Origin of the sequence: Pseudoalteromonas phenolica, assembly GCF_005886345.1 — a bacterium.
GTDB classification, from domain to species: domain Bacteria; phylum Pseudomonadota; class Gammaproteobacteria; order Enterobacterales; family Alteromonadaceae; genus Pseudoalteromonas; species Pseudoalteromonas phenolica_A.
Genome location: NZ_PNEC01000017.1, coordinates 1 through 57,671, shown reverse-complemented (window position 1 = coordinate 57,671; position 57,671 = coordinate 1). Strand labels below are relative to the sequence as shown.

General features: G+C 39.0%; 58 protein-coding genes and 2 pseudogenes (1 of these 60 running past the window's edge). 30 read left to right on the top strand and 30 right to left on the bottom strand.

What is annotated here, in order from left to right; translation table 11 throughout:
- Positions 1-784, bottom strand: partial view of a DASH family cryptochrome gene (locus CWB72_RS09225; protein WP_252371520.1) — the 5' portion only. 581 nt of this gene lie to the left of the window's left edge; only the first 784 of its 1,365 coding nucleotides appear in the window; its start codon is at positions 782-784; the stop codon falls past the left edge of the window.
- Positions 785-867: 83 nt separating this feature from the next.
- Between CWB72_RS09225 and CWB72_RS09220 the strand changes: the two genes are divergently transcribed.
- Together CWB72_RS09220 and CWB72_RS09215 are read left to right on the top strand one after the other, a co-directional pair.
- A complete protein-coding gene (locus CWB72_RS09220; protein ID WP_138630816.1) occupies positions 868-1,125 on the top strand; it encodes a Rho-binding antiterminator in 258 nt (85 codons plus the stop codon).
- A gap of 54 nt (positions 1,126-1,179) precedes the next feature.
- A complete protein-coding gene (locus CWB72_RS09215) occupies positions 1,180-2,481 on the top strand; it encodes a hypothetical protein (RefSeq protein ID WP_138630814.1) in 1,302 nt (433 codons plus the stop codon).
- A gap of 7 nt (positions 2,482-2,488) precedes the next feature.
- Here the strand turns inward: CWB72_RS09215 and CWB72_RS09210 are convergent, their stop codons facing one another.
- The 3 genes from CWB72_RS09210 to CWB72_RS09200 all read right to left on the bottom strand — a co-directional run bounded on the left by CWB72_RS09210 (position 2,489) and on the right by CWB72_RS09200 (position 6,645).
- Positions 2,489-4,135, bottom strand: coding sequence for a winged helix-turn-helix domain-containing protein (locus CWB72_RS09210; protein WP_138630812.1), 1,647 nt, complete (start codon positions 4,133-4,135; stop codon positions 2,489-2,491).
- Positions 4,136-4,265: 130 nt separating this feature from the next.
- On the bottom strand, positions 4,266-5,264 hold the full coding sequence (locus CWB72_RS09205) for a cytochrome d ubiquinol oxidase subunit II (RefSeq protein WP_138568958.1): 999 nt from the start codon (positions 5,262-5,264) through the stop codon (positions 4,266-4,268).
- The gene (locus tag CWB72_RS09200; RefSeq protein ID WP_138630810.1) at positions 5,257-6,645 is read right to left on the bottom strand and encodes a cytochrome ubiquinol oxidase subunit I; all 1,389 of its coding nucleotides are present in this window, start codon (positions 6,643-6,645) and stop codon (positions 5,257-5,259) included. The genes CWB72_RS09205 and CWB72_RS09200 overlap by 8 nt, the downstream gene beginning before the upstream one ends.
- A gap of 238 nt (positions 6,646-6,883) precedes the next feature.
- Between CWB72_RS09200 and CWB72_RS09195 the strand changes: the two genes are divergently transcribed.
- Positions 6,884-8,059 carry a beta-propeller fold lactonase family protein gene (locus CWB72_RS09195; protein ID WP_212747882.1) on the top strand — a complete coding sequence of 392 codons (1,176 nt, stop codon included), beginning with the start codon at positions 6,884-6,886 and terminating at the stop codon, positions 8,057-8,059.
- Between the two features lie 31 nt (positions 8,060-8,090).
- Here CWB72_RS09195 and CWB72_RS09190 read toward each other — a convergent pair whose 3' ends face one another.
- Positions 8,091-8,693, bottom strand: a complete 603-nt coding sequence (locus tag CWB72_RS09190) for an outer membrane beta-barrel protein (RefSeq protein ID WP_138630806.1) — start codon at positions 8,691-8,693, stop codon at positions 8,091-8,093.
- 94 nt (positions 8,694-8,787) lie between these two features.
- Complete coding sequence (locus CWB72_RS09185) at positions 8,788-9,204, bottom strand: hypothetical protein (RefSeq protein ID WP_138630804.1); 417 nt, start codon at positions 9,202-9,204, stop codon at positions 8,788-8,790.
- A 354-nt stretch (positions 9,205-9,558) separates the two neighbouring features.
- On the opposite strand from CWB72_RS09185, the gene brnQ reads away from it, so the two are divergent.
- The 4 genes from brnQ to CWB72_RS09165 all read left to right on the top strand — a co-directional run bounded on the left by brnQ (position 9,559) and on the right by CWB72_RS09165 (position 14,702).
- Positions 9,559-10,845 (top strand): branched-chain amino acid transport system II carrier protein, encoded by a 1,287-nt coding sequence (brnQ, locus tag CWB72_RS09180; RefSeq protein WP_138630802.1) that lies wholly within the window; start codon positions 9,559-9,561, stop codon positions 10,843-10,845.
- 133 nt (positions 10,846-10,978) lie between these two features.
- The gene (locus CWB72_RS09175) at positions 10,979-13,219 is read left to right on the top strand and encodes a DUF5916 domain-containing protein (protein WP_138630800.1); all 2,241 of its coding nucleotides are present in this window, start codon (positions 10,979-10,981) and stop codon (positions 13,217-13,219) included.
- 256 nt (positions 13,220-13,475) lie between these two features.
- Complete coding sequence (locus CWB72_RS20855) at positions 13,476-13,658, top strand: hypothetical protein (RefSeq protein WP_252371519.1); 183 nt, start codon at positions 13,476-13,478, stop codon at positions 13,656-13,658.
- A 249-nt stretch (positions 13,659-13,907) separates the two neighbouring features.
- Positions 13,908-14,702, top strand: coding sequence for a substrate-binding periplasmic protein (locus tag CWB72_RS09165; protein ID WP_138568951.1), 795 nt, complete (start codon positions 13,908-13,910; stop codon positions 14,700-14,702).
- A gap of 140 nt (positions 14,703-14,842) precedes the next feature.
- Here the strand turns inward: CWB72_RS09165 and CWB72_RS09160 are convergent, their stop codons facing one another.
- The 4 genes from CWB72_RS09160 to CWB72_RS09145 all read right to left on the bottom strand — a co-directional run bounded on the left by CWB72_RS09160 (position 14,843) and on the right by CWB72_RS09145 (position 21,446).
- Positions 14,843-15,526, bottom strand: coding sequence for a manganese efflux pump (locus CWB72_RS09160; protein WP_138630798.1), 684 nt, complete (start codon positions 15,524-15,526; stop codon positions 14,843-14,845).
- 4 nt (positions 15,527-15,530) lie between these two features.
- Positions 15,531-17,168 (bottom strand): hypothetical protein, encoded by a 1,638-nt coding sequence (locus CWB72_RS09155; RefSeq protein ID WP_138630796.1) that lies wholly within the window; start codon positions 17,166-17,168, stop codon positions 15,531-15,533.
- Between the two features lie 54 nt (positions 17,169-17,222).
- Positions 17,223-19,115 carry an alkaline phosphatase PhoX gene (locus tag CWB72_RS09150; protein WP_138630794.1) on the bottom strand — a complete coding sequence of 631 codons (1,893 nt, stop codon included), beginning with the start codon at positions 19,113-19,115 and terminating at the stop codon, positions 17,223-17,225.
- A gap of 261 nt (positions 19,116-19,376) precedes the next feature.
- Complete coding sequence (locus CWB72_RS09145; protein ID WP_138630792.1) at positions 19,377-21,446, bottom strand: TonB-dependent receptor plug domain-containing protein; 2,070 nt, start codon at positions 21,444-21,446, stop codon at positions 19,377-19,379.
- Positions 21,447-21,551: 105 nt separating this feature from the next.
- Between CWB72_RS09145 and CWB72_RS09140 the strand changes: the two genes are divergently transcribed.
- Complete coding sequence (locus CWB72_RS09140; RefSeq protein WP_171037257.1) at positions 21,552-22,442, top strand: LytTR family DNA-binding domain-containing protein; 891 nt, start codon at positions 21,552-21,554, stop codon at positions 22,440-22,442.
- Between the two features lie 216 nt (positions 22,443-22,658).
- Here the strand turns inward: CWB72_RS09140 and CWB72_RS20535 are convergent, their stop codons facing one another.
- The 4 genes from CWB72_RS20535 to CWB72_RS09125 form a co-directional block, all read right to left on the bottom strand.
- Positions 22,659-22,823 (bottom strand): hypothetical protein, encoded by a 165-nt coding sequence (locus CWB72_RS20535; RefSeq protein WP_171037256.1) that lies wholly within the window; start codon positions 22,821-22,823, stop codon positions 22,659-22,661.
- A 645-nt stretch (positions 22,824-23,468) separates the two neighbouring features.
- The gene (gene yjeH / locus CWB72_RS09135; RefSeq protein WP_138630788.1) at positions 23,469-24,722 is read right to left on the bottom strand and encodes an L-methionine/branched-chain amino acid transporter; all 1,254 of its coding nucleotides are present in this window, start codon (positions 24,720-24,722) and stop codon (positions 23,469-23,471) included.
- 393 nt (positions 24,723-25,115) lie between these two features.
- Entirely contained in the window at positions 25,116-26,321 is a 1,206-nt protein-coding gene (gene zigA / locus CWB72_RS09130) for a zinc metallochaperone GTPase ZigA (protein WP_138630786.1), read from the bottom strand.
- A 36-nt stretch (positions 26,322-26,357) separates the two neighbouring features.
- Complete coding sequence (locus CWB72_RS09125; protein ID WP_212747881.1) at positions 26,358-26,804, bottom strand: TraR/DksA C4-type zinc finger protein; 447 nt, start codon at positions 26,802-26,804, stop codon at positions 26,358-26,360.
- 197 nt (positions 26,805-27,001) lie between these two features.
- Here CWB72_RS09125 and CWB72_RS09120 point away from each other — a divergent pair, with 197 nt between their 5' ends.
- Entirely contained in the window at positions 27,002-28,324 is a 1,323-nt protein-coding gene (locus CWB72_RS09120) for a peptidoglycan DD-metalloendopeptidase family protein (protein ID WP_171037255.1), read from the top strand.
- Positions 28,325-28,380: 56 nt separating this feature from the next.
- Here CWB72_RS09120 and CWB72_RS20530 read toward each other — a convergent pair whose 3' ends face one another.
- A complete protein-coding gene (locus tag CWB72_RS20530; protein WP_165385624.1) occupies positions 28,381-28,527 on the bottom strand; it encodes a hypothetical protein in 147 nt (48 codons plus the stop codon).
- A 123-nt stretch (positions 28,528-28,650) separates the two neighbouring features.
- On the opposite strand from CWB72_RS20530, the gene CWB72_RS09115 reads away from it, so the two are divergent.
- The 7 genes from CWB72_RS09115 (at position 28,651) to CWB72_RS09085 (ending at position 33,116) form a co-directional block, all read left to right on the top strand.
- A complete protein-coding gene (locus CWB72_RS09115; RefSeq protein WP_130256805.1) occupies positions 28,651-29,082 on the top strand; it encodes an Lrp/AsnC family transcriptional regulator in 432 nt (143 codons plus the stop codon).
- Between the two features lie 308 nt (positions 29,083-29,390).
- A complete protein-coding gene (locus tag CWB72_RS09110) occupies positions 29,391-30,347 on the top strand; it encodes an endonuclease/exonuclease/phosphatase family protein (RefSeq protein ID WP_171037254.1) in 957 nt (318 codons plus the stop codon).
- Between the two features lie 66 nt (positions 30,348-30,413).
- Positions 30,414-30,884, top strand: coding sequence for a glutathione peroxidase (locus CWB72_RS09105; RefSeq protein ID WP_130256807.1), 471 nt, complete (start codon positions 30,414-30,416; stop codon positions 30,882-30,884).
- 11 nt (positions 30,885-30,895) lie between these two features.
- Positions 30,896-31,327, top strand: coding sequence for a MarR family winged helix-turn-helix transcriptional regulator (locus tag CWB72_RS09100; protein ID WP_138630780.1), 432 nt, complete (start codon positions 30,896-30,898; stop codon positions 31,325-31,327).
- A 24-nt stretch (positions 31,328-31,351) separates the two neighbouring features.
- Positions 31,352-31,822: a GNAT family N-acetyltransferase gene (locus tag CWB72_RS09095; RefSeq protein WP_138630778.1), complete on the top strand. Its 471-nt coding sequence runs from the start codon at positions 31,352-31,354 to the stop codon at positions 31,820-31,822.
- A 27-nt stretch (positions 31,823-31,849) separates the two neighbouring features.
- Positions 31,850-32,671, top strand: a complete 822-nt coding sequence (locus CWB72_RS09090) for a hypothetical protein (RefSeq protein ID WP_138630776.1) — start codon at positions 31,850-31,852, stop codon at positions 32,669-32,671.
- Positions 32,649-33,116 (top strand): HIT family protein, encoded by a 468-nt coding sequence (locus CWB72_RS09085; RefSeq protein WP_249349250.1) that lies wholly within the window; start codon positions 32,649-32,651, stop codon positions 33,114-33,116. The genes CWB72_RS09090 and CWB72_RS09085 overlap by 23 nt, the downstream gene beginning before the upstream one ends.
- A gap of 20 nt (positions 33,117-33,136) precedes the next feature.
- Here the strand turns inward: CWB72_RS09085 and CWB72_RS09080 are convergent, their stop codons facing one another.
- The gene (locus CWB72_RS09080; RefSeq protein WP_138568935.1) at positions 33,137-33,550 is read right to left on the bottom strand and encodes a VOC family protein; all 414 of its coding nucleotides are present in this window, start codon (positions 33,548-33,550) and stop codon (positions 33,137-33,139) included.
- Between the two features lie 342 nt (positions 33,551-33,892).
- Here CWB72_RS09080 and CWB72_RS09075 point away from each other — a divergent pair, with 342 nt between their 5' ends.
- The gene (locus CWB72_RS09075; RefSeq protein ID WP_138630774.1) at positions 33,893-34,654 is read left to right on the top strand and encodes an isocitrate lyase/PEP mutase family protein; all 762 of its coding nucleotides are present in this window, start codon (positions 33,893-33,895) and stop codon (positions 34,652-34,654) included.
- A gap of 182 nt (positions 34,655-34,836) precedes the next feature.
- Positions 34,837-35,469, top strand: a complete 633-nt coding sequence (locus tag CWB72_RS09070; RefSeq protein ID WP_138630772.1) for a LysE family translocator — start codon at positions 34,837-34,839, stop codon at positions 35,467-35,469.
- A 17-nt stretch (positions 35,470-35,486) separates the two neighbouring features.
- On the opposite strand, the gene CWB72_RS09065 is transcribed toward CWB72_RS09070, so the two are convergent.
- Positions 35,487-35,717, bottom strand: coding sequence for a hypothetical protein (locus CWB72_RS09065; protein WP_138630770.1), 231 nt, complete (start codon positions 35,715-35,717; stop codon positions 35,487-35,489).
- Positions 35,718-35,892: 175 nt separating this feature from the next.
- Between CWB72_RS09065 and CWB72_RS09060 the strand changes: the two genes are divergently transcribed.
- Together CWB72_RS09060 and CWB72_RS09055 are read left to right on the top strand one after the other, a co-directional pair.
- A complete protein-coding gene (locus tag CWB72_RS09060; RefSeq protein WP_138630768.1) occupies positions 35,893-36,387 on the top strand; it encodes a hypothetical protein in 495 nt (164 codons plus the stop codon).
- 31 nt (positions 36,388-36,418) lie between these two features.
- The gene (locus tag CWB72_RS09055; RefSeq protein WP_138630766.1) at positions 36,419-37,027 is read left to right on the top strand and encodes a superoxide dismutase; all 609 of its coding nucleotides are present in this window, start codon (positions 36,419-36,421) and stop codon (positions 37,025-37,027) included.
- 42 nt (positions 37,028-37,069) lie between these two features.
- Here the strand turns inward: CWB72_RS09055 and CWB72_RS09050 are convergent, their stop codons facing one another.
- The 3 genes from CWB72_RS09050 to CWB72_RS09040 form a co-directional block, all read right to left on the bottom strand.
- The gene (locus CWB72_RS09050; protein ID WP_138630764.1) at positions 37,070-37,558 is read right to left on the bottom strand and encodes a hypothetical protein; all 489 of its coding nucleotides are present in this window, start codon (positions 37,556-37,558) and stop codon (positions 37,070-37,072) included.
- A gap of 33 nt (positions 37,559-37,591) precedes the next feature.
- Positions 37,592-37,795, bottom strand: a complete 204-nt coding sequence (locus CWB72_RS09045; protein ID WP_138630762.1) for a hypothetical protein — start codon at positions 37,793-37,795, stop codon at positions 37,592-37,594.
- 128 nt (positions 37,796-37,923) lie between these two features.
- The gene (locus CWB72_RS09040) at positions 37,924-39,549 is read right to left on the bottom strand and encodes a methyl-accepting chemotaxis protein (protein ID WP_138630760.1); all 1,626 of its coding nucleotides are present in this window, start codon (positions 39,547-39,549) and stop codon (positions 37,924-37,926) included.
- Positions 39,550-39,693: 144 nt separating this feature from the next.
- Between CWB72_RS09040 and CWB72_RS09035 the strand changes: the two genes are divergently transcribed.
- A complete protein-coding gene (locus CWB72_RS09035; RefSeq protein ID WP_138630758.1) occupies positions 39,694-40,434 on the top strand; it encodes a substrate-binding periplasmic protein in 741 nt (246 codons plus the stop codon).
- 518 nt (positions 40,435-40,952) lie between these two features.
- On the opposite strand, the gene CWB72_RS21015 is transcribed toward CWB72_RS09035, so the two are convergent.
- The 6 genes and pseudogenes from CWB72_RS21015 to CWB72_RS09015 form a co-directional block, all read right to left on the bottom strand.
- The gene (locus CWB72_RS21015; protein ID WP_289508443.1) at positions 40,953-42,011 is read right to left on the bottom strand and encodes an AMP-binding protein; all 1,059 of its coding nucleotides are present in this window, start codon (positions 42,009-42,011) and stop codon (positions 40,953-40,955) included.
- Positions 41,990-42,851, bottom strand: a pseudogene (locus tag CWB72_RS21010) (AMP-binding protein). Before CWB72_RS21010 ends, CWB72_RS21015 begins: the two are co-directional and overlap by 22 nt.
- Positions 42,852-42,974: 123 nt before the next feature.
- A pseudogene (locus CWB72_RS21205) lies at positions 42,975-43,109 on the bottom strand (DUF7661 family protein); the annotation flags it as partial.
- A gap of 78 nt (positions 43,110-43,187) precedes the next feature.
- Complete coding sequence (locus tag CWB72_RS09025; protein ID WP_138630756.1) at positions 43,188-43,604, bottom strand: cupin domain-containing protein; 417 nt, start codon at positions 43,602-43,604, stop codon at positions 43,188-43,190.
- Positions 43,601-43,975: a DUF4440 domain-containing protein gene (locus CWB72_RS09020; RefSeq protein ID WP_138630754.1), complete on the bottom strand. Its 375-nt coding sequence runs from the start codon at positions 43,973-43,975 to the stop codon at positions 43,601-43,603. The genes CWB72_RS09025 and CWB72_RS09020 overlap by 4 nt, the downstream gene beginning before the upstream one ends.
- Before the next feature lie 40 nt (positions 43,976-44,015).
- Positions 44,016-44,837 (bottom strand): hypothetical protein, encoded by an 822-nt coding sequence (locus CWB72_RS09015; RefSeq protein WP_252371518.1) that lies wholly within the window; start codon positions 44,835-44,837, stop codon positions 44,016-44,018.
- Positions 44,838-45,026: 189 nt separating this feature from the next.
- Between CWB72_RS09015 and CWB72_RS09010 the strand changes: the two genes are divergently transcribed.
- The 8 genes from CWB72_RS09010 (at position 45,027) to CWB72_RS08975 (ending at position 54,308) form a co-directional block, all read left to right on the top strand.
- Positions 45,027-46,415 (top strand): DNA-3-methyladenine glycosylase 2 family protein, encoded by a 1,389-nt coding sequence (locus tag CWB72_RS09010; RefSeq protein WP_138630752.1) that lies wholly within the window; start codon positions 45,027-45,029, stop codon positions 46,413-46,415.
- Positions 46,415-46,936: a methylated-DNA--[protein]-cysteine S-methyltransferase gene (locus tag CWB72_RS09005; protein ID WP_130256832.1), complete on the top strand. Its 522-nt coding sequence runs from the start codon at positions 46,415-46,417 to the stop codon at positions 46,934-46,936. The genes CWB72_RS09010 and CWB72_RS09005 overlap by 1 nt, the downstream gene beginning before the upstream one ends.
- A gap of 82 nt (positions 46,937-47,018) precedes the next feature.
- A complete protein-coding gene (locus CWB72_RS09000) occupies positions 47,019-48,347 on the top strand; it encodes an ABC1 kinase family protein (RefSeq protein WP_138567871.1) in 1,329 nt (442 codons plus the stop codon).
- A gap of 198 nt (positions 48,348-48,545) precedes the next feature.
- On the top strand, positions 48,546-48,923 hold the full coding sequence (locus CWB72_RS08995; protein WP_138567872.1) for a VOC family protein: 378 nt from the start codon (positions 48,546-48,548) through the stop codon (positions 48,921-48,923).
- A 418-nt stretch (positions 48,924-49,341) separates the two neighbouring features.
- Positions 49,342-49,854, top strand: a complete 513-nt coding sequence (locus CWB72_RS08990; RefSeq protein ID WP_138630750.1) for a flavodoxin family protein — start codon at positions 49,342-49,344, stop codon at positions 49,852-49,854.
- A gap of 214 nt (positions 49,855-50,068) precedes the next feature.
- Positions 50,069-51,697 carry a methyl-accepting chemotaxis protein gene (locus tag CWB72_RS08985; protein WP_138630748.1) on the top strand — a complete coding sequence of 543 codons (1,629 nt, stop codon included), beginning with the start codon at positions 50,069-50,071 and terminating at the stop codon, positions 51,695-51,697.
- 186 nt (positions 51,698-51,883) lie between these two features.
- Positions 51,884-52,276, top strand: a complete 393-nt coding sequence (locus tag CWB72_RS08980; protein ID WP_138630746.1) for a hypothetical protein — start codon at positions 51,884-51,886, stop codon at positions 52,274-52,276.
- Positions 52,277-52,460: 184 nt separating this feature from the next.
- Positions 52,461-54,308, top strand: coding sequence for a S41 family peptidase (locus CWB72_RS08975; protein WP_138630744.1), 1,848 nt, complete (start codon positions 52,461-52,463; stop codon positions 54,306-54,308).
- Positions 54,309-54,577: 269 nt separating this feature from the next.
- Here CWB72_RS08975 and CWB72_RS08970 read toward each other — a convergent pair whose 3' ends face one another.
- From CWB72_RS08970 to CWB72_RS08960, 3 genes are all read right to left on the bottom strand, one after another.
- Positions 54,578-54,904: a hypothetical protein gene (locus CWB72_RS08970; protein ID WP_138630742.1), complete on the bottom strand. Its 327-nt coding sequence runs from the start codon at positions 54,902-54,904 to the stop codon at positions 54,578-54,580.
- Between the two features lie 335 nt (positions 54,905-55,239).
- Positions 55,240-55,608 (bottom strand): hypothetical protein, encoded by a 369-nt coding sequence (locus tag CWB72_RS08965; RefSeq protein WP_138630740.1) that lies wholly within the window; start codon positions 55,606-55,608, stop codon positions 55,240-55,242.
- 26 nt (positions 55,609-55,634) lie between these two features.
- On the bottom strand, positions 55,635-56,114 hold the full coding sequence (locus CWB72_RS08960; RefSeq protein WP_138630738.1) for a hypothetical protein: 480 nt from the start codon (positions 56,112-56,114) through the stop codon (positions 55,635-55,637).
- Positions 56,115-56,520: 406 nt separating this feature from the next.
- On the opposite strand from CWB72_RS08960, the gene CWB72_RS08955 reads away from it, so the two are divergent.
- Positions 56,521-57,273: an ETX/MTX2 family pore-forming toxin gene (locus CWB72_RS08955; protein ID WP_138630736.1), complete on the top strand. Its 753-nt coding sequence runs from the start codon at positions 56,521-56,523 to the stop codon at positions 57,271-57,273.
- A gap of 156 nt (positions 57,274-57,429) precedes the next feature.
- Here the strand turns inward: CWB72_RS08955 and CWB72_RS08950 are convergent.
- Positions 57,430-57,671: helix-turn-helix domain-containing protein (locus CWB72_RS08950; RefSeq protein ID WP_138630734.1), on the bottom strand; the 242-nt coding region annotated here is incomplete at its 5' end.

Genomic DNA, 57,671 nt, shown 5'->3' with positions numbered 1-57,671 from the left:
GTGACAAGCTGCCTTGCGCAAGATAAGGGCTAAATTTAGTAGACAGCTGCCAGCCATCAAGTTCGTTGCGAGTTTCTTTATAGATGCTTGGTGCAGTTGAATCGAAGTAACTTTTTAAGTGTGCTGATGCTGCATACTCGCCACCTTGAAATGGTGATTCGGTAAAGTATTCATCACTTAACCCTTCACTTTGTAAAATGTCACCAATCACCTGCTCTGTACTCATAAAATCCAATGCAGTTTTTGTCGCTGGTGGCAAGAGCTCATTTATTGTTAAAGGCTCGGCAATCTCAGCCGTTTTTTGCTTTTCTACAAAACGGCGGTATTTTGAAAAGCTTTGTAGGTAGGCTGGATGACTTAAAATTTCAGTGTCATGCCAAAGAGTATGTTGCCAAGCACTATGCAGCCTAACAAACGTGTTTTGCTCAATTTCTTTGAGCCACTGCCTTTCATACACACCAACCTGATGCGCTACAGCCAAAGTATTGACTCGAAGCTTCTCACATAAATTGCTGATAGCTTTAACCGGATTGCCTTTAAGAAGAATTAAGTTATGCCCTTTGGCAGCTAATTGAAGTGCCAAATTTGAGATTGCTTGCAAGGTAAAAACGAGACGTTGTTTACCCATTGCGCGTTGCTGAAAGTTGCTCGCTTTGAAGTCTGACTCATTTAATACATAAACAAACGACATTTCATCTGAAAAGTCACACACACTATTTAGTAATGCGTTATCTTCTAATCTAAGATCATGAGTGAGCCAGTATAGTGTTTTAATTTTTTGCAAAACCAATACCCAATAAGTTAATTATCTTAAATTACGATTAAATGAGCGATTGAGTTCACAAGAAAAGCTTAAAAGAGCCTGATATGAGCAAACAACTAGATTGCAATGTGCATGATTATTTTGAAATTATTTGTATGAGAAAAAGCTGGGTTACTGTCACGACTAAAGCTGGAGAAAACTTTATCGGTGAAGCTCATGACATCGCGTTAAACTCAGCAAAACAAGAACTATTAATGCTTAAAAATACTAGAGATATAGGCATACTTTTAACAGAAGTAGCAAGGCTACATGCCCATGACAACGCTATTGCTAAGCATAATTTCTTAATTAATATTACGTAAAGTATTAAGTTGATACACTCACGGAATTAAACCTTTGAGTCTTTAAGGATCATAATGATATCTAAGTCTGTTGCCATTTCTATACTCGCTTGTGGCCTTTCTTTTTGCGCTGGCTACCTCACCAAAAATGCACAAATAGACACTGATATAATGCATGTTGAACAAGCTGTAGAGTTTGTATTGCATCACCCAAAATCTGACACAAACAGTGCTTTATCATCTAGTGCTTCAAACAACTTCTCTAAACCCACACCAGAAGTATTACATAAGCAATTTATAACCTCAGACTTGGATGACTTTTTATCGCTTTACCAAAATGCTAATTACCTCACAATACCAAATCGCGCGCTCTTACCCTTATATGCAAAATTGGCACAGCTAGACGAATATCAATTACAGCAAACCGCTGCAGAACTTATAGAGCAGCTTCCTGGTGCTGCCGTTGCCAAATTACTTGGCGTAACACTCGAGGTTTTGGCTGAACAACAGCCTCTGCAAGCCCTAGAAATGGCATTAAATATTTCTAATAAAGAGCAGTTTAAGTGGTCTTATGCTTGGTCTGTTTTGTCGGTATGGAGTACAGACGCGCCATTAGACGCCTATCAGTGGTATGCGGAACAGGATTTCAGCCAAGCTCATTTCAAAGAATTTGGTACTCAGCATATGGTTGCGACCGCAGTACTCAGCGGGCTTTACAGCTATGATAAATCTTTAGGTGTTGCAAAAATTGCAGAACTAGCACAACAAGGCAAACTCAACCCGAGTAGCCTTTCATTGATATCAAATAGCATCAATCATTCCGAAGAGTTTGCTACCTTGCTTAATACTTTGAGTAACTCTGAACATAATGTTGGGGTTGTAGAAGTCACTGGTGAATGGTTTAGCAAACAACCGAATGATGCCGCAGCTTGGCTGAATATGCTGAGTGAAGAGCAAAAGTCTCCACGTATGCTTAGGCAAGCTTTAAATCGCTGGTCAGAATCAGAGCCTAGCCAAGCGGCATCTTGGTATATTGAGCAGTTCTCTGGAGAAAAGCAATTGGTTGCAATTTCAGAAGCTGCATCACGTTTTGCCAGTGAAGATCCGAAACAAGCTATCGAATGGGTAGACAGTTTAGGGAGAAATGATACTGACAATGCCATTGAAGACTTATTGCAAAGAGCAAGTTACGATAACCCTGATTTTGTTATGTCTAATTTAGATCGAGTGTCAGACGAAAAAAGGAAACTGTCTTTATTACAGTCATCTATCTACACTATTCATCAGCAAGATGTCGCCAGAGCAACCAAGTTAATCGACGCTTCACCATACAAAGCAGAGCTAGAGGCGTATATTAAGAAAGTTAATAGCTATTAATCTTTAACTAATTCACGGTATACACTGGGGAATCGTTAAACCATGCAGCTACACGAGCAATCAACATTGGGTCGTCACTTTGTTGTGCAATTTCTTTGGCTTGATTTGCAAAAGCATTGGCATCTTGGTGCTGAAGGCGGCTCCTCGCAATATCGGCTTTTGCAAGTAATACCCATATTAAATTCGCGGTGGCTTTTGAGCGACTGGCAATAGCATAAGCTTGTGCAAGGTAATCTTGGGTTAATGATTCACTTTGCTGTGCATTTGAAACTTTAGCCAACTCGATTAACGCTGCAGTTTGACCATAATCACCTTGAAATCTCTGATGATATTGCAGTGCATTATTCAGATGAGCCGCAGAAGCAGCATAATCCCCTTGTAAGCGTTTGACCTTACCTAGCTCTTCGTATGAATAAGCAATAAATAACTCATCTTGTAATTGCTCGGCAAGTTGCTTGGCTTGTTCAATATATTGTTCAGCACTAAGCAGCTCATGTTCTCTGTTGAGTAATTGCGGCCAATTAATTTGTAAATAGCCAATCATTAAATAGGCGCGTAACAATTCTCGCCCTTGTTGATTAGAGGCTTTTGCGCGTTCAATATTTTCATTGAGTAGCTTAATGGCTGTGCTTATTTGATTAGTATTGGCATAACTTGCAGCTAAATAACGTCTGGCAGCAAATAAGTCAGCCTCGGCATTCAATGCCGTTTCTAACATAGGTTTAGCAGCTTGGTACTCTTGCTCAAGATACAAAGCAACGCCTCTGGCAAAAGCTTCATTACTAAACTGGCTGGCATAACTTGTTTCATTGCTAGGTTGATAAGTATCAAATCGTGCAGCAATCTTTTCAATTAACTGCTCAAATGCACCATTTACTGAAGACGAAAATTCAATGCCTTGCTCAAGGCCAAAAGGCGTTTGTAATCGATAATGCAGTTGAAAATCTTCAGGAAAACCCGTAAGCCGTGTATGGACGATTAAATCCGCATCGAGCTTTTCTCTAAATGGATATAAAGCGCCTGACCGATAAGCTAAGTGTTGCTCTGGTGTTAGACGCTCAATTGCATACAGAACATGATCGGTGTCAATCACAGCCAGTTCACTGGCATGGCTTAACCCCTGTGACAATTGCTCTTGCCCTCTTAACGGCACCCAGTTGTGTACACTATCTTGCACATCGTTTTGCACCGGCAAAAATGCCACCTTCATAACCGACTCAGAACGATTAAATAACAAAACAAACACTAATACCAGCAATAACAACACAACTAAAGAAGCACCAAGCCAAATTTGCTGCTTGTTTATCACAGGCCGCTTAGAGGTTAACTTTCTTTGTTGTGTAGAGTATGTTTCTGAGTGTTCTGCTTTTAATGGCGCCACCCATTGATAACCCTTTCTTGAATAGGTTTTGATAACCTGTGGGCCGAGTAAATCTCGGATCTCTTTGATTGATTGAGTCAGTATTTGTTCTTGTACAACCACATCATCCCAAACATGTTTAATTACATCTTGTTTGGCGACAATGTCAGATTTGTGTTCGATAAGGTAATTTAAAACTTGAAGAGTTTTAGCTCGAATTGAGGTTTCACTATCAGCGCTTTTTACAATTCCAGTAACGGTATCGACTACTTTATCATCTATCTGAAAGCGCATAACTATTAAAACTTTAAAAACCTTAGTATCAGTCTGCTACATACAATAAAAAGGTGCAAGTTAATCAGCGCAGTGACTGGTTGGGGAACTGCCACTACGCTGATTTTGTCGACTAAGATAGCATTTACTATCAGTAGTATCTCAACTCATCTACCTTGCCCCAAAATACTCGATAAGAATAAGCGGTATAAGCAAGTATGGTAGGCACAACTAACAAGGCTCCCCACAATAAAAAGCTCAAAGATTCTGCGGCAGCAACCGCTTCCCATATGGTTAGATGATTTGGCACTATTTCGGGGAAGAAACTAATTGCCAAGCCAAAGAAAGATAAGGTAAAAATAGCCACACTTAACACGAATGGATGATGTGCTTTGAGCTCGGGCTGCGAGGTTAATACTGTTAACTTACGTGCAATCAACACAAAACAAGCGAAGCAAATAATAGGTAAAGGGAGTAACAACAGCATACCCGGCCAGCTAAACCACTTTAAGAAGATTTCAGGTGAGAGCCATAAATTAGCAACAGATACTAGGCTAATACCGATTAAAGCAATGTAAACACAACGCTTGCATACTTTAATTGCAAACTGTTGCAGATCCCCTTCTGTCTTCATAACCAGCCAAGCTGCGCCAATCAACATGTAAGCAGCAGCGACACCGATTGCACTCAACATTGCAAAGCCATAAGACCAAAGCGACTCATCAAAGCCCATGACATAGCGACCTAACATATAGCCCTGTGACGTTGCTGCTAATAATGAGCCAAATTTAAAAGCTAGATCCCATGCTGTTTTATGATCGACGATGGCTTTAGCTCTAAAGTCAAAAGCCACTCCTCTCAAAATAAGACCTATCAACATAAAAGTACATGGAATATATAAAGCCTTGAGCACCAAACTATGTGCCGTTGGAAATGCGATGAGCAATAAACCTATTGCCAATACCAGCCAAGTTTCGTTAGCGTCCCAAAAAGGGCCGATTGAGGCGATCATTTTATCTGCATCTTGCTCATTATTATGTGGTAATAAAATACCCACACCTAAGTCATAGCCATCTAAAATCGCGTAAAGCAACACAGCTAAAGCCATTAATGCAACATATATAATTGCCAGCGTATCTTGTTCAAACATGAGCAGGCTCCTTATTATCTAAATCCTTACTATCTAAACTTAAACGTCTCTTACCAACATGCTCATGTTCATTAATCTCTTCAATTAATACCGCTTTTCGCGCCATTAAAAACACAGTATGTAAGTAAGCAACCAATAAAAAGGCATACACTAATAAGTACATCACTAGACTAAAACCAACATTCTCAGGTGCAATTGTCGTAGCCGCTTCTTCGACGGTGAGTACACCGCTGACAATAAATGGTTGTCGTCCTATCTCCGTCACATACCAGCCCGCTAGTGTGGCTATCCAGCCAGAAAATGACATACCTACAAGCACTCGCAACAACCATTTTGGTAAGGTTTTATTTTTGTACAGCTTAAAAACTGAAAGCCAAGCAACAGCTATCATTAATAAACCTAACCCTACCATCACTCTAAAACTGAAAAATACAGGTTTTACAGGTGGGTGCGCACCTTTAAATTCATTTAGGCCTTTTATTTCGCCATCCAGTTCATGGGTTAAAATCAAGCTCGCTAGATTTGGCACTGCCAACTCAAAATGATTTGTGCGCTGCTCTTCGTCAGGAATTGCAAACAGTAATAAAGGTGCGCCTTGCGTGGTTTCCCACACACCTTCCATCGCAGCTACTTTTTGAGGTTGATGTTCGAAGGTATTTAAGCCATGTAGATCACCCACATAAGCTTGTAACGGTGCCAACACCGCTGCCACCAATAAAGCCACTTTCAAGGTCAATTTGGGGGCTTTTTTATCGTCACCTCGGAGTAAACGATAGCTACTTATCCCGGCAATTAGAAAGCTTGCGGTTAACCCTGAAGCTATCAATTTATGACTCAATCTGTAGGGGAATGATGGGTTAAATATAATGGCTAACCAATCCGTTGGATAAGCAATGCCATCACGCATTTCAAAGCCAACGGGGGTTTGCATCCAAGAGTTCAAGCTCAATATCCAAAATGCCGACAGCGTCGTACCTATAGCCACAATAAAACAGGCAATAGTATGAACTCGCACTGGCACTTTATTAATGCCAAACAACATGATACCTAGGAATGTAGCCTCTAAAAAGAAAGCCGTTAACACTTCATAACCAAGCAGTGGGCCAGCAATATTACCGACTTTCTCCATAAAACCCGGCCAATTAGTACCAAACTGGAATGACATGGTAATGCCACTGACAACTCCCAACGCAAAACTTAAAGCAAAGATCTTCACCCAGAACCGATAAGCTCGCATCCAAACTGCATCTCCAGTTTGTTCGAAGCGAACTTTGAAATAGGCAAGAAACCACCCAAGCGCAATAGTGATTGTAGGAAATAAAATGTGAAAGCTAATATTCGCTGCAAATTGAATGCGCGATAACATTAAAGTATCTAGCATGCTCCCCTCCGAACACGACCCAAAACACGCCCTAATGAAAATCAAATTCCACTTAGGATTTTAAAGTTTCAGTAATTACTGAAACTTTAAAACATACTAAACCCTTATTTGATTTAGATCAATCCACCTTTTGCTTTTAATTTGGGCAATTTGAGGCAGCGCAGAAAATGTTGTTTTCATCACCCTTTCAAACTGCCAAAATAGAAATAAAATAATAACAATCGTTTGGTACTTTGCCGTGAACCCAAGCTATATCTTATTGAACTGCCTAATTTTATTACTCTCTGCCTGTGTAGGTATCACACAAGCCGAAACATCGATGGCCACCAGCAAAACTATTTTCGTCTTAACAGACACTGATAAAGGAGTTGATGGCTTAAACAACCCCCGCGACATTGCACTGAGTAAAGACAAGAAATGGTTATTTGTTGCCAGTGCCGATGACAATGCACTTTCGGTATTTAAAATAAATGATGACTTTTCGCTTTCACACCAACAAACGATTAAGAGCAGTGAACATGTCAAACTCGAAGGCGCATTATCTGTGGTAACAGATAGTCAAAGTCAAAATGTGTATGTATTGAGTTACTACCACAGTGCGTTATTACACTTCAGCTTTGATGAAGCATCCGGCTTAACTTTAAAACATACTCTTTCTGATAACTTGCCTTTTCAGCAAGTCTTTAAACAGCCTGATACGATCCAGCCAGAACAAGATACTATGGGAATTTTAGGGGGGTATGAGCTGCATATTGATCACCTGACTAATCAACTCTTTATCGCTTCAACAGTGAGTCACGGAGTGAGTGTATTCGACATAGATCAAGATGGCACACCGACTTTAACGCAACGTATTAACACAATAAAAGATAACGCGCTTTCAGGCGCTGTGTCAGTGACTACCGATGACTCTGGTCAGTTTTTAGCTGTTGCTGGCATGAATGGAAAAGCAGTCTCAATTTACACCAAAAACGTAACAGGCACTTTTGAATATACCCAAACGATTAAGCATCAATTTGAAATGCCAATCTCGGTCACTTTTGCACAAAATGGCCAATATTTACTTGCTGTTGATGCTATGACCAGTGATATCGTTGTGTTTCAACAGCGCAACAACCAAAGCTATGAATTAATGCAAGTGATGAGCAAAACAGAGCATAGTATTAATGGCTTAAATAAGGTGGCATTTTTAAAAGACAATGAATCAATAATGACTTTTTCAGAGCAAAGTCACCGGATTGATAAATTCGAATTAATAGATTCAGCCCTCAAGCACACACAAACTTTGTCAGTTCCCTCTTTGCAATCCGCGACTTCACTTGAACTTTTAGACTCACACCATGCTGTCTCAACATGGGCAAAGTCCGACGCACTCGCTGTTTTTAAAATCGCAGAAACAAAAAAAGGCAACTAAGTTGCCTTTTTTTGTGTGCAGAAAGCTGAGATTAAAAGTTATAACGAATATTTAAACCAGTATTTTTGTAATCTTTCACATTTTTGTGCGAAAAATTAAATGTGAACTTCTCCGAGAAGTTGTAGTTTAATTGTATCTGGTAAAATGCATTATTTTCTGACTCAGAATCAAATTCTAGGCGCTCATAGCCAGCACCAATTAGCATGTCTAAAGCTTCATTGAACGCAAAGTGATAATTGGCTTCTAAACCATATGCATTTGTGTCGTACGAACTTTTATCACTCCCCCCTCTGTAAGAAAATTTATATTCTGTTTTTAATTTTTCATAGTAAGGTGATATTTCAATAATTTTATCTTCATCTAAATGCGTCAAAAAACCAAAGCCAGCGTAAAACTGACCATAGTCATAATCAGCATTACTACTTGATTCAGATGTTTGGATATAACGTGCTTTAAGTAAAAAGTTTTCTTCTACTTGCTTACTGAGCTTTAAACCCAAACCTTTTGGGCTAATTTCAGAATCATCAAGTGTTAATTTTGCATAACCCGCTTCAACATAATCAAAGTTAATGTTGCTTGCAAAAGCAGGTGATGAAATAAGTGAGGTTGCTAGAAGAATTGCGCGAATTTTCATTTTTTCCCTTATATTACTTTCCTAAAAATTCGTCGCAATTCTAATTAGTTATTCTGCTTAGTATAAGCCTTTGATGTAATACATTGTAAACAGTTTAACGACAGGTAAAACTCATCACTAGTTCATAAGGCTGACCCATTGAATCTTCTGCTATGCCGCCACCTATCGACATCGCTGCGCCTACATCATCAACAGAATTTTGACCCAATACCCACAGCACTGAACCTGCCGTTTCTACTGCGTTGGCGATATTTAAATTCCGTAAATATTCCGTTTCAGGCATACTGCCAACGTAAGTAATGTTTTCATTAAGTACATAGGCTTTCTTATCTTGCTCATCACAAAAGTGTCTTGACTGTTCTAATGCTTCATTGCCTGCTTCAGATTTTGTTTGTGCTGTGAGCTTTACATAATGCTCACCGCTGTCTGAAGGGCGCACGTTATTGTGGTGCGCACAAGCGGTTAATAGAGTCGCTAGAGAGAGTGAGATTAGTGTTTTCGCTGCATTCATCGTAAGTGCCTAAAGTGTTTGTTTTGATGAGTCTAATTTAACGCGATTACCTGTTAGAGTCCGTCAAATGTCGTGAGAAGTTGTAGAAAAGTGTAAAAGTACTCTTCAAAAACTAACTGCAAAATTCAACACGTCTTAAACTATTCCAATAAAAATGAAAGCATGAAATTTACTGTATTTATAAATAGTTTATGCAAGAAATATCAATTATTTTCCCCACTTGTTTTTATTTATTTCTATGTTTAGATTCCCTACTCATCCGCATTTTTGATTCGCCAAATTAAAATTTGCATTGTCCTTAATAATCCCTAGAATGCGCCGCTCAATTGACTGACAGGTTATTACGAGGTTTTCATGTCAAAGTCGTCTTTGCTTACGCTGGGGTTTATGACCTTTGCGTTATTTTTAGGTGCAGGTAACGTTATTTTCCCACCACAACTAGGCCAAGGTTCAGGTGAATTTTTCTGGCCAGCTACCATAGGTTTTTTGATCACCGCAGTCGGATTACCAGCCCTTACCTTAATTGCAATTAGCTACATGGGTGGCAGTGAAGCGCTGACCAACAAGCTGCCTCGTGCAGGCCACTTATTGTTTTGGGGTGTGTTGTTTTTATCAATTGGGCCGCTCTTTTCACTGCCAAGAACATTTAGCGTATCGTTTGAGTTTATTGCTAAACCGTTTTTCGCCGATTGGGCGCTGTTGCCGTTTACTTTAGTGATGGCTGCAACCACGCTGTTCTTTGCGCTCAGTCCAGGTAAATTAATGGACAGAATCGGGAAAGTATTAACGCCGGTTTTGTTATTGATGTTGTTGTTTATTGCCATCAGTGCATTTTTATACCCACATGGACAACTCGACAGTACCGCTGAACAATATCAGTCTTTCGCAATCGCCTCTGGCTTGTCAGAGGGCTATATGACGATGGATGTATTAGGTGCTGTGGGTTTTGGCTGGTTAGTGATCAATGCACTTAAAAATGCAGCACCAAATGCGCCTATCGTTCCAAACCTGATAAAAATTGTACTTATTTCAAGTGTATCGATGTGTTTCGTCTATATCGCTATCGCTTTTGTGGGTGCAAATTATGGCATGGTTGAAAGCAATGGCGGCGCATTGTTATCAAATTATATGAACTGGATTTATGGCACTCCGGGAGTTTTATTGATGGGCGTGATTGTGACACTTGCCTGTTTGACAACGGCTATTGGCTTGACCTGTGCGTGCGCTGAGTTTACCAGCCAAAACTTCAAAGGTATTACTTATAAAACCAGTACCATTGTAATTGTCGCAGTGACAACCCTAGTGGCTAATTTGGGATTAGATTTACTGATAGCCATTACTTTACCCTTGGTTGTTGTACTTCATCCAGTTGCTATCAGTATTATTCTGCTAGGTCTTTTCTACCTAAAACGTCCATTTAATGGATTGGTTTACAGTTTAACTATTGCAGCAGCCATCACTGGCGGTGTTTTTGATGCGCTTAAGATACTTGGCAAGATGCCAGACCAGCTCCATAACGTCTTTGTAAACTACCTGCCTTTATACCAATACAATGCGGGCTGGATTGTGCCAACGTTAAGTGTCTTCATTGTTGCAAACTTCGTTTTCCAAGGTAAAAGAAAAACGCTAGCTGCACTCTAAGGGTTTAGTTATTTCAGGCCAACGAATTGCTCTAAGTAATATTATTTTACAATTTAAATGTGCAAAAGTTGGCCTTCTCATTTTTCATTCAGTTTTTCTCTATATAATGCCCGCAGCAATACAGGGATAAGAAATGAAAAGAATAAAACACACTCTAAAAGCATGGCTAAAACGCTCTCCTATCGCCATTGCTCTCTCAAGCGCATTTATCTTACCGTCAACATTCGCAGCTCAAATTGATGGGGTACTCGATGAAGTACAATGGCAAAGTGCAAAAAGTTTAACACTCAATAAAACAACGAGTCCATTTACTCTTGCAGCTGCCGACAAGCAAACCGAAGTGAAATACTTTGCCAGTAAAGAAGGCATACATATTGGGGTTTTTTCTTCGCAGCCGTTAAACGAACAAACAGCGATGAGAACAGCCCGTGATAGTGACCTTGAAAGTGACTTTATCGAACTCATTATCGATTTCGATAATGGTAAAAATACAGCATATGGCTTCGCTTTGGGGAATGGCGGCTCTATGCGAGATGGTATTTGGCAAAACAATAACCGTTTTAAAAGTGATTGGGATGGCACTTGGTTTGGTAAAACTACGCAAAGCGATACTGGCTGGGTTGCAGAATATTTAATTCCATGGAATGTAGCACCCATGGCAGCCATCGATGGCGATGAACGCCAAATGGGTATTTATGTTCGCCGTCACGATGTGAAATCAAATAAGAGCTATAGTCATGCAGCAACGTCTTCAAGCCAGCCTGATTTTATTCGTGAATTTAGCCAAATAAAGGTGGCAAATCACGCCAGTGCATCATTAGATATTTTTGCTTCTGCGACTTACCAAAATGATATGTTGAATGATACCGATGACAGTAACATCGGCGTTGATATCTTTTGGCGTCCAGATGCAAGCCAACAGTTAAGTGTGGCATTAAACCCAGACTTTGGTCAGGTCGAATCTGATGGCTTAGTGGTTAACTTCTCTCCTTATGAAACCTTTTTTGCAGAGCGCAGACCATTTTTCACAGAAAACCAAGCTCTATTCGATATTCAAGGTAATGCAGGTATGCGCCTAGTGCATACTCGTCGAATTGGCGTGTATGGTGATATCGATGCTGCCGTTAAATACACTTCAAACGGCCAAAATAATGACTTTGGCGTAATGGCGGTATTTGAAGATGATGGCCATGACAATGAAAAAGAGTCTAATAAATTTGCCACAGCTCGTGCTCAACACCGTTTTGACGACTCACAACTAGGTTATCTAGTAACTTATGCAGATAAAGCCACACAAGGTCGAGAGTCTCAAGTACACAGTGTCGATTACCGAACTGATGTGTCAGACACCCTACAAATCCGCGCACAAGTAAACGGTAGTTTTGTTGACTCAGACAAGCATAAAGATCAAGTGGACGGTTATGGTGCATGGCTGAACTTTGTGCACAAGTTCAGTGATAATTGGCAGCAGCGTTTGAATTTCACCGTTTACGATGAAGAGTTTCAAGTCAATGACTTGGGCTTTTTATCGCGTTCAGACTTACAACGTGTTTGGTACAACAATGAACGTTACTTCACCGACTTTGACGAAAGCAGCAGTTTAAAGCAGCGCCGTGTTGAAGGTTATTTTATGCGAGATCACAATAGTGATGGCGATCATTTAAGAACCGAAATGGGGGTCACTGGAACGGAAGAGTACAAAGACAGTGCTTTTTGGTTTTGGCGCTTTGACTATACGTCTTCTGGCCTAGATGACAGAACAACACGTGGTAATGGCGATTTTAATTTAGGCTCAGGCCGAGAGTTCTTTACCGAATATAATTTTGGTAGTCAGAACAAGTTCCGCCATCACGTCGCTTTTGGTATACAGAGCTATGACAGAGAAGGCAATGGTGGCCGATTCCATTATCACCCAAGTTATTATTTCACAGACAGCTATCGCGTTTCTTGGAGCCTTTGGGCTGTTCAGCAAAATCAAAGTCTATTTTGGATAGATGATAAACTAGCGCGTTATGATTTTAAGCAACTTGAAAACAGTTTAGACTTTGACGCTACTATTGATGATAAACAAGAGCTTAGGGTTCGCTTTCAGTGGGTCAGTGTAACGGGTAAAAATGGTAATCAATTTGCTATAGATGGCTCTGGCGATCTATTCGATGCAAATACTCAAGTGAGTGACTTTTCTCGTTCTACCACTAGGTTACAAATTCGTTACCGTTACGAAATTGCCCCCTTATCAAATATATACCTGGTTTATAGTCGAGGTGGGCAGTCAATCGACGACTTAGAGCAAAGTAACTTCTCGTTATTTAAAGAGGGCTGGGACAATCGTACCGGCGACAATTTTGTAGCTAAGGTTCGCTATCGTTTCTAAAAAGAATTGGCATACCCCAAACTTCTTCACCAATTAAGTATTTAGAAGTTTGGGGTTCGCTCTAGCAAAAGTAACTTTTGACATAGATTTTTGTCCTCTCTTTCATATATTATTTATTTTTTAGCAACAATGAAGATGCAAAATGGATTGATTAAAACCCTTTTTGCTTACCACTTTGCTTCTTAGCGCTAAAGGCTCTGCCACACAAACTGTTCTTCAAAGAAGTTTATTTGTTGAGCTTACAAAGACCGCAGCAATGTTAAATAAAAACGGGCCTGTGATGTTAGATGAAGAAACGCGATTAGATTCAGTTACAGCATTTAGCAGTTATATTATTTATAACAACACCATGATTAACTACAGTGTCGAGCAATTAGATTGCCAGTCAATTTACAACACTGCTGCAACATATTGTAATAAAACCATTGTGCAGCAATAAAGACTTAAAAGCATTCAAAGAGTATGGCGTGACTATGGTTTATCGCTATCTTGATAAGTCAGGTAATTTTATCAGCGAGTTATCTAAAGATATGTCATCCTGCCCATAAGCTTATAGCGGTTAATATCCGAATATTCTTAGCAAAAAGGTAAGCGCTTGCATAAAACACTTTATCTTTTTTTTCGTCTTATTTCATTCCTTAGGATTTAATTTCTGTCTATACTTAATTGATAATAATGCTTTTGATAAATGGGCTTTATATTGCGACTGAGTGTTTGCTTTTTACTATTATTATTCAGCCATAACTTGTTTGCTCAGTGTGCCAATGACAAAACCGTGTACATAGGCATCGGTGCTTCTTGGCCGCCTTATGTCATGTATCAACAAGATAGAGCCTTCGGCCTTGAAATTGATATAAGCAGGAAAGTCTTCCAAAAGGCTGGCTTTTGCATTGAGTTTGTCAGGTTACCAACCACCGACAGGGCCATAAAAGAACTCAGCATTGGTTTAGTTGATGTATTACCCTCATCGAGTTTCAATCACGAACGAGACAAAATCGCTGCTTTTACAGCAGCGTACCGACGAGAGAGAATGCGATTATTTACTCACCTGCCTATCAAACCAATCAATAACTTAGCAACCCTGTTCGACCAGAAAATGTCATTTGTGATTAATCCAGGGGCATTTTACGGCGAAGAATTTAATGGGCACTTTAAAAAACCAGAAAATAAGCCACATTTTGCTTTTGTTAAGAGCATAAAACAACGCATGAGTATGGTACATTTAAAAAGAGTGGAGTTTTTGGTTGAAGATGAAATGGCAGCACTTTATTACTTCTCTACATACCAAGGCGGAAATATTCAACTGCATCCTTATGTTGTCAATGATAACCCCATTCACTTTATGCTCAATAAAGAACGCTTTTCTAAACAAGATATCGTGAAAATAAATGAAGCTATTGCAAACTTAGAAAAAGATATTAGTGCAATAATTAAGCGTTATACAACTTCTTCGTCTATACTTAATATTAGTCAAGTAAATTAGTAGTGATGTTACTAATTGGCTATCAGTTGTAAGCAGTATTTATGAGTTTTCCTATTTTCCTTTGCAAAAGAAAAAAGGGGTAGCTAGTGTTACGCTTACCCCTTTGTTTCATGCGAATAAAAACCTTTCTCTACATTTATTTAATTTCTTTTTTGTTCCACCGGATAAAATACGTAACTGCCAACCAATGTGGCTGCCAGCATGAATATCGCGCCATCATGAACTTGGCTATTAAAGGTATATCTAAATAAAGCCAATAAACCGAAATAAGCTATGGTCGAATATTGCAGCCAATGCCAACCTCGATTCACCTTGGGATCTTTCTGAGACGCGATTAAATAGCGACCGAGCCACAAGCCTATTTGCGATGACAGTAGCACTAATCCACCGACTACAAAAAATGACAACCACACCAGAGACTCAGGCCAATTTATGATCTGAGCTGATTTCGCCGGTCCTGACCAAAGTGCATCCCAACTCACTGCGATGATCAACGCCCATGAAATTGCTTTATGTGTAAAGCTGGCTTCTTCGTCTTCATAATAGTCTTGCAACTCTTGATACAGAAAATAAGCAATAAACGCGAATGCAATTAAGCCAATGATGGGGCTAATACTCGGTAGCCATTTCAAACCAAAATAACTCAGCATATAGCCAAACATCGGAAACAAAGTATGGGTTGCTGTGACACCCACCACCCAGCGCACTTTCACAGCATTATCGCTCAATTGTTTACTATAAAGTGCTGTGACTATGGCAACATCTAGCCCAATAGCTAAGCCCATGAGCAAACAGGCAAAGAAAAATTCAAGCAGTAGTTCCACACCGTTACTCCTTTAAGGATCCGCTATTTTCAGCCTGCGCCCAATCAAGTCGAATATCAAAGCCATACCTGAAATTTTCTTCTAGTGGTGGCATATTATCTTCAACTTTTTCAAGTACATTTGTTGCGACACCCAAGGTCGCTTCTCTTCCAAACAAGTAACTTTGCTCTTTCATGATCGTAAAATAGGCTTTATTTAAATCGAGCGCTCTGCGTCTTGAAGGCATGATTAGTTCATAAATATTAGGTAATGCCAGCACCTGCGCTGTTTTAACCGTTCCATCTTGATTGAACCACTTTTGCAGCATTTCTTTGTTTTGCCTGAACTCATCGCCCCCACCGACTCTTTGTAGGTAAGTTAGGAATTCACCTTGTTTTTGACCCAGAGTAGGTGTGTCATTTTGTGTTTTAAGATTGATGTAACCCCACCCTTTTACGCCTTCAACTTTGCGAGCAAAAGAAAACGTTTGATCTATTGTGGTACCAATCGTTTTATGACACCCATTACATGATTGCAGCTCTTGATAATGCTGTTGACGCAGCCTGCCTTTTTCATCTTCAATGAAGCCATTGATAGTCCAACTGAATCCGTTATCTATACCCCGCTTTCTTAAATTCACAGTTCTAGGTAATTGTTCGAACTCTTTTTCTTTCGCTTCTCGATGATATGAAATCGCTACTTTACGCTTATTTTTAAAACCATGTTTTTTCATATAGCGGACTTCTTTCATGCGCTCTGCATTGTATGGCTTGCCATTTTCGTCAACGCCAATGTAACGAACAGTATGTAAGAACTCAGTACCCTTTGGATATAACATATCTGTTAAAGGCACTTTCTTAGCGTCACCAAGGTAATGACTACGCTTTTGCATTGTCGTGATCACAGAAAGCTTGCCGTCATCATTTAGATCAACCTGCAGCTTTCTCTCATCTATATTAGGCACTGTGATGTTGTCTAATCGCTTCATCGACATTTCAAGCAAGCTTAAATTAGCAAAATAAACGTCTAGGCTATCTTCACCTTTAAGCTGCCTGAACGACTTATCAAGGCGGATCATTACATCGCCTGTTGAGCCATTTGTTGGCCAAAAGGTACTTGGAAAAGGTTTGTAGTTAAACGCCACCCAATGACTTCCATCTTTGGCCAAGCCATTTTCAAAGAACGCTTTTTTTGGCAGTGCAAGATTATCTAATTTTATAGCTTCTATTTGTGGGTGATTTTTATGAGCGTTAATAAAAGAATGATAATTGTCTTCTTTCACCCACTCACTGATAAAGCTATCTTTAATATCTTTTATCTTTAGTGAGCGGTCGACAAACAAGTTTGTCCAACTATTTGTCATTCCCGCTTCTGAAAATTGATAGTCTCCCTGCAAGTCACCATCATTTATGATATTGGGTCTTTTATCTGTGCTAGGGTAGCTCTGATGACAGGCCATACAAGGGTTATGCTTGCCTTCGGTTTTGGTGTAACACTGAGGCGGGATCACTGACTCTGGATTATAAATCTCATTTTGTTTAATAAAATCGAGCGCCTTGGGCGTGTTAGTGTGTTTATACTCAGCCGCACTTTCATGGGCGTAACATGACGCTGAGAAAAGTGCAGTGGCTATAGATGATAGCCAAATTAATCTTGTTCGCATGATGATTACCACTGATGAAAAAGCAGAGATCTGACGATCTCTGCAACAACTGGATTAGTTCTTAACTGGCTCGTATAGCCATAATGTGTTGTTCTCTTGGAAGCCATCTTCACCAATGATGATACGGCCATCGTCCATAACAATGACATTGTCTGGCTGTGAAAGCTGGTTCACATCACATCTTGCCGCGCCATCTAACGAGCTACGATAAGTAGAACCCATAACAACCGGTTCAATACGGCTGATGTTATAACCTGCTTCTAGCTTGGCACGATAAACACCACCACAATCTTTCACACGACTTGATAATTGAATATCACCTTCGCCATCAATCATCGTTTTATCTAGGTCAGCAATTGCAATATAAACAAATGCTTCTGTAACTTCTTCATCAGCAATCGTATTAACACCTTCAATGGCTTCTTTAGCACGATCAGTATTAATAGAAATGCCTTCCAGCTTACGCCATTCAGCAGTCGCACCTTTAGCTTTTGCTGCTTGGCGAGACTCTAAGAATACAACTCGGTCATCCATTGGTGCACCCGCTGTAACCTTACCACCGCCGTTTTCAACAGTCGGATAAGTTGCATCACCTTTATCCCATGCTGCAACATCCGCTAATGTCATATAGCTAGTTTCACCTTCTACATAGTCTTCAGTACCAATACCGTCAAAGTCAGCAATCCAGGCTTCGATAGTGGCATTGTCACCGCGACCAAGTTCGATCCATTCAACATCGAAGCCAGTGGTTGCAGGGTCGTTTTGACCAACGTCTTGCTTTAACTTAGCACCATATAAAATACCAGCACTTAAATCTTCTGGCGTATCAGCTACAAATTTAAACAGTACACCACCCGTATCATCTTGCGACATATACACGGTTTTACCGTCAGGCATTACTGTTGCATTTTCATGTTCAAAACGACCTAACGCATAATGTTTAACGACTTCAGGCTCAGCTTCTGTTGGCTTTTGTACTTCAGCGATATAACCATAACGATATGGGTTTGGTGCATCTGGTGCAGTTAACTGCCACATATAACCCAAGATACTTGTGTCAATTGCTGACTGATCATTCCAACTTGCACTCGTTGTAGAATCAACCGATGTGTTAACTATCCACTCTTCTGAAGTAAGCGGTGTATTCCATGGCGTCACAGAGCCAAAGCAGTTTGCCGCAGTACCGTGAACACCTTTAAAGTCAAGCATCATGGCATCATCAACTGACCACATGCCTTTGTCATCTTTAGTTAATGCTAAACGGCTCATACCACCTGGGTACATTTCCCAATTAGTGAACAGATAACCTTTACCCTCACCTGTTGGAATGAAACCATTAAAATCAGGCATATCGTTTTCTAGGATTAACTGATTATCTTGATGTGAATAGATATGACCTAAACCAGAAGATAATTTACCCGCATAAGTATCTCCAGTTTGACCAAGAATTTGATACTGACCGTATGCAGACATCACAGTTTGACGTTCTTTCTCGCTTGAAGGTACCGGAGAATCAACCAATGTTTTTGGTAGTTTATTAAAGTTAACACCTGCAAGAACACCTACAGTACCGGTATGGTATGTTTTGTCGTTTAAATCATCTTTTTCAACATTAGTATCAGAAGGGTGTTGCGCGTTGAAGAACAAGTCCCCTTCTTTCGTTAAGAAAATACCAGTAACTTCAGCACCAGTTGGCACAGTTGCTAACCGTGTTAACTTACCTGCAGTACCATCAAGGCCTTTATCGCCTTGCTCCCCAGCTTCACCTTGAACACCTTGAGCGCCAGTGTCACCTTGCTCACCCTGTGCACCAGCTTCACCTTGCACACCTTGTGCACCAGCTTCACCTTGCATGCCTTGTGCACCGTCATCACCATCAAAACATCCTGATAATGCAACCAAAATACTAAGTGTGACGGCACTTAGCTTTAGACTATTAGTTTTCATTTTTTACCTTGCTACGTTGTTTGTTGAGTTTAAAACGCAGGCTAGAATAGAGGCTCTATTTTAAAGTTAGGCTAAATATCCATTACAGTTCAGTGACTTAAAATGGTTAATTTGATGACACTCGTCATTTCAGACAAACGTATTTCTGCATTAGAAAAACAATATAAAACGAAGGGAAGACTAGATATTTTCTGACTTTAACAGAATAAAAAAGAGGCAATTAAGCCTCTTTTTAACATCTTTTTAAAATGACAGGTGTCTTTAAAAAGTCATACTGATCCCAATTGATGGCAGCGGCATATCGGGAAATTGATAGTCTTTTTCAAACTCAGTGTAAGCCGCGTTATATTCGAGCTCCTGCACTGCTCTAGAGCCATATACGTTTAACACTTCGATATACAAGTTGGTGTCTAGGCAAAACCACTCGGTTTTATAGTCTGCGCGAATATCTAACCGATGATAGTTACCCCACTGTTCAGCGTTAAACTCGCCGTAGCTTGGCACATAGAACAATGGCTCGTTGGTCGCGCTATTCGGTTCAACGTAAGGCGTTGCAGAATTCACTTGCGTGTATCTTCGGCCACTTTGGAAGCGCCACTTCGCGCCTATTTGCCAATTTTCGTCCCACTTATAGTCAAGTACGATATTTGCCACCCAAGGCAAATCAAATTCAGAGTTAAATTTTTGCTGCGTCAGCGGGTTGTCTCGCTCAGTTTTACTGTAGGCAATGCTCGCCCAACCAAACCAGTCATCTGAAAGCTGCTTATTCACCAAAAGCTCAATGCCGTAGGCTGTGCCACTGGCGACATCTTCAAATCGAGTAAAACCAGACACATCTTGAGCTAATGAACGCTTTTGCGCATTCGGGTTTGCGACTACAAGGTTATCAAGCTCTTTATAGAACAGCTCTGTTTTCATACTCAACCCGTCATCAAGGGTCGATTCAAGATTGAGTACAAAATGAGTTGCCTCACTGGCTTCGAGCTCAGTATTACCATAGCCTTCAATAAGGTATTGATAATCATCAATCAGTGTATGGTGTATACCAGCGCTTAAATTCAATTTATGTGCGTCGTTTAATCGATACCCCAAACGTGCACGTGGCTCCAGATAAGTTTGACTGTTGTTATTAGTGCCAAGTAGCGCAACCCCCACTTGGTAGTCCCAATTTGCACTTAAGTCACCATTCGCCGAAACATAAGCATGATATTGCTCAAATTTTAATGTGCCTTCTTCAGCAAACATATCGCTAAAATAACTCGGTGGGCACACTTCAAACTCTAAGTTACAAGGTAATAGACGCCCACTACTGACATAATCGACTTCTGTCGATTGCACCTTTGCGCCAAATAGCACGTCAACGTCTTCGCCTTGATACTGACTGTCAGCCTTTAAGATCACTTTGGTGATGTCTGCATCCCATCGAAACACATCTCCTTCTCGCTCTTGTTGGTTTTGCGTCAGTAAATTTAAGCTAGTGGTTGTTTCAAAATCACCATTAAAATTCTGCCAACTGATTGCTTGGCTATGAAAATACGTTTGATAACGTTCGCCCGATGCCAAATCTGGGTTTTTGCCTATGTCTCTGCCATCCGCATCGAAGGCTATCTCGATGTAATCTTTCGCACCACTGGCGGTCGCTCTGATCACATTGTTGTCGTCTAAATCCCAAATCAGTTTGGCTTGGTAGTCTCGATTTCGAGGTGGCACCGCAAAAGAGAAGTCTTCGTCCTCAATAAAGTTATCGACATAGGTATGCACTAAGCTCTCTCTAAAAGACACATAAAAAGCTGCATTGTTTGCAACGGCTTGCTCGTACAAAAAGCCACTTCTAAAAAAACTTAAATCTAAAACATTGGTTGGGTTATCTGCATCGGGATCTCTCAGCTCAGTTAAAATCACACCGCCATTTGCATTGGCGTATTGGCTCGACCACGCACCTGTTTTTAACTCAAAGCTTTCTATCAGCAAGGGGTTGTAAACACTGATCCCATCATTATGAAACACATAGCCCATCTCAAGCCCGTCAGTTAAATATAGATTGTCACTCACAGAGCTGCCGCGAATGGCAGGCTGTGCGACTGGGCCACCTGTACTGGGCGTTGCTAATACCACACCCGGTAATGCTTCAAGCCCTTTTAGTGGGTCATTTCCAGTGCCTGGTAAAGACAGTAATTTACCTGAACTGATTTTTATGCCATCAGGCTTAGTGGCCACCACTGTAATACTTTCTATCATTTTTTGTTCGTCTTGATTGTTCATCGTATTAGCAGCAGTTTTAGTCGACAGTGCAGTAACCAAAATAGCCAGAGTAGATTTAATAAAAGTCATTTTTGCATCCTTTATATGCGTTTATTTAATGTCAGTAATTTACGCTGATGCTGCTTTCTGGTTTAATTAAGCTATTGATTTATGTATGAATGGGCAGTTTTTTGTATGAATGGGCAATTTCCAATTGGCACCATTAGCCCTTGGCGTTATTTTGCCAGTATTGGCTTTTTTCTAGCTTGCCTTTTAAGTATCTCAGATGATGACAATGTCTTACCTTATTGGCTAAATTTCGTCGTTTGGCAGGTGCAAGTATTTTCTTGTTTGTCGTTTTTTATTGCCACACACAACTTAATGAAAGGCGTATTAGCAAGACAGAACGATCTGATTAAATTAACTATCAACTCAGTCATTGCGGTGACTGTCTATGTGCCATTTTCTTTGTTACGCGACGTATATATAGAGCAAGAAACAGCTTATACCCTATATGCGCTATTTGAAGAGTGGCAAAATATGGCGCCTGTAGCACTCATTTCATGGGTGGCGATAAACTTACCTTGGTTAAGTGGCTTTCAGATCAAACGTACTGAAAACACAACCCCATCATCAAAAGAAACACTTCAAACCTTTGATAGTATTGCTAATAAAAATAAAAACGTGACGATTGAGCCTGTATCGATTAACTCTGAATCTGCAGAGCCTACAGTTGAACCACAAGATAATTCCGCTACACAGCCAGAGAATGACTTTTTAAAAATCGCAAAAATAGACAACATAGACTCACTCATTTGCCTAAAAGCAGAACTACATTATTTGAAAGTCGTTACAGAGCAAGAACAACACCTGATCTTATACAACTTAAAAGATGCCATTGAAGCACTTTCAGACATCGGCCCAAAGCTAGGCGAAGGACAAACCCACCGTAGTTATTGGGTAAACCCCAATCATGCAGAAAAGTTACTCAGAAAAAATCGCGAGGGCGAATTGGTGTTATCGAATCAAGATAAAGTGCCAGTGAGTCGAACGAATATGAAGAAGGTGAAGGGGTGGTTTGAGTAGCCTTTGGGTTAGTTTAGACAGATAGATTTAGTAAGCAAATCTAGTATGAGGTTATTTTAAGGTCGCAATGGCCTAACGAAAATAGCCCACCTTAAAAGCGGGCATAGAATCGTTTGTGTTTTAAATAGGAGTTATCTGATTTATTTAACATCTAAATAAAAATGGTAACTCCCAATTTAAAATCGAAATATCAGATATTACTTGAACAAATTTGATTTACGCTTGGACACATCCTAGCCAACCACAACTGCCACCTACAACATTTGCCTGGCTGATATAGTTTGTACCTGCTCCCGCAACTTGAGGAGTTGCATTTAGAGGCAATGCTTTTTCATTTTTTGATAAGTTTTTAATTTTACTTTTCTTAATTTTAAGTTTCATCTTCATTTCCTTGTTTAATTTTAAAATTACATCTAAATAATTATTGGACATATTCATGGTTTAAGTAGAGTACTCAAACCCGAATTGTTACAGGTGAAATTACCAGTAAAATTTGCCAAACATTCAGATAGCTACAAGGACTAATTAAGCACTCTTTAGTGTTTAATTTAGTATCTCAGAAAGTAGCTTCATGCAGAATGGAAAATACTGAGGTTAATGGCAATGAAGAGTTTATGAATTTAATATTTAATAAAAATATAAATAAAATTCAATGTGTTACTAAAAAATATTTGTAACTAAAGACTTCCAAATTTAGCATTCCACGTGTTCAGTAAGATTATTTAATTGCTAATTTAAGCTGGAGTAAAAGTTTCACTGTAAAAAAGCATTTATAGTGTTCAATTTTGTTTAGTTAAGAAAGTTCGGTAAGACACTCAGTGATAATGTTATTAGACAAATTGAATACTTCTTCATATACACACAAAATTTTTTCATTGTGTAAGCTCACAACTAAACCGCTTTAATCATGCCCACCGAAGAGTTTCACTTTTTCAAATAGGCACTAATAAAACCAACCACAAAAAGCACGAAACTCCCACCTCATGCCTTTATCACTTTAAATATTACTAAACACCAAACCCACAGCTAAGCACTACTCACTTTAGTAAGCTGCTTTCGTTTTTGCAGCATCACAAATGGGGTGATCACAGCCATCAAAATAAATGCATAGATCATGTGAGCGCCTATGCCGATGGCAAGTGCTATGCAAAACCCTAGACCGAGTAAAATCATAGGGCGGTTTTTAACACTTAGTAATCGCCATGCTGCTAACATGGCCGCAGCGTAAATCACAACAAACACACCGTTCACCCAGTTAATTAAGTCTTCTAGGTCTTGTTGGCTGTAAAATGTGACGATTAAAACCAGTGCAATGACCAGCATAAGCGTGGTGAGCGCGCTTAAAGGCACATTAAATTCGTTTCGCTTTGACAAATAGCTTGGTAATACGCCCTGCTCTGAGAAACTACAGATCAATCGAGCTAGGCTTGCGGTATACACGTTAACGGTTGCCAGTCCACCAGCGACGCCTAATACACCGATAATATAATGACCGTTGTGACCAAATAATTCGTCGAAGAACGCATTGAACAGCCCAACCATGCTGAGTGACTCATTGTTCGGATAGGCGATGACTAATAAGGTACAGGCCACATACACTGCGCCAACTAATACTGTGCCGATGAGCATCGCTGGGATCATGTCTTTTTCTGGGTTTCTAAAGTCATCTGACAGGTGCGACATTGCCTCGACACCTAAGAAGCTCCAAAATGCGATCCCCGCAGCACCTAGCATGGCATAGGTATCAAATGAGCTGGAGTTAAAATTGACCGCAGTTGGATTACTTTTGCCAAATAGTAAGATCACCAAAGCTAAAATGATCAGCGTAAGCGCAAATTGTAATTTGGCCGACACTTGAATACCACGTAAATTTATTAGCCATAAAAACAATAAAGTAGAAAGCTGACCTAAGAGTAAAGCTTGCCCTTGTACTGGCACAATTTGTTGCACAAACATAAAGGTCATGACAATGGCAGCAGGTGCGCCAATTGGCACCACACACATAAACATTAAGCCAATCACTCGGCCTGCAACATTGCCAAATGCTTTTTCGACAAAATAAGCTGGCCCTGCCGCATGGGCAAAACGTGCGGCCAATTTACCAAAAATCAGCGTGACCGGCACAATTGCCAGAGTTAATAGTATCCAAGCATAGAGCGCACTAAATTCTGCTTGTGCCACAGTTAATTGTGGCAATATAAATACCCCAGTGCCCAACAAAGTGGTGGCCATCATGCCCGCCCCTTGCCAGCGCCCTATACCTTGTTTTTCTGTTTTCATTTCTCGTTACCCATTGTTATTATGGGGCTAGTATATAAATGTTCTTCATTGCATTCTGCGCAATATCACCCACTTTCAGCACATCAAACCGTCAAAATGACGGTTTTCCTGCAAAATACCTGCAATTTGATTATGATGTTCTTAATCGAATATTTTTACGTCAGTCACTGAGTACATGGTTTTCTTTAATAAAACTCAAATTAACTTAGCTTTGTTGAATAACATTTTTTGAAAGACCAGCATCGTTAGAACTTTGCCCAAAGCAAGTATGTAATCCTCTTTAGAGTATATGTCTGATATGAATAAATAGGTTTAATGGGTGAGTAATTAAAAGAAAGTGTGATGTCTGTTTAATTTGAACTAGCTCCTTGTTGAGCTAGTTCGTTGGATAGTTTATTCAAGCCAAGCTGGAAATGGATCCGGCAAGGATTTCCAAATATCTATGCCTAATTGCAATTCCTCGTCGCTCAATAGGCACTCATCTAGTTTATTGATGAGTTCGGCTTTATCTAAACCTTGTCCAATGAAAACCAGCTCTTGGCGTCTATCGCCATAGGGTTCAACCCATTGCGCTTCAATTGCAGAAACATATTCAGGATCTTCAGGCCACTCTTCACGAGGTACCGCAAACCAGAATAAACCTGCCTGACCATATCGAGCGATGCCGCCAGCTTGGCTCCAACTGCCAGCAATGTTAGGTCGGGTTGCTAACCAAAAAAAGCCTTTTGAGCGCAATAGTTTTCCTGCTTTGTCGTTTGCATGTAAAAAATCATAGAATCGCTTCGGATGAAATGGACGCCTACGACAATAACTAAAACTAGTTATTCCGAATTCTTCTGTTTCAGGCACATGCTCACCACGCATTTCTTTGAGCCAGCCAGGAGCTTGCTGCGCTTTTTCAAAGCTAAAACTGTTGGTATTTAAAATTTGTTTTAATGGAATTTGGCCATGTGTGATTGGGATTTGAGTTGCCTCTGTATTCAAACTACTTAAAATACTTTGTAGTTGTTTGAGCTCTTCGGCACTCACTAAATCTGTCTTACTGATCACGAGTCTGTCTGCAAACTCTATCTGCTCAATCAGTAGATCAGCAACACTTCGTTCGTCTTCCTCACCAAGGCTTTCACCAACTTCTTGCAAAGATTTTGCCTGATTGTAGTCCTTTAAAAAATTAACAGCATCGACAACCGTAACCATAGTATCTAACTTGGCGACGTTTGATAAACTTATGCCATCTTCGTCCTCGAAGGTAAACGTTTCGGCAACAGGTAAAGGCTCTGAAATACCTGTTGACTCGATAACAAGGTAATCATATTTATCAGATTTAGCTAAGCGAGTAACTTCCTCTAGTAAATCTTCTCGAAGAGTACAACAGATACATCCATTGCTCATTTCAACGAGCTTTTCTTCAGCTCGGTTCAAACTGACTTCGTTTTGTACCATTGCCACATCAATGTTGACTTCACTCATATCATTCACTATTACAGCGACTCGTAAACCGTCACGATTGTTTAAGATATAGTTGAGTAATGTGGTTTTACCTGCACCAAGAAATCCTGATAAAACAGTTACAGGTAATAAGTTTGTTGAGTTTAACATTGTACTTTCGCCCCAAGTTACAAGTGCTTTAGTAGGTTAGGATTCTTCTCGAATCTTTGCATAAGCATGCTCTGTAAGCTCTTTTGTTTGTTTTACATCTGCACAATATTCTGCTGTCGGCCTTGCTAAGAGCCTTTCTATACCAATTGGCTCCCCACTTTCTTCACAATAGCCATATTCTCCCAGCCTAATGCGCTCTAAAGATTCTTGGATCTTAGGAAGTAAACGCTGCTCTCTATCTACAATCCTCATCAGAATGGCACATTGCTCTTCCCAGGATGCCCTATCACTTATGTCTGTAAGCTCAGGACGATTAAGTAATTGTTCCTTAGCTTCTCTAATGTGTTCTCGCGTTATGTCATGAAGCTCAATTAAGTAATTTCGAAAGAATGAAAGCTGTTGCTCATTCATATAATCTGACTGAGGTGCCGCTTTTATCTCTTGTATTGATAAAGCACCATACACTTTATTTATATCTTGCATGTTAACCTCCTGATTGATTGTTATATTATAACGCAACAAAATGGGTGATCAGTTTGTTTGTTCACCGCCTATTTTTATCAAGCTCGTCAATGGGACTGATTGAGCTTTGCTATTTCTAGAAAGCCACTGTGTTTAAGATATAAATGAATGATTTAATGCAAAAAACTAAATTTATCTTTTTTGGGCTGTTATCCAAATTGTCAAGAAAACACTCGGTAGCAATTGTCGTTTCGACTTTAATGCTCGCTTGGTTGATTAGTCTTGAGTCTACGAAAGATCACTTAGTCGCAGACAAACAAACAGATATTGATGCAGTCATAACAGCCAAAACTAACTTAATCTCAGATCAAGTTACTGATCTTGCTGAGCAAGGTGAAACTGCTTCTTTTAAAGTAAGTTCAGAACCCGAATATCAACATGCTGAAGTGGTTATTTCTGTGGGGGATACACTGAGCGCTATATTTGAGCGCTTAAATATTTCACAACACACACTTTATGAAATCCTGAGTGCTGATGAATCTATATTGGCACTAGAGACGCTCAAGCCAAATAATGTGCTTATTTTTAAGTATCTTACTAAAAATCATGAATTACAGGAGTTAGAGTTATTCGTTCATGCTGGTCATCGTATCATTTATCGCCGTGCTGGAGATGGTGGCATAGAGTATGAAACATTAATTCAAGATGGCGAGTGGCGTACAAGACTCATTAGTGGTGAAGTAAATGGTAGTTTTTACCTCTCTGCACAAAAAGCTGGGTTGACTGAAGCTGATGCAGCTGTAGTTACTAACATATTTAAGGAACAGATCAACTTTACTCGCGCTCTACGAAGAGGCGATAAGTTTCAAATAATCAAAAATGAACAATTTGTTGATGGCAATCCTACTGGACAAGCCCACATTGTCAGTGCAAGGTTCCAACAAAAGACCAATGAATACACTGCTTTTTTATTTAATGATGGGCGTTTTTATGACAAGCAGGGTCATAGCTTAACAAGAGCATTTAGAAGGTTGCCGCTACAAAAATCGTATAGGGTAAGCTCTCATTTTAATCCCAAAAGAAAGCACCCTGTTACAGGTCGTATTAGGCCTCATAATGGGATAGATTTTGCCACGCCCATCGGTACTAAAGTCATTTCTACTGGCGATGGAGTTGTAACAAGAATAGGCAATCATAAATTCGCTGGAAAATATATAGATATTAAACACAGTAGTAGGTACAAAACACGATATTTGCATTTACATAAGATCAATGTCCATAAAGGTCAGTCAATAAAACGTGGACAAATAATAGCGCTTTCAGGCAACACAGGCCGTTCAACAGGTCCACATCTGCACTTTGAACTGCACATGAATGGTAGACCTGTTGATCCATTGAAAGCCAAAATTCCACTAACCTGCTCATTAACCAAAAGCGACAAAACCGCGTTCTTAAAGCTGGTTTCTATGCGAACTAATATGCTTGATAGTTTACTTGATCCTGAAATAAACAAAGCGCACGAAACCATGTTGACAGATTAAAGTGTTAGTTGAACTTACTATTCACCCTAGCTCGATATCAGAAGATAACTTTTTATTTAAAGCTCATCCGATAAAGCGAGCTTATCAATCTCCATATGCTTTTTAATAAATCGGATCAAACGCTTGTCTTTGTTTGGATCTAGCGGTAAATATTGTCCGTCTAAATATTTGCCTAATACTTTCTCAAGCAAAAAACTATACATTAATATGTCTTACTACTAGCAACACTTTTAGTAAGTTAAATTAATTAACTTGTTTATAAATTCTAGGAAGCTGTATGATTTACACTTAAATCAGGCTGAATATAAACAATTTATAAATGTAATATGGATAAATTCGACAAACTTATCATTGCAGAACTAAAGAAAAATGCGCGGCAAAGTGTGTCTGCCATTGCCGATATTGTCAGCTTATCTCGCTCTGCAGTCACTGAACGTATAAAAAAATTAGAACAACAAAGTGTCATCCGTGGTTATCAAGTTTTGCTGAGTGAATCACAAAAGGCTGGTGTCTCTGCATACTTTGAAATTCAACATCAATGCGCGCGTTGTTCTGAAGTCGTGCCTTTGTTTCAGGCAATTCCAGAAGTGGTCACCTGCCGTGGGATCACGGGTGATATGGATTTGTTGGTCTTTGTTCAAGCAGAGTCAATGCAGCGCTTGCATGAAATTCGTGAACACCTCGACGCCCAGCCTGATTTTGTGAAGATAAAAACCCATGTGGTGATGAGTGAGTGGATTGATAACCGAGCTGGATAACGCTCAAAAAACTCTTAGATTAATCCCAACATTTAATGATACTTAATCATTTTAGAAACTAAAACTGACATTAGCCTCGTTTGAGTCTTCTTATTCAGAATAACTAAATCGCAAAATTTTTGCTCTATCTATATAGATACCTAGGCGATGTCAAAACGCATGCGTGGTGCTATCGAAAAGTATTCTATGCCTCCAAGTAAAGAGGATAAGTATAAGCGCTCATATTAGACTATAAACGACCAAAATTTCTCATTTTTGTCTCACCTGAACTAAAATTTATCTATGTAGACACGCGACTTGGTGATGCGTTGTTATTCATTTTACTGCTCATTGAACTGATTTTACTCGCCCTCATCTTACTGCCTTTAGTGGCGCTAAGTGGCGACTATTACCTGCTCGACTTACTAAGTAACTTTCAACTTCACTTCTTTATATTGGCGCTGTTTTTTTGCATTCCATTGCTGCTAAAGTCGGTCAAATTAGGGGTTCTATCAGCTTTTCTCTCAATCATTATTTTTGCCAGTAGTCACCTTTGGTGGTTTAGTAATAAAGTGCCTCTATCATCAGGATATTTAGACACCTCCCACAAGCTGCATGTAGTGCAGGCAAATTTAAGTTACTACAACCCATTGCTTCGAACTGCGGTTGAAGAACTCATTGAACTTGGTGCCGACTTATATCTTTTTTACGAATTTAACCAAAAACAAAAGCCACTATTTGTTGAAATAGCAGATAAACGTTATACGTTTGGCGATGATGACTATGACAGCTTTCCTGATGGCATGGGAATAATCAGTAAATACCCACTTTCTAATATAAAAAAGCATAAGATTTTACCGATAAAAGGCTCTGTAATTACTTTAACTTTGCAATTGCCAAATCAAAAGCTCGACCTCATTTTATTACATCCCCCCTCACCGCGTTCCCCAGATAAATGGCAAAAACGCAATGTGTTATTAGGTAGTGTGCAACCTCTAGTTGAACTCGCTAGTAGCAAGCATATTCTGGTTGCCGGTGACTTTAATACAACACCTTGGTCAAGTCATTTCCCTCATCATCACCAAATAACCCCTTGCTATCAACAAACAGATATGTATGTATCTTGGCATGCATCTAAATACCTACATCCATATGGATGGTTAACAGGTTTGCCGATAGATCATTGTTTGACGAGTAAAAGCGTTAAGGTCTATCAATTCAAAACTCACTCTTTACCGGGTAGTGATCACCTAGCACTAGATTACAAAATATTTTTAATTGATTAGCGTTTGATCTTTTTTATCGCGCACGATATAGTCTTGCACAATAAAAAATAACAAGGTGCTCAATTTATGTTTTATGATTTAAAAGCGACAAGCTTACAAGGCAAACCAATTAACTTCTCTGACCTAAAAGATAAAGTTGTATTGATCGTTAATACCGCAAGTGAATGTGGTTTTACTTATCAATATGAAGGCTTGCAAAAGCTTCATGAAGAATACGCAGACAAAGGGCTTGTGATTATTGGCTTCCCCTGTAACCAATTTGGCAATCAAGAACCAGGTGATGCAAGTACCATTCAACAAGGGTGTTTAATTAACTATGGTGTAGACTTTTTAATTAGCGAAAAAGTCGATGTAAATGGAAAAGATGCTCACCCGGTATATCAATACTTAAAATCAAAAAAAACAGGCTTCTTTGGCAAAAACATTAAATGGAATTTCACAAAGTTTTTGATTAATCGTCATGGAGAAGTTGAAAACCGCTTTGCGCCAGTAACTAAACCGCAAGCAATCGCTAAAAAGATTGAAAAGCTGCTGTAAAGAGTATCAACATGCAAAACGATGATTTACTTAGATTAGAAAATCAGTTGTGCTTTCCGCTTTATGCCGCATCTAGGCTGGTAACGCGTCTTTACCAGCCTTTACTTGAAGCCCATGGCCTAACTTATCCGCAATATATTGTTTTATTGATCCTTTGGGAACAAGATGGTTTAACTGTGAGTGATATTGGTGACAAAGCCATGCTAAGCAGCAATACTTTGACACCACTACTGAAAAGAATGCAGACTGCCGAATTATTAGAAAGAGCAAGAAGCGAGTTTGATGAGCGTAAAGTGATCATCAAACTGACGGATAAAGGGCAAGCATTAAAAAGCGAAGTCGCTTGTATTCCTTTGCAATTACTTGAGAATAGTCGCATCGATATTGAAAAAGCTAAGCAGCTGAAAAGCCTATTAGACGAACTAATTGGTAAATTAGCATAGCCTTCAATTAAAAAAAGCGCGTTTATGAACCTAACTGTCAAACAAGTTTTCTCTGATATTAAACATATTTATCTTAATTTGGCTCAGGCGTATGAAGCTGAATTTTCAAAAATTGTGGGAAAAGTCCCCGATGAAAATGGCATTTTTCCATTAGACACACAATTAAATGAGTCCACTTTTGGCTTTGTTTGTTATGTTGAAAACGTACCCGCAGGCATTGCCGCAATATCACAAAATAGTGAATATGAATTTGAGGTATGCGAATTCTACATCGTACCTTATTTCAGAAAACAGAAACTTGGCATGCAGTTTAGCCACAAATTATTTGACTTATTCAAGGGTCAATGGCAAATCAAGCAGATAGCAGGTGCTGATTATGCCACTCAATTCTGGCAAGAAACTTTGCGTTGTTATCAAGTGGAGCAGTTTAGCGAAGACTACTTTACAGACCCATATTGGGGGAAGGTAACTAGGCAAAAATTCTCAAATCTGTAAATATAAGAAAAAACAATAATTAAAATTATGAAGGAACATAACTTAATCTTCTTATCTGCAAGCATTATCTTAATTGCTTTGATCGACTCTGCAGGAGCACTACTGGGCTTTTGGTCAATTGAAGGTCAAGAAAGAAATATCATCTTAACCATTGAAAGTATGGTGTTGTTTGCGTTGCTCATTAATAGTTTGATGATAAAACGGTGGGTCTTTAGAAATACTAAAAACAGCGCTATCATAAAAATCGCATGGCTCAGTTTTTTAGCGCTTTGTTTTTGCCTTTTGGGCGATGTCACTAACTTCAATCTTCCCGAAACCTTCTATCGGTATGAAAGCGTCATCAAACATGATTATTTAGTCGATTCTATTTATTTCTTTTTACCTGGCTACACCCTACTTTTGCTCGCTGGTATTCGTGCCATTGAATTAAAGAGCAAAGATAAACGTTTTATCAGATACCCTGTGATTGCTGGCTGTGTGGTCGGTATGATCTCAATGGTTATGATGCACCTACCAAATACTGGCTTGTTTATCACAATTAGTACGGGAATTTATGCCATGCTGATTGGTGTTGTTGGCTTTACTGGTTTTGCATTTATCTTGTCTTGCGGCGGTTTAAAAGCAACGAAGAACGAGTTACTGGTTGGCACTGGGTTTATTCTGGCAGCTGTTGCCGATGCCATCATCGGCAATTTTTGGATTTATGGAAATCAAGGTGAAGGCTTTTATCCGCTAGTCAGATATTTTAACTGGATGGTTTATATTACCTCTCAGTGCTTGGTGATACATTTACCGCATCTACTTGTAATAAATTCTAAGTATTCTCATGATAGAAAACAGCAAGATTAAACCCAGTGATTTTACCGAGGCAGAAATGAACGAACAGTACCAAGCAAATAATATTTTTGCGAAAATTTTAAAAGGCGAAGCACCATGTATTAAATTATTTGAAGATGACTATACGCTCGCTTTTATGGATATTATGCCGCAAAAAGAAGGGCATGCTTTAGTAATTCCAAAGCAAGCTGCCACAACCATTTATGACCTCACAGATCAAGCTTCATTAGCTTGTATGAAAACGGTACAGAAAGTAGGTAAGGCCGTTGAGCAAGCGCTAAACGTGCAAGGAACTTCGATTGTGCAACACAATGGCAATGCCGCTGGTCAAACTGTACCGCACTTTCATTTTCATATTATTCCTGGGTCGTTACACGGTCTAAAAGCGCACGCTGAAGTGAAGGCTGAACCTGAGCATATAGAAAAAGTCGCTCAGAAAATTAAGGCATATATATAACATATGCCTATTACACAAAATTAATCAGAGTTTCGTTCATGTGGTAAATCAGATAAGTACTCAACAAACTCCACTTCAAAACCATCTGGATCTATGAAATACAGGTTTTTTCTAAATGGATGTTCACTGCCTGTCTTATCTATCTCGAACCCCGCCGCTATCATTCTTGTTGCAAGCGCCTCAATATTTTTTACGACATAGGCAAAGTGCGCAAGACCCACTTGATGCCCTTCTAATTTGCGATTGTTACCTTCACCATGGTCGCTCATAGCTAAATAATGGTAATCATCACCAAAGTGTACCCAAGTGCGCTGTTTGCCATACCACTCCCCCTCACCTTTGCTGCGAATAAACCAATGTGGAAATGCCGCTTGATAAAACTTTAATGAACGTTCGATATTGCTGACGACTAAATTTACATGCTCTAAATACATAATGCGCTCCTTACTTATTGGCCATGGTTGCGTTAAAAAGTTGCGTGATTTTTTCGATTATTCTTGTCTGCTTCATTGTTTTCATCCTTTGATTATTTTCTTGTCTATTGATTTGATGAAGCTACTTTAAAAGCTCAAGTTAACTTGAGGTAAAGTGCAAATTTTCCGATTGATGAGATTGATAAAATTGATGAATAGCAGAAGAAAGTAGCTAAAAGCTAAAAGCTAAAAGCTAAAAGCTAAAAAAATACGAACATTCAGTTCCGAAAGTGACGAGTAATGATCTCTCCCTATCTCTAATATTTTATCCAGCAATTAAATAAACCATATTAGGAACGCATTATGTTTAAAGAACTACATCAACAAAAATCTCCCTTTCTACTTTGTAATGTCTGGGATGCAGCGAGTGCCCTTATCGCCGAAAAACTTGGTTATCAAGCTTTAGGTACATCAAGCGCAGCCATCGCGACATCATTAGGAAAAACTGATGGTCAGAACATCCCTTTTGAAACATTGTTGACGGTAGCAAAACAAATATCAGAAGTGACCACATTACCACTTAGCGTGGATATAGAAGCCGGTTATGCTGACACTCCTCAAGAAATTGTCGATAACATTGCTAAACTCGCAAAGTTAGGGGTGGTGGGTATTAATATCGAAGACAGTCAATTAATAAATGACTGCAGAACATTAGTTGATATGCATGATTTCAGTGAGAAACTGTCGCAAGTTAAAGTGCAATTGAATGACTCAAATATTGAGATGTTTATCAATGTTCGATCAGATACTTATATCGTTGATGCAGCCACTGCTTTACCGGAAACAATAGAACGTATTCGTAGATATGAAAGCGCAGGGGCTGATGGTATCTTTTTACCTTGCTTAACGGCTGCAGATGATATCAGCAAAATAGTTGCTAACTGCTCTTTGCCACTCAATGTAATGTGCATGCCGGAGCTTGCAAGTTTTGACCAACTTCATCAACTCGGTGTGAAACGTATTTCTATGGGTAACTTTGTGTACGATAATATGCTCGCCCATTTAGAAAATACTCTGTTATCTATAAAGCAACAAGGTTCGTTTGAACCATTAAAGCTAGGTTAAACTGTCAAAACTTTTAGGTTTCGTATCAGTAAAATGTCACTCTAATTTTTTTGATACGTTTTTCTCAACGCTCTTTTGTCTAAATTTTAGTCGCCCATTTAATCACTTTGAACTATTCATGTATACTGCGCCGTTTGAAAAATAATAAGCCGCAACTGCTGTGCATTCTCTAAGGAAAAGTAATGATTGATTTGAGTATTTTAGCGCTGTTTTTTATCGCCTCTGTTATGCTTGTACTTTCACCGGGGCCTGATCTTTTACTTATTTCAACTTACTCATCTTCAAAAGGCTTTAAAGCGGGTTTCATGCTTGCGATTGGTATATTGTTAGCTGGAATAGTACAAACCTTGCTAGTCGCCTTTGGGCTAGGCAAACTGATGCAACAAAGGCCACCAATTGCGATGGCGATAAAAGTCATCGGGGCACTCTATTTGACTTGGTTGGGGATTAACCTCATTAAAGCTTGGTACGCCAATCAAACATCGCCTAGTAACCCCTTGACCGTGTCTGAATTAAAGCCAATGCAACTTATGAGTAAGGGGTTATTGAATAACTTATTGAACCCTAAAGCCTTATTGTTTTTCAGCTTGTTTTTACCCCAATTTACCACTGACAACTCAAGTCTGACTGGTCAAATTCTCGTTCTCGGCACTTTTCTAAGCCTCATTGCTTTTGCTTGTAACACACTATTTTCGTTCGGATTTAGTAAAATTGGCGCTTACTTAGGAAATAAACTTCGCTTGGGTAAACATATAGATGGATTACTCGGCGTCATATTTTTAGGGTTAGCGGCAAGGCTTATGACACAAAAGTAATATCATTCAGAACTACACTATTTCTTATCATCGCCGTTTTCCTCTTTACGTTTTGGTTGCTCTTGCTTTGCTTTAGCGACATTTTTAAATGCAGGAGGAGGGATCGGAAACAATGAAATCAGTGGCATGAGCGCCATCAATAAATAAGCGCCTTTGGGCATTTTTTTGGCCCACTTTGTCGCGCTTCTTCCTAAGAAAACAAACAGCAAAATAATTAATACACTTAACCCTATGGTTAAAAAATCCATTTTAACTTACCAACATTCTGACTAATACATAATCAACTTAATTGTGCTCTTCCTCCTTTAATTCAAGTTACTACACATAAAATTATACTCTATAAGTAATTTCACTTTGACAATAAAGCTGAAAAGATCAAATATAAATAACAATCATTTTCAATTGCATTTTATATATTTACTTATGGATACCAATAACACGCTGATCCAGCAAGCTATGCTCACTTGGCAAAATACAATATGCGAGGGTAACAGCGCATTCGAAAACAATCGCTATATTACTGCAGACAAATTATACCAAGATAGCTTAGAACACTTAGCTAATATTGGTGGTTTCATAACTTCAAATACACCGCCACCTACATCTTGGGTTATTGATCAATTTGTACCAGCACTCGTCGTGTCGTACTTGAATTTGGTCGACTCTTCTATGGCTCAAGGAAAGCATGAAATTGCATGTGACATCTTAGTTGAGGGCTATAACGTGGTGTGTGATTGTGGACACTGTTTACTGAATACAACCCAAGACGAAAACCACTATTTATTCTCAAAACATTTGTCTCAGCTACAGCATCATTCATTTGCAATTAGAAAGCACCTTGCTCAATCACCAAATTTGCTGAACAAACTTGAAAAAATCTCTGAACCATATTCCGTCACATCGCTGACTTATCACTAATTTTTATCTATCAAAACCGAAGGAGTGCTTAATGCCATTCTCACTACCAAAACTAAATTATCAATATGACGCGTTAGAGCCACACATTGATACAAAAACCATGGAAATTCACCATACTTTGCATCATCAAACCTATGTAAATAAAGCAAACGAAGCGCTTGCAGGCACTGAGTTTGCTGAGAAAAGTGACGAGTGGTTATTAAGAAACATTCAAACTCTACCAGCCTCTCTACAAGGTGCAGTGAGAGATCATGTTGGTGGGCATAATAATCACAGTCTATTTTGGGAAGTGATGTCTGAAAATGGCGGGCAGCTGCAAGAAGGTAAATTAGCCGATGATATCAATAAAACATTTGGTAGCTTTGACACTTTCAAAGAACTTTTCATCAAAGCCGCACTCACACGTTTCGGTAGCGGCTGGGCTTGGTTGGTTGTGAACGAGCAAGGTGAGCTACAAGTAACCAGTTCACTCAATCAAGACAGTCCACTAATGGATAATCTAGTGCCTATTTTAGGCTTAGATGTATGGGAACATGCGTACTACTTGAAGTACCAAAATCGCCGCCCAGAGTATATTAATGCCTTTTTCAATGTCATTAATTGGGCCGATGTAGAACGCAGATACTTAGCTGCGATTTAATTGTTATGTGCTTCAAGTCATTCAACTTGGAGCACTCACATATCACACCATTCTTTTTAGCAAATCAAATTTATCAACATCATTTAGGCCAAGGTCTTCAAATTGCGTATTGATTTGGTTACTAAAATTGAGCCGCTGGTTTTCTTCATCAGGCTTGTCTTTGCCAGCCAGCAAATCGTCAATTTGTAGTTGTAGTTGCGCGCTTAAATCAGCGGTCATATTTCTTAACTTCTCTTTATCAGAGCGATGCAATGCTGAGTCTTCATCTATATCTTGCTCCGTTAAAGATAGCATTTCCATGCGCACTTTTAGTTCTTTATACTCAAGATAATTAATACCTAAGTTATTGAAGATAAGTGCCTCATTGATTTCTGAAGGTGATATTTCTACATCAATTGGCATTTCCATTATCTCTATCATGGTTTCTTTATAAGTGTCGATAGAGCGCTCTCTGTCACTTAACGTATCATCAACTCGCTCAGAGGCTTTGTCTTTGGCTGTGTTATAGAGTGCTTTTGCTTGTTTCGACAATGGAAGGTTTTTAGTCAAGAGAGCAACGGCTGATTACGGCTGAAATTCTTCTACTTTATTTAATTTATTCAACTGATTAGCAAACGAGTCATACTGGTTTAGACTGTTGTTTTGTGAGTCCGAATGTGCTTGATTAAAGCCTTGAGCGGTATACATACTGGTATGAATTTTCATTGCTATCACAAAACCTGAACGTAAAACTGAATTAACAGATGAGTATTCAGATAGGATTAGCAAGCCTTGTACCATGCAAAATCATTAGTAAAACACTGAAAAACGAGTTCAAGTCGTCATGTAGAGGCAATAACTTTCCTGCTGCAAACTTTTATATTCTGTTTGTTGCCGTGACACTAAGTTCTATGCTTTCAAACTTTGAATTGTTTTATTTCTTGCTTTAATTGCTCAGCCATATCTGACAGCTCTTCCCCCGAAACTGAATTATTTTGGGCACTCATTGAGATTTCATTAATACTTGAGTTAAAACCTTCAATTGAATTAGACATTTCACTTGTTACACAAGTCTGCTCTTCAGTAGCCGTTGATACTTGAATATTCATAGATGCTATTTCACTTACTGAGCTACTGATGGCCTGAATTTTTTGAGAGGAATACTCGGCCATTTCTACACTTTTCGATGCTCTATTTTCAGCATCTGACATAGCTGAGACAGCATTATTTGCCTGAGTTTGTAGTTTACTAATCATCTCTTTTATATTCTCAGTGGCCTTTTGAGTATTATGTGCCAACGTTCTCACCTCGTCCGCAACTACCGCAAAGCCTCGACCTGAATCTCCTGCTCTCGCAGCTTCAATCGCAGCATTTAGAGCTAGCAAGTTAGTTTGTTCAGCAACACCTTGGATCATCATTACTACTTGATTTATTTCTGTTGTTTGATTGTTCAGTTCATTAATTAACTGCGCATTATTAACCACTAACTCAGCAAGCTCATGAATTGCTCTTATACTTTCCTCAATGGTTTTTTGTCCTTCAATCGATAAATTTTCAGCGTCTTCAGCATTTGTTGCGGTACGAGATGCACTATCTGATACTTCAGCAATCGCAGAGCTCATTTCAGTAATTGCTTGAGCAATCATTGCTGTTTGTTGTTCTTGCTCTTGGGCTGAAGAAGCTATTTGACTACCTGATCTTGCGACTTGAGAAGATAATCCTGATAAGGAATCAATGGCCGATGAGATTTTACTTAACATGGCATTAAATTTGTCCATCATCATATTAAAGTCTATAGCTATTTTACTAAACTCATCGTTGCCATTTTCTTCAACACGTAAGGTTAAATCTGTATCTCTGACAACTTGCTCTATGGTTTGGCCCATTTTTGATAAAGGCGCATTGATACTTTTATAGATTAAGAAGCCTACTGATGACATTGCAACTACAATAACAACCGACAAAAAAATAAGAGAAAATTCCACTTTCTCTGCTTCTTCATCCCCTTCTATTTTTAACAATTGAGCTTGCTTCACCTGATAGTTAATTAAATCACCAAAACTTGCGCTGAGTGGATCAAAAGTGTTGTAAACTTCTTCCACAAACGATGAATAATCTTTTGAATTAAAAGTGCTCTCTCTAATCTCCGATAAATATAGCGCAATCAATTGATCCACTTTTTCTCGTTGTTGTTCAGCTGAACTAATAAGCCTTTTCTCTTCTGCACTTGTCACATTTTTTAGATATAACTGCCAATTTTTTCGGGCTACCTCTTGTGCTTTTAAAATATCAGCTATGGCTTGTTCTTTAGATACAGTCCCACCTCTAAGCTTGTGGAATGTGTCGACAATAATGACAGCGTAGTCGTCAGAAACGACTTTGATTTCTTGCATTGGAATGACACGAAGGTCGTATAACTCATCTAAATCATGAACGATGATTTTGACTTCTTTTAAGGTAAAAATCGTCGCACCTATAAACAAAATAATAGGCATACAAGCGAGTAAAATAAGTCTAGATTGAACGGTTAATGTATTTATCATAGTCAATGAGCATGAGTTTTTATTTTGATTAAGTATTGACCACAATCTAAGTAGATGCAAAAAAGGAAGTTATAAAACCTGATTTCTGTCCTTCAATTTAAATAATCTTTACTAAAATTAAAAAAACTGAGTGGAGAGATTAACGTGAAATCAATCATAATATTTATCACTGTTTTGTGTTTCTCATTTACTATCAGTGCTAAAATGTTAAATGTATATACTGAAGAGTTTCCACCCTACCAAGTAAGATTATCTCCAAAAAATATCACTGGAATTTCTACCACATTGGTTAAGGGGCTTCTTGATGAAGTTAATATTCCATACAAAATTCACGTTTTACCTTGGTATCGTTCTTACCATAATGCATTAAAAGAAAAGAATGCATTGCTTTATTCTGTGGCTCGTACAAAAGAGCGTGAGGATATATTTAAATGGATTATGCCTTTATGCGATATAAATGTTTCTTTTTTTTGGAAAAAAGATAACAACAAGATTTCTATTTCTTCTGTAAAAGACGCAAAAAAATATGTTGTTTCCGTTGCCTCTGGTCAGCCTAGTGAGTTATACCTAAAGAAACATGGCTTTAGTACCGATGACAACTTAGTCATTCTAGCAAGCCATGAACAAGGGTTAGGTCTGCTATCCAAAGGACGAGTAGATGTAATTTTTGCAGCTGATCTATTTATTAAAAACCTTACTCAAGAAGAGTTTTTTAATAAATTAAAGCTAGAAAGTTTCACTATTAAAGCTTTGAGTAAAAAACTTTATCTAGCAGCAAATAAGTCTTCTGATCCAAATTTAATTCAATCTTTAAAGAGAACAGCAAAACTTCAAATGAATAAAAGCAAAAAGGACAAAGTTTGTAGTGATATTTCAGATTCGTAGTTTAAAATCTGAATCATTTGGAGGATTGCTATAACACTGCTTTTTAAGCTAAGAATATTTGGATATGTTTTACTGAAGCAATTAAGCTTGCATCAAACTCATGTAAATCAGTTGATGACTTTTTACAGAATACATAAGTTGTCTAATTGTCTAATTGTCTAATTGTATTGTTAAATCAAGCAAAAAAGAGGGAGCTATTGATTTTTGAGATGTCAGCAGCACTAATCAAATTATGAGCTAACCCAAATATGCAATCAACTGTTCAAAACACTCATTCATTAAAAACAAAATTTAGAACAATTTAAACGTATACTTGAATCAATTAAGAAGCATTGTTGGAAGAAGGCTACTCTTTAATAGAAACGGCTTTAAAAGTATGACCGAAAGCAGCAAAAGGTAGAGATATACATTAATTTTATCGTAACACTGCTTCTTAGAAACAGTGTTACGGTCTTGCTACTTCATCTAATTAGTTTCTCAATTTATGTAAATTTTATGCTGCGTTCTTAAGGTTTACACTACCTTGAAAATGATTGCCACTGAGCTTGGATTTCTTCAATCACTGAAGGGTCTTCAATTGTTGAAGGGACTTGAATTTGCTCACCATCAACTAACTGACGTAAATTTTTACGAAGTATTTTCCCCGAACGGGTTTTAGGTAAACGTTCTACAACTTGAATGGTTTGCAAACAGGCAATTGCACCAATTTGAGCACGAATAGATGCGCGGATCTCATCTGCAATTTCATCATCTTGTTTGACGTAACCTTCTTTTGTTACCACCATAGCAACGGGTACTTGCCCTTTCAGGTTATCTTTACTGGCAAACACCGCGCACTCAGCCACACTTGGATGTGCTGCGACCACTTCTTCCATTTCTCCGGTTGATAAACGGTGGCCTGCCACATTAATCACGTCATCGGTTCGACCCATGATAAACAAGTAGCCATCTTCGTCGATGTAGCCGCCATCACCCGATAAATAATAGCCTTTGTATTGAGACAGATAACTTTGCTTAAAACGATCGGCATTGCCCCAAATTGTGGTAAGACACCCAGGTGGTAGTGGTAATTTCACCGCAACCACGCCTTGTTCATTCGCTTCACATTGGCTGCCATCTACATCAAGAATGTGAACTTGATAACCTGGCGTTGGTACCGTAGCACTTCCAGCATTGGTGGGTAGTTGCTCAATACCCACTGGGTTACAAGCAATTGCCCACCCTGTTTCCGTTTGCCACCAGTGATCAATCACTGGGAGGCCTGTTTTATCTTGTAGCCACTCATAGGTTGCTGGGTCTAGTCGCTCGCCTGCTAAGAACAACCTTTCTAAACTAGACACATCATATTTAGCCAATAGCTTGGCATCTGGATCTTGCTTTTTAATTGCTCTGAAAGCCGTTGGCGCACTAAACAATGTATTCACTTTATACTCTTCTACCACTCGCCAAAATGCGCCAGCATCTGGTGTAAATACAGGCTTGCCTTCGTATAAAACCGTGGTGCAGCCGTAAATTAACGGCCCATAAACAATATATGAGTGGCCGACGACCCAGCCTATGTCAGAGAAGCAGCCCAAAATACTTGTCCTGGCTGCATGCCATACACTGTTTGCATGCTGTAATTAAGTGCCACCGCATGACCACCCTGTTCACGTAAAACGCCTTTCGGAGTGCCTGTGGTGCCAGAAGTATAAAATATAAAGCGGGTGAGTTGCAGGAAGTGGTACAGCATCTGTCGGTTGTGCTTTTTCAAGTACGGTTAGCCAATCTAAATCGCGCTTGACTTGTAACTGCGCTTGGGCTTGTGGTCGTTGGAAGACCACGCAATGAGCCACTTTGTGCTCGGCAAGCTCAAGCGCCTCATCGAGCATAGGCTTGTATTCAATTATACGGCTAGGCTCAACGCCGCAAGATGCAGTTAGCACAAGTCTAGGTTTGGCATCATCAATGCGCATTGCGAGCTCACGCGGGGCAAAGCCACCGAAAACCACTGAGTGAACGGCGCCAATTCGGGCGCAGGCTAGCATAGCAATAGACGCTTCGGGGATCATCGGCATGTAAATAACCACGCGGTCGCCCGCTTCTACCCCTAAGTTTTTTAAGCCACCAGCAAACAAGCTAACCACTTCATGAATTTGGTTATAGGTGTATGTTCGTTTTTGCTCAGTGACTGGTGAGTCACAAATAAGTGCCAACTGCTCGCCTCGTCCCTGCTCAATATGATGATCGAGTGCCAAATAACAGGTATTCAGCTCGCCATCTGCAAACCAATGGTCATGTTGCTCATGGCATTGGCTGACACCTTGAGTAGGCTGTGTGTGCAAATTCAGTTTTTGTGCTTGTTTAAGCCAAAATGCCTCTGGATCTTGTTGAAAGTCTTGATAGTAAGACTGATAGGATGAGTTTCTTGTTGTCATAATAGTGCCTTTAATTTCGCCAAATAACCTTGGTTAATTTATGGTCTTTACACTCTCACGCTAGTTTACGCTGACGTTAAAGGACACTAGACTTTAGTAGATTTACCCTAATTAAACGATGAGTTACTCAACTTTTGGATAATGCTCTCTTGAATATTTATTATAAATATCATCAAGATAGCCTCTGAGTTCTGAAGCTGTCAAATAATCAGCAATAACGACATCGTATACTCGACTACGTATGCCAGTTTGCGACTCTTTATAAAGTCGTCATTGCTCTAACTCTCTTCGCACTGACATTAGGCTACCAAACACATTAATAGTGCACGTGATACCTCAGTGCTTAATAGTTAACGGTTTATCTTTTACGCCCGCATAAAACACCATGATCTCAGCATCCTCTATGCCAGTACTAGTCCCCAAATGCCACGTATCGACCACTTCAACAATAGGATCGCCCGCTTTCATCAGTAACGTTTCACCCTCTTTTGTTTTTACCGTCAACTCACCTTTTAATAACACACCTACGTTAATAACTGGGTGTTGATGCATAGGTAAAGTCGCACCTTTGGGAATAGTAATACGTAATACTGTCACTTCGGGCTGACCTTGAGGGTAAAGTGGTAGCTTAGTGCCATTCCAGCTATTTGAGGATTTCACAACCTCAACTACCTTGATTTCACGATTGGTTTGCTCAGTAGATACACAAGCAAAAAGAGGGAGTAAGCACAGAGCTAAGAAGCTATTTTTCATTTTATTAATTCAAATGCGTCGCAATACGTTCCTTGATGATATCTTAATTGCCAGCCTACCTCGGTTTGTTGCCAGAGTGAAGCCCGCCTTGAAAAAGCATCGACTTTTCCTCCCTCATATACCCAAGCGGCTTCGTAAGTCAGTAACCTTGAATCATGCCCAACTGTAATACATTGAAAGTTTTGAGAATGCACACAACCTGCTTCATGAGGTTCAAAAGCCAGCATTTCTAAAATACTCTGAAGATCATAACGTTTGCCTGAAGCCCCAACCTCTACAAACTCAGGGTGGAGAAGACGCGTAACTTGACTGACGTTTTGTCTCACTTCGTATTGATGGAGTGCAACTTCCTGTGTGATCAGAATATCCATATATTTCCCCTGCTAAACTTACAAACTCTAGCAAAGATTATCATAATGCATTTAAATGTTTTTGTTTCAACTTGGGAAAGTCTGTCCGATTTTTATATTTTAAGTATAAATTACTAAACAAAGCCGTTTTTGAAAGCTTATCCAATTCCATTAAAAATTGACGACCAGATTGCTGCTCTGATGCTTTACAACAGGACTGATAGGCTTTGATCAGCTCTGCAATGGTTTGATATTGAGCTTGCTGCAGTTTGAGTTGATATTGCGCTTCTATAAAAAATGCCACACCACTCCAATACACCCACTGCTGAGCGTTGAGTTGCCACATATTACTACTCACACTCGCTAAACGCGCATCTTGAAGATGTGACAACCGATAGGTGTTGGATTGTCCCCGCTCAAGCCCTGCTTTGAGTCGCATCATCATATTGTCATAGGTAATAATGCCACTATCTTTCATAATTTGATTTTGCAGTAAGGTAGCAAGCCCTTCAGTCAGCCAGAAATCTTTGTAATCTAAAAGTGGATGATATAAATGCGCTAACTCGTGATACAAGGTCCAGTCGTTTTTTAATTGTTTGAGACTCGAATAGCGACTAAATTGAAGCTCTACACCATCTAACTCACCGCGAATGACTTCGGCCCAAGGCACTGGTTCAAAAGCAAAATATTGTGGTTTCAAATATATTGGTACGGCTTTTTGGATTAAAGGCCCGAGCGTTTTTTCAGTTGCATCTAAGCCATGATTTATCCAGCTTTTCACTTTAGTTTGCTGCGCTTCATTGAGTTCTGACAAGCCAATGAAATCAACTTTTGTATGCCCTAACCTAGCAGCAAAGCTGTATTGAGAAAAAACAATTATCATACACAACACACAGTAAACACGTTTCAAACGCTACCTCGCAGCAATTAGTTTCAGTTACCCTGAAACATACTCTTTCTAAACTATTTTAGATGACCTGTAAAAGCGGGTTTTACATTCAGTGCCGTTTTTGGCTAGTAGTCTGGCGCTATCTACATATAATGACGGCAAGCATATTTAATTGGAGCAACTATGCTCAGTCTCGAAATTTGTCAAAAAGCGCGTTTTTCAAGGGATCCTCGCTTTGATGGTAAGTTCTTCATTGCGGTTAAAACCACCGGGATCTATTGTAGAACCATTTGCCCTGCATCGCCGCCGAAAGAAGAAAACGTGGAGTATTTTAAAAATGCTGTACAGGCCGCTGAGGCAGGCTATCGTCCATGTTTACGGTGTCGCCCTGACAGCGCACCGAGTTCGGCTGCTTGGCAAGGCAATGGCGCAACATTAAATCGCGCAGTTCGCTTAATTGATGAAGGGGCATTACAGACTGGCTCTATTGTTGAACTCGCTTCACGATTGGGTGTCAGCGACAGATACTTAAGAAGACTATTCAACGAACAAATAGGTGTTTCTCCAAAAGCTTATGCACTTTATCAGCAGTGCTTGTTTGCCAAAAAATTACTACACCAAACCAGTTTACCCATTACCGAGATTGCGCTCGCCAGTGGCTTTGACAGTATTCGCCGCTTTAATGACTGTTTCAAACAACAGCTTAAACTCACCCCCACTCAAATGCGTAAACAGACAAGTAAAAATAATGCAAAACTAACCTTGAAACTGTCGTATCGCCCACCGTTTGATTGGCAAAAAATGCAGCGCTTTTTATCTGCCAGACTCATTCCAGGTCTTGAATGGATTGGCGAAAATTTTTATGGCCGTAGCTTTATTTATCAAAGTATTAAAGGACAATTCACCGCTCACCATCAAGCTGAAAAGAACCAATTCTTGGTCGAGATTAGCCTTGAAGATAACCGTGTTCTCAAACCTGTGGTCAGTAATATTCGCCGCGTGCTCGATTTAGATGCAGAGCTCGAGCAAATAGAGCAAGACTTAACTGACGCGCTTGGCACAGATACGCTGATCCGCTCTGGGTTACGCTTGCCCGGTATTTGGGATGTGTTTGAAGCGGGTATGCGCGCTATTTTAGGCCAGCAAATATCGGTGACTGCTGCTAAAAATTTAGTGATTAAACTGGTTGAAACCTTAGGCGAAAAAGAAGCCAATGACCAAGAGACGCATTGCGAGAGTGTGCTGTACTTCCCCACAGCAGAAGCCATAGTGCAAAGCGACTTAGCATTTTTTAAAATGCCCGAAAGCCGCAAACAAACCATTGCGAGGTTTGCTCAGTTTGCAGTAGACAAACCTATTGAAGCACAAAACCCAGATAATTGGCTGGCACTCAAAGGGATCGGCCCTTGGACAGCAAATTATGCCAAAATGCGCGGCTTAAGCGACCCTGATATATTTCTCGCTACCGATCTTGGAGTGATTAAAGCACTAAAAGCACACGCTGATTTTGACTCTGACAAAACCGCTCCTTGGCGAAGTTACCTTACTTTTCAACTATGGGACAAACTATGATGTATTGCGATTACTTTGAAAGCCCGCTTGGCAGGATGGAAATAAAAGCAACCGACGAAGGGATATGTCAGGTCATTTTCTGTGGCGAACATAAAGAGCCCACAGTACCTTCAAGAGTTATCACCCAGTGTATTGCACAACTTGAGGAATACTTTACTGGTACTCGCCAAAGCTTTGATCTCCCCCTTGATCCCGTGGGCACTGAGTTTCAAAAATCAGTCTGGCAAGCGTTGTGCGAAATTCCATTTGGTCACACCCACTCTTATTTTCAGCTCGCAGAGCAGCTTAACAATCCTAAAGCCGTGCGCGCCGTCGGTGGGGCTAACGGCAGAAACCCAATAACTCTGATTGTGCCCTGTCATCGAGTTATTGGCGCATCGGGCACGTTAACGGGTTACGCAGGTGGCGTTGAACGAAAACAATGGCTGCTCGCACACGAAGGCGTACCAGGATTTGCCAAACCACTTGCACTGGATGAAGTCATTCATACCCGACAAGATAAGACGCAATTTTTACGTTAATATCACTGGGAAAGAGCGATCTAAAACTATCTAACTATCGTAGTTACAGAAGTTTAGCATTTTGAAGCACTTAGTTATTTCTATGGATAAAAGTAAATCAGTTCCAACTTCTCGTTTTTCTCGACTCAGTAAATTCGGTTTACTCGCTTCGAAAGTGGCAGGCAATGTATTAATAGACAGCGCAAGGTCAGTCGCCAAAGGTGAAAAACTCGATAAACAGTCGTTAATTTTATCTCCCAAAAATATTGAAAACTTAGCTGAGCAGCTCGCTCAACTTAGAGGTGCAGCCATGAAGTTGGGGCAGCTTTTATCTATGGACTCGGGTGAGGTTTTGCCTCCTGAATTAAGTAAATTATTGGCAAGGCTAAGATCTGAAGGTCATGCTATGCCCCATAAACAGCTAGTCGGTGTTCTTAAATCACACTGGGGAGATAACTGGCTCAACAAATTTTCACACATTGAGCTTAAGCCATTTGCTGCTGCTTCAATTGGCCAAGTACACAAGGCGACACTCGAAAACGGCCAAAAGTTGGCGGTAAAGATTCAATACCCGGGGATCGCAAAAAGCATAAAAAGCGATGTCGATAATCTTGCAAGCCTTCTAAAAATGAGTGGCTTATTACCCAAGCATATCGACATAGCACCACTTATTGCCGAGGCAAAACAACAACTTTTAGACGAATCTGATTATCAACTCGAAGCTTGTCACTTACAGCACTATCAAGAGAATCTTGCAAGCTTCGAGCAATTTAAGATACCCAAGGTGATTAACGATTTAACCACTGAGCAAATTCTCAGTATGGAATTTGTTGAAGGCATTGACTTAGAAGCCTGTGTGTCTTTGCCGCAAGCCCAACGTGACGCCCTTGCTAGCAACTTAATCTATTTATTCTTCTTTGAGCTCTTAAAATTTAATACTGTGCAAACAGATCCTAACTTTGGCAATTATCTTTATCAGCCCGATACCTGCAAAATAGTATTACTCGACTTTGGCGCAACTCGAGTGCTTACGCAGGTCGTCTGTAATGGTTATTTTGCGCTCTTTTCGGGTGCCCTATCTGAAAACCGTAATTTAGTTGCTTCAGCCGCAGAACAAATTGGTTACTTCGATTCAGAGATCGACTTGGAATATAAACATAAAGTCATAGATATTTTTATGCTGGCTTGCGAGCCACTCAGACAAAACATAGCCTATGACTTTGCTGCGAGTCCTCTTGCCAAACAAATTCGTGATAAAGGGCTTGAAATGAGCACCGATAAATCCAAATGGCACTCTCCACCCATCGACGCACTATTTATTCATCGTAAACTTGCAGGACTTTATCTTATCGCCGCAAAGCTCAATGCCAAAGTAAATGTACAACAGTTGTATAAATCTTTCTTAGTACAGGCAAAACTGAATCAAAAATAATACCAATCCTCTTAATTAAGTGATCTATTTTAAGGCAAGGAAAATTTGTCAGTAACAAGGCGAAATTTTGCTATTTAGTTGCTCTAAATAAGAAGTTTTCAACGAAGTTAGCGTCAGTTTTAGTCCCTCAAAACGATTGAGTATTATTGAGGATTGCGTGTAGCATGGGGTAATCACCTAAACAAGAAGGAATACCCCATGAATTTAAATCAGGTCACATTACCAGTTAAAAATATGCCAATCGCTGTAGAGTTTTACCAAACTCTTGGCTTCAAGCTTATTGTCGATACCCCACATTATACAAGGTTCAAGTGTCCTGAGGGCGAAGCGACTTTTTCACTTGCCTTGGAGGACAAAGATTTTGACAGTGGCACCACCGTTTATTTTGAAAACGAACAACTAGATGAATGGGTTACTACACTGCAAGACAAAGGCATCGAGTTTGCGCAACTCCCCACAGACGAACGTTACTTATGGCGCGAAGCCATATTACTTGACCCGTCTAACAATAAAATTAAACTCTACTGGGCTGGTGAAAATAGGTTAAATCCACCTTGGCGCGTTAACCCAGATTAGAGCGAATGCGCTGTATTTCTTATACAAGAAATCTTAGCCCCTAAACCTATGTGATGGCAGCAGTAAATGGCCAATAAGCGTTACAGTTTCGACTCTAATTGCACGAAACACTCGGAACCAAGGCATTATAATCTAGCCTCGTCATAAACAGGGGGTGCTCTTGTACTGAATTAAATTGACCATCGCCATAATTTTTCTTCTAACTTTAATTACATAAAATTAAAAGCTTGCGTTATCCCTAATGCAAAAATATTCCGAATAATTTAGCCATGAGGAACACCTTGTCATCTATTAAATTTATTTTTTAGATGAAACTTAAGCTTCGTACTAAGCTGACAAATTATTTAAAAAACACCTTTACCTAAAGTTAAGTTGAGCTTTTAAGCTGCTTGCAATTACAAACTAAAGGAAGCTAATAATGGCAAATACCCTCATACTTTTCTCTAGCGCTAATCAAGCAGGAAACACCTATCAACTTACTCAAGCTGTGCGATCACAGTTAGATGAAAACCATACCCGCTACTTTAATTTAGACGCCCATAATTATGCCGACTACAACTATCAAAACTTTTACAGTCGAGACGACTTTTACGACATCGCTGACGCCCTAGCATGGGCTGACAATATCGTCTTTTCTTCTCCGGTTTACTGGCACAGTGTCACCTCTAATATGAAGCGCCTAATTGACCGCATCACCGAATTGACAGAAAACTCTGAGATCAAGCACATAGGTAAGGGGCTAAAAAATAAAAAAGGATTTGTGCTTACGACCTCAGCTAGTAAAGAGGTTTGTCCTGTTTTTGCAGGTTTTTTTGAGAAAATATTTCATTATTTTGAGATTGAAATGCGTGAATTATTTCACATAAATTGCAAAGAAAAGTTGAAGCTTCCTGCTGAAGCTATCGCGTCCTTCACAAAGAAATTAAAATAAATCGGGATTCTAAGAAACTGACTAAAACACCTTTCTAATCTTTGCGACAGCCTTTATGGATATAAGATTAGAAAGTGCTACTTTGAAAACCTTTTCACTATTATTGCTCGTTAACTCTCCCTCCCAAAAATTAATCATATTTTATTAGTTTTATGACATATAATCTTAATAAAAATATATAATACTGACTTTACATATATACGAGGATGTTACGATGTTTTTAAAGAACCTCAGTGTTAAGTCACGCTTGTTTTTGTTAGTTGCCCTGCCTTGCTCTGCTTTTTTATTACTTGCCGTCATTACTCTATTACTGACCAGCCATTTAGTTTCTGGTATTCAAAGTATCAATAACGACAGAGTTGTTCCATTAAAACAAATTAAGGTTGTCTCTGATAATTATGCGGTCAGTATTGTTGATAACTTGCACAAATATAATGCAGGTCTAATGTCAAAATCGGCACTGCTAAGCTCAATAGACGAAGCTGAAAAAATTGCAGCAAAAAACTGGTCTGACTATTTGCAAACCGAATTGACACCAGAAGAACAGAGACTGATTAGAAATAGCGAAGCCTTATTCGATGACGTCAAACGACGAGTTGAAGACTACAAATCTAAGCTTAGGTATGACCAAGCATTAGCGTCGTCATCACAAGCTTTTGTAAAAGAACTTTATGATACATTTGATCCTTTCAGTTCAAGCCTGAATGCCTTAATTGACCTACAACTTAATACATCACAAAAGTTTGCTGATACAGCTGCTGCTGATTATAAACGAGAAGAAAGGTTAATGATTTTGGCCTGTATTATTTTACTAGCTGTAGTCATTTTTTTAGCTACTGCAATCAATCGTTCTATCATTACACCGCTTAATAATATTAATAGTGTTATGGCTAATATTGCCAGAAATACCGACTTAACATTGCGCGTAGACGACAATGGAGAAGACGAATTTGCTCAAACAGCCGTTAGTATTAATACCATGTTAGCCCATTTTAAAGAGCTGATCACCGAGTTACTTAGTCTTGTCTGTACATTAAGGACACAAACTGAAAGCTTATCTGAAAATAGTTTATCAATAGCTAGCAGCACCGATCAGCAACAACAGCAAACTACTATGCTAGCCACTGCAATAACTCAAATGAGTGCAGCGATTAAAGGAGTTGCAGATACCGCAGTGAGTACGTCTCAAAAAGCCAATGAATCTGATGATGTTGCTCAGCAAGGGCTGCAGAGCGTGCAAAATAACATTCAAGCCATTAATCAACTTCATGAGCTGCTTAATCAAACAAAAATAGATGTTGATCTTTTGAGCGATAAAACCAATGAAATTAACAGTGTGGTTCAAATCATCCAAAGTGTGGCTGAGCAAACAAATTTACTTGCTTTGAATGCCGCAATTGAAGCTGCACGTGCTGGAGAATCAGGCCGCGGTTTTGCTGTAGTAGCAGACGAAGTAAGACAACTCGCTCACAATACACAAAAAGCTACCGAGCAAATCAGTGCAATGATTGTTTCTTTACAAGACGCATCAAAACGCACAGTTAACAGCATGGATGAAGCCGCTGAACAAACTGAAAAAAGTGTCTCAATAGCAGCAGGCTCCGCTGAATCAATCCAAAAAATCACTTCAGCTATTACAGAAATTGCCGACTTAAATGTGGTTATTTCTACCTCAACTGAGGAGCAAACCACGGTCGCAAACGAGGTGTCAGAGAATATAAATCAGATAACGTCTAGCATCAAAGCTGTAGCTGATAGTGCTTCCGAAAATGCACAAACTAGTCAAGGGCTTAAATCAATCGCAAATAAACTTGAAGACGATATCACTAAATTCAAAGTGTAATAAACCTATTCCCGAGCATCCAAGGCGTACACTTTACGCCTTGACCACTTCTTTTCTTATCTTACCTATTTTTACTAGCTTTTGAGGTGACTGAGCACGAAAAAGGCCGACTTTGTCTCCAATCTATAGCCAATGAGTAAAATCAATTTACAATGCATATTCACTATAAATTGAGTAAGAGTCAGTATGTATAAAGCCGTTTTTATCGCAGCCATCTTGTTTGTGATCGCAGCCATCGTGTTAAATAACAATTTTGAGCAATTCGAGCACAATAATGCCGTATTTGTATATGATGCATCACACGTTGACACCACTAAAGCAAAACAAGTCCATGACTTTCTTATAAACCAACAAGTTTATGATGGAAGAACTGGCGATGTATTACTGCTGACAAAAACAAAAACCGGCATATGGGTGATTAAGTTTCCTGTTTACCAAGGCGGTGAAGTACCAAAGCAAGTGCTAGAACAAGTTCAGGCGTTGACATTAAATATTAAACAAGGTGTACTGAATAATGAGCCTGTAGAAATTCATATTACGAACAGTGGCTATCAATCTGTACAGTTCTTTAAGGTTTAGCAGTATTACAAAAAGTTGCCTTTGGTTTTGATCATTTTATCAATAAACAAAGGCACATCATTCACTAATCTTGAATATCGCTTGCACTTTCACATCATTAGATACTCACTACTAAATACATATTCGGATTTACAACTGTCTAAAAAGCGTCTAACTTGTACCTTTTACAGACAAGGATATCGATATGAAAAAAAACATAGTTGTCGTATTTCTGATGTGCTGGCTTGCTGGGTGTGGAGGGAGCAATAATGACACAAGTCAGAGTCCCTCGTTAAGTGAAAATGCCTCTCAGCCGCCTCCAGTTAATACCCTGCCTTCAAACCCGATTGAAAAGCCAACCATAGATTATGATGAGCAGCTCTTAATAGATATTGAAGAATTTGTGAAGTTGGCGCATGCAGTGCAGTACTTTTACCCTTCAGAAGAAAGTAAAAACTCTGATTGGCCATTATTCATTGCAGAAAGTATCATCGAGCTAAGCCAAACTCCCGTTAACGAAAGGGCAAGTAAAGGCATAGAGTTGGTAAGGCAAATTGCGCCTTATTTAACTTCAATTCAAAATCAATTACCGAACATTGACGAACAAAATCAAGCTTCTACTTGGCGTCAAAATAGCCCTATTGATGAAGATGTATATAGTCGAGCACTCATAACGAGTAGTTATCGAGCTTTACAAACTGAAAGCTATGTCAGTAATCACCTTTTTACAGAGCTAGATTACCATCAAACATCAGTATATTTGCCTTTATACCTTCCTAGTAATAACGAGTTAACTGGGCAAGCTTATCGAACATTGGGAAGGTGGCAACTAACCCAAAACTTTATGGAAAATGAAGTTTGTATGGCATCAGTATCGAGTATGTGGGCTTCAATACAGCACTTTTGGCCCTACTTTTCACAAGTCTCAGTTGATTGGCAAAGTAGTTTACCTAATTTACTCAGTGCATGTACTGAAGATGATTTTTTAAAGCGCAGAGCACGAATTTACTCTGAATTCACAAAATTAAAAGATAACCATATAAATATTGCTTTGCCCTTACCTGAACAATATGTGCGAAATCGATATATTCCTTTTTTGTATGAGCTTGTTGAAGACCAAGCCATTGTTGTTCGAGTTGAAGAAAATCAACAAACTGGAGTCGAGATTGGTGACGAGATCCTTGCGATTAATGGCCAAAAAATTCAGACATACCTAGAAAGTAAATCTGATACATCATTAAAAAATGATTTACACCGTAAAACCGTTCCAGCTCTTAGCGATGTTTTTAAGTCATCTGCAGATCCTATTAGTTATCAAGTAAAAAAGCCTGATAATCAGATCATTAATATTCAAGTAACTCCTAAATTACTATCGGAATTAACCAACTTCTATGGCTTGCGTTACGTACCAAGACGTGATGAGGCGCTTGAAGCTCTCTCTGACGGACTTTATCGTGTCAACGTTTATAAAGTTAAGAGTGCAGAAACTAGGGATATAAAAGAACAATTAAAAAATGCCAAAGGCGTAATCTTAGATTTAAGGCGCTACCCCGAAGATTGGCAAGGTTGGCAAACGGTACTGAGCTGGTTTATAAAACGCCCAGCCATTAACGATACCTTGGCGTATTATTGGCAAGGCGCACCAAACCAAACAGATATTCAAATACAGCAAGTCTCGCAAACAATTAACCCAGCATCAGGCTCATTAAACATGCCAGTGATTGTTCTATCATCGAGAGATAGCCAAAGTCAGAACGAGCATAGTTTAATTTTTGCCAGAAGTGGCGGACTCACTATAATGGGTGAACCAACCTCCGGAATAAATGGCAACATAGTTCAACTAGATTTGTTTGGTGGCTTAAACAATACTTCTTCTCAAGGTGTCACATTTATTTACACCAATATGCGCGCCAACCGTTGGAATGGCGATCCACTTATCAATGCTGGTATAGAACCTGATATTTTACTACCTAGAACAAAAGAGAGTATTCGAAGGCAAGTAGATAATCAGTTAGCCGCTGCTATAGATTATTTAAAACAGAGAGTTGAATAGTTAAAAAGGCAGTTGACAAGAACAGAATACGGCATTTAATGAAAAGATAGGCTAATCGAAAACCTACACTAGGTTGTCAATTAGCTTAAATACTTGATGGATCAAGTAAGTGTATTTCTATTATTTAGATATTAGCCACTAATGACTTTATACTCTGAGGCTGTTTGAATTTCGTCTCTAGCCTGTTGAGTACGACGTAACTTTCTTAAGTTTTCTTCTCTCACAGCTTGGACATTTGTATAGCCTTTAATTAAGCTTTTTGTCACTCTTTACAAATAGGCAACTGTATAGATACGACAAAAATGCTTTACCGAGCCAGGCCACTTAGAGCTGTCATCAGTATGCCCCCATACTTTTATTTTAGTTTTTGAATGATAAGCTGAAAGAAGCATACTAAATGTTGTTTCTTGACCTGGTGAATCTTTTTTAAGCCAAAACCCTTTACAGATTGAAGAAGAGCTATCTAATGTTAGAATAACATCTCCACCACCATAATCAGGATAAGATTGGATTACCTTGATGTTTGACCAAGGGCTTGACTCTGTTGCAAAAACACTAATAGAAAATATAAGAATTAATAAAAACAAATATTTCATTGAAAAACCAAAATAATTAAATTAAAAATAAGTATTTAAAGTCTTAAATTCATAATTAATTCTCATCCAAAAACTCCATTATAATTAGTTAAGTACTATTGATTCAACTATGGGCTAATTAGCGAAAGATGAAAAACTTAAAAAAGTAACAATAAAAATAAATTCCTACTAATTATAAAGATTAAATGAAGCCTTAATAATTAAATCATATAGGGCTGAACAATGTAAAAATTAGACTTTTTAGATTTGCTCAAAACAAGAACTGAGCACATTATTTCTATAAAACTGTTACTATTTTTTATTTTTCAAACTTTATATTAAAACATTAGTTTTTTTTAAAAATTAACATATCGTATTACCGCTGAATTCCAAGCACCCCATTGGTCACATTTTGCTGGCACATGCTCACCATCAAAATGAACACGAGTAATTGTTGCACCAGTGGCCTTTGCTGTCAGAAACATTGAAAACACTGTTTTACACGTTTCTGGACCCATAACATAATTGGTACCGGACACAGACCATTGGGTTTCTGGATTACAAAAGAAGACAGGTCTATTCATATTTTCTAGTTGTACCATTAATTTATTGTTTGCATGATAAGCAACTTTAGTAACCTTTGTATTCTCACACACTAATGACCCAGCTACAGATGAAAACGGAACACCAGTGGTGACTAAGAAAAATAATATTTTTTTGTTCATATAATTCCTTATTTTTCTGTACCATTTTATTTTTTTATCTTTTCAAGAATAGAGAGCTCAAGTTCTTGCCAAAATATTGGTGTTGTTTTGAGTTTATTAAAGTCGATGTTTCTTAGTTCAAATTGATGCTCAATTTCATCGTCTTCAGAAGTAAAAGTAACGTTAGCATCCACTAAATCATCATTCCCCCTCACGCCAGTGAAACTAATTTTTTCTATCGAAAAGGGTTTCCCTAAAAATAATGTATTTAGACTGTCTTGAATACGAATGTGGAAACTTGGTTGGTGTGATTTAATACTGGCATCAAAGTCTTTTGCAATACCTTGGTCAATGGCAATACCCACAGCAAGTCCAGTCGCGCCCAATGCACCAATGAGCATTGGACCTGAGTTAGTACCTCTGCCAACATAAGATGAGGCTGGTATTTGCTCATCAAATTTAGACTGATAGACGCTGCTACAAGCAGTTATAAAAGAAATAAGTATAATTAAAAAAAACTTCATCATGGCATGCTCATATATTGTTTATATTTATAAACTATAATACTAGAAAATTGTGCCTAAATTAACTTATTAATGACAACTCACCATCAAATAACCCTATCTATAAAGTTAACTTTTAATTAGCATATAAAAATAAATTATATCTTCGACTTTACGTAATTATGCAAGATTCTGAATCTGTTTACTTAGACTCTGGATAGTACGTCTATTAACCAATGGCTCAGATTATTTAAACTTTCATCGCCATACTTTCATTACATAACTTTTACTTTACTGAGCTGTAATGCCATGTAATAGCGCTAAGTCGTTGCGTATTATACGCTGCTAAATGCATTGGATAAGCAGAATGTTATGAACCTCTGCAACCGTTTTATGCTATGTGATTTATCAACTTATTAAAGGAATTATTATGCCAATCCAACAAACACTTCAATTCTCAGATCTCGTTGCTCTTGATTCCAGTCCCAATGCGGTCAGAGACTGGTTTAAACATTCATTTTCAAAAAACACAAAAGAAGTCACACCTGATGGAATATCTGTGAATAGTGAAACATATTTTAACGCTGTAACCCCAGCTATAACTGAGCAATATAGTCATCCTGCCTATAAAACACTTGGTGAAATTGATTACAAACAGGGAGAAACAACAGGAGATATACTGGTCGTACTTGGTTCTAACTATGCTGTCAACAACAGTGATCAAGAACAAAACATATCTCTTACTATATCAGGCGATTGGCAAGAATCGCAAACAACAACAAGCTCTGTAACATCTGGTATGTCTTTCAGCGCTGAAGTTTCTTTAGAAGGAATATTTAAATCAGGTTCGACTTTCAGCACTTCCGTAACTGCTGGGGAATCAAATACTCAATCCAGAACAAGAACAAGCTCCGCTAGCGCGACGGTTAAAGTGCCACCTAAATCAAAGATTAAAGTCTCTATGGTCGGCACAATGAAGACTCAAACTATGAATTTCACTGCTCCGATCCAAGTCAGTGGTATGTTTGGTGCGAATTTTCCAGACCGTGTAAGTGACCACTATTTTTGGTTTGCTGATGTTGAGCAAGTACTCCCAAAAACCTCAGGCATATTAAGTGGAACAGTTAAAGACACTGCTGCATTTAATGTACAAACAGAAATTGGTGAAGCTGAGCCATTATAAAGTTGTGAATCCATCTTGTGATGAAAAGGGTCAGTTATTTTGACCCTTATTCAATTTCATTTATATGCTCAAATCTGCTCAATTAAAACTCATCAAAAATTGAATTCACGTTATATTACACTAATGTACACATTTAATGATGACAAACAAACAGGGTCAGGTCTTGCATTTTGCAACAGCTCTACTCACCGTCGAATAATGCACCCCAAACTCGGCTGCTATTTCAGCCATTGTATAACGACCATCTAAATAAGCATTTGCCATGGCTAACTTATCATCATCATGGTATTTATCCTTATAAAAACTGATTGGCTGTATGTTTATTTGCTTTTGCTTTTTAGGCACTTCGCTAAGCGTTATGTCAACGTCATCTTCGAGCATCGCTTGGTGGCGTTCAA

Coding starts and splice junctions, on each gene's coding strand:
- CWB72_RS09000 (WP_138567871.1), top strand. CDS start 47,019: ATGGATAAAAGTAAATCAGTTCCAACTTCTCGTTTTTCTCGACTCAGT.
- CWB72_RS09070 (WP_138630772.1), top strand. CDS start 34,837: ATGATTGATTTGAGTATTTTAGCGCTGTTTTTTATCGCCTCTGTTATG.
- CWB72_RS09055 (WP_138630766.1), top strand. CDS start 36,419: ATGCCATTCTCACTACCAAAACTAAATTATCAATATGACGCGTTAGAG.
- CWB72_RS09020 (WP_138630754.1), bottom strand. CDS start 43,975: ATGGATATTCTGATCACACAGGAAGTTGCACTCCATCAATACGAAGTG.
- CWB72_RS09215 (WP_138630814.1), top strand. CDS start 1,180: ATGATATCTAAGTCTGTTGCCATTTCTATACTCGCTTGTGGCCTTTCT.
- CWB72_RS09095 (WP_138630778.1), top strand. CDS start 31,352: ATGAACCTAACTGTCAAACAAGTTTTCTCTGATATTAAACATATTTAT.
- CWB72_RS20530 (WP_165385624.1), bottom strand. CDS start 28,527: ATGTATAGTTTTTTGCTTGAGAAAGTATTAGGCAAATATTTAGACGGA.
- CWB72_RS09025 (WP_138630756.1), bottom strand. CDS start 43,604: ATGAAAAATAGCTTCTTAGCTCTGTGCTTACTCCCTCTTTTTGCTTGT.
- CWB72_RS09105 (WP_130256807.1), top strand. CDS start 30,414: ATGTTTTATGATTTAAAAGCGACAAGCTTACAAGGCAAACCAATTAAC.
- CWB72_RS09175 (WP_138630800.1), top strand. CDS start 10,979: ATGAAAAGAATAAAACACACTCTAAAAGCATGGCTAAAACGCTCTCCT.
- CWB72_RS08990 (WP_138630750.1), top strand. CDS start 49,342: ATGGCAAATACCCTCATACTTTTCTCTAGCGCTAATCAAGCAGGAAAC.
- brnQ (WP_138630802.1), top strand. CDS start 9,559: ATGTCAAAGTCGTCTTTGCTTACGCTGGGGTTTATGACCTTTGCGTTA.
- CWB72_RS09145 (WP_138630792.1), bottom strand. CDS start 21,446: ATGACTTTTATTAAATCTACTCTGGCTATTTTGGTTACTGCACTGTCG.
- CWB72_RS20855 (WP_252371519.1), top strand. CDS start 13,476: ATGTTAAATAAAAACGGGCCTGTGATGTTAGATGAAGAAACGCGATTA.
- CWB72_RS09210 (WP_138630812.1), bottom strand. CDS start 4,135: ATGCGCTTTCAGATAGATGATAAAGTAGTCGATACCGTTACTGGAATT.
- zigA (WP_138630786.1), bottom strand. CDS start 26,321: ATGTTAAACTCAACAAACTTATTACCTGTAACTGTTTTATCAGGATTT.
- CWB72_RS09005 (WP_130256832.1), top strand. CDS start 46,415: ATGTATTGCGATTACTTTGAAAGCCCGCTTGGCAGGATGGAAATAAAA.
- CWB72_RS09065 (WP_138630770.1), bottom strand. CDS start 35,717: ATGGATTTTTTAACCATAGGGTTAAGTGTATTAATTATTTTGCTGTTT.
- CWB72_RS08980 (WP_138630746.1), top strand. CDS start 51,884: ATGTATAAAGCCGTTTTTATCGCAGCCATCTTGTTTGTGATCGCAGCC.
- CWB72_RS08960 (WP_138630738.1), bottom strand. CDS start 56,114: ATGATGAAGTTTTTTTTAATTATACTTATTTCTTTTATAACTGCTTGT.
- CWB72_RS08965 (WP_138630740.1), bottom strand. CDS start 55,608: ATGAACAAAAAAATATTATTTTTCTTAGTCACCACTGGTGTTCCGTTT.
- CWB72_RS08955 (WP_138630736.1), top strand. CDS start 56,521: ATGCCAATCCAACAAACACTTCAATTCTCAGATCTCGTTGCTCTTGAT.
- CWB72_RS09115 (WP_130256805.1), top strand. CDS start 28,651: ATGGATAAATTCGACAAACTTATCATTGCAGAACTAAAGAAAAATGCG.
- CWB72_RS20535 (WP_171037256.1), bottom strand. CDS start 22,823: ATGAAACTTAAAATTAAGAAAAGTAAAATTAAAAACTTATCAAAAAAT.
- CWB72_RS09090 (WP_138630776.1), top strand. CDS start 31,850: ATGAAGGAACATAACTTAATCTTCTTATCTGCAAGCATTATCTTAATT.
- CWB72_RS09085 (WP_249349250.1), top strand. CDS start 32,649: ATGATAGAAAACAGCAAGATTAAACCCAGTGATTTTACCGAGGCAGAA.
- CWB72_RS09190 (WP_138630806.1), bottom strand. CDS start 8,693: ATGAAAATTCGCGCAATTCTTCTAGCAACCTCACTTATTTCATCACCT.
- CWB72_RS09220 (WP_138630816.1), top strand. CDS start 868: ATGAGCAAACAACTAGATTGCAATGTGCATGATTATTTTGAAATTATT.
- CWB72_RS09015 (WP_252371518.1), bottom strand. CDS start 44,837: ATGATAATTGTTTTTTCTCAATACAGCTTTGCTGCTAGGTTAGGGCAT.
- CWB72_RS09040 (WP_138630760.1), bottom strand. CDS start 39,549: ATGATAAATACATTAACCGTTCAATCTAGACTTATTTTACTCGCTTGT.
- CWB72_RS08985 (WP_138630748.1), top strand. CDS start 50,069: ATGTTTTTAAAGAACCTCAGTGTTAAGTCACGCTTGTTTTTGTTAGTT.
- CWB72_RS09150 (WP_138630794.1), bottom strand. CDS start 19,115: ATGAAAACTAATAGTCTAAAGCTAAGTGCCGTCACACTTAGTATTTTG.
- CWB72_RS09100 (WP_138630780.1), top strand. CDS start 30,896: ATGCAAAACGATGATTTACTTAGATTAGAAAATCAGTTGTGCTTTCCG.
- CWB72_RS09080 (WP_138568935.1), bottom strand. CDS start 33,550: ATGTATTTAGAGCATGTAAATTTAGTCGTCAGCAATATCGAACGTTCA.
- CWB72_RS09140 (WP_171037257.1), top strand. CDS start 21,552: ATGAATGGGCAATTTCCAATTGGCACCATTAGCCCTTGGCGTTATTTT.
- CWB72_RS09060 (WP_138630768.1), top strand. CDS start 35,893: ATGGATACCAATAACACGCTGATCCAGCAAGCTATGCTCACTTGGCAA.
- CWB72_RS09075 (WP_138630774.1), top strand. CDS start 33,893: ATGTTTAAAGAACTACATCAACAAAAATCTCCCTTTCTACTTTGTAAT.
- CWB72_RS09165 (WP_138568951.1), top strand. CDS start 13,908: ATGGGCTTTATATTGCGACTGAGTGTTTGCTTTTTACTATTATTATTC.
- CWB72_RS08970 (WP_138630742.1), bottom strand. CDS start 54,904: ATGAAATATTTGTTTTTATTAATTCTTATATTTTCTATTAGTGTTTTT.
- CWB72_RS09125 (WP_212747881.1), bottom strand. CDS start 26,804: ATGCAAGATATAAATAAAGTGTATGGTGCTTTATCAATACAAGAGATA.
- CWB72_RS09155 (WP_138630796.1), bottom strand. CDS start 17,168: ATGCGAACAAGATTAATTTGGCTATCATCTATAGCCACTGCACTTTTC.
- CWB72_RS09185 (WP_138630804.1), bottom strand. CDS start 9,204: ATGAATGCAGCGAAAACACTAATCTCACTCTCTCTAGCGACTCTATTA.
- CWB72_RS08975 (WP_138630744.1), top strand. CDS start 52,461: ATGAAAAAAAACATAGTTGTCGTATTTCTGATGTGCTGGCTTGCTGGG.
- CWB72_RS09200 (WP_138630810.1), bottom strand. CDS start 6,645: ATGCTAGATACTTTAATGTTATCGCGCATTCAATTTGCAGCGAATATT.
- CWB72_RS08995 (WP_138567872.1), top strand. CDS start 48,546: ATGAATTTAAATCAGGTCACATTACCAGTTAAAAATATGCCAATCGCT.
- CWB72_RS09010 (WP_138630752.1), top strand. CDS start 45,027: ATGCTCAGTCTCGAAATTTGTCAAAAAGCGCGTTTTTCAAGGGATCCT.
- CWB72_RS09205 (WP_138568958.1), bottom strand. CDS start 5,264: ATGTTTGAACAAGATACGCTGGCAATTATATATGTTGCATTAATGGCT.
- yjeH (WP_138630788.1), bottom strand. CDS start 24,722: ATGAAAACAGAAAAACAAGGTATAGGGCGCTGGCAAGGGGCGGGCATG.